This window comes from Streptomyces sp. NPDC002884, from assembly GCF_040295245.1.
Taxonomy (GTDB): Bacteria; Actinomycetota; Actinomycetes; order Streptomycetales; family Streptomycetaceae; genus Streptomyces.
In genome coordinates, this window is sequence record NZ_JBEOVB010000039.1 from 1 (window position 1) to 55,573 (window position 55,573).

At 71.9% G+C, this 55,573-nt stretch carries 52 protein-coding genes, 1 tRNA gene and 1 pseudogene (1 of these 54 cut by a window edge); 37 read left to right on the top strand and 17 right to left on the bottom strand.

The genetic code is table 11. The features are described from left to right. Window positions 1–120: 120 nt before the first annotated feature. The 3 genes from ABT070_RS39955 to ABT070_RS39965 are packed head-to-tail and all read right to left on the bottom strand — an operon-like array spanning window position 121 to window position 3,615. Window positions 121–2,208, bottom strand: a complete 2,088-nt coding sequence (locus tag ABT070_RS39955) for an MDR family MFS transporter (RefSeq protein WP_351767853.1) — start codon at window positions 2,206–2,208, stop codon at window positions 121–123. Between the two features lie 60 nt (window positions 2,209–2,268). After that, window positions 2,269–3,042, bottom strand: a complete 774-nt coding sequence (gene cobF, locus ABT070_RS39960; protein WP_351767854.1) for a precorrin-6A synthase (deacetylating) — start codon at window positions 3,040–3,042, stop codon at window positions 2,269–2,271. 42 nt (window positions 3,043–3,084) lie between these two features. Continuing rightward, window positions 3,085–3,615: a DUF309 domain-containing protein gene (locus ABT070_RS39965; RefSeq protein ID WP_351767855.1), complete on the bottom strand. Its 531-nt coding sequence runs from the start codon at window positions 3,613–3,615 to the stop codon at window positions 3,085–3,087. Window positions 3,616–3,715: 100 nt separating this feature from the next. On the opposite strand from ABT070_RS39965, the gene ABT070_RS39970 reads away from it, so the two are divergent. The 5 genes and pseudogenes from ABT070_RS39970 to ABT070_RS39990 all read left to right on the top strand — a co-directional run bounded on the left by ABT070_RS39970 (window position 3,716) and on the right by ABT070_RS39990 (window position 6,805). Further along, window positions 3,716–3,792: transfer RNA gene (locus tag ABT070_RS39970), tRNA-Pro, on the top strand. Window positions 3,793–3,882: 90 nt separating this feature from the next. Beyond that, window positions 3,883–4,089 (top strand): annotated as a pseudogene (locus tag ABT070_RS39975) (aldo/keto reductase); the annotation flags it as partial. A 78-nt stretch (window positions 4,090–4,167) separates the two neighbouring features. Beyond that, window positions 4,168–4,740, top strand: coding sequence for a TetR/AcrR family transcriptional regulator (locus ABT070_RS39980; RefSeq protein ID WP_351767857.1), 573 nt, complete (start codon window positions 4,168–4,170; stop codon window positions 4,738–4,740). Window positions 4,741–4,865: 125 nt separating this feature from the next. Continuing rightward, window positions 4,866–6,044: an acyl-CoA dehydrogenase family protein gene (locus ABT070_RS39985; protein WP_351767858.1), complete on the top strand. Its 1,179-nt coding sequence runs from the start codon at window positions 4,866–4,868 to the stop codon at window positions 6,042–6,044. A 2-nt stretch (window positions 6,045–6,046) separates the two neighbouring features. Next, window positions 6,047–6,805 (top strand): SDR family NAD(P)-dependent oxidoreductase, encoded by a 759-nt coding sequence (locus ABT070_RS39990; protein ID WP_351767860.1) that lies wholly within the window; start codon window positions 6,047–6,049, stop codon window positions 6,803–6,805. A 33-nt stretch (window positions 6,806–6,838) separates the two neighbouring features. Here ABT070_RS39990 and ABT070_RS39995 read toward each other — a convergent pair whose 3' ends face one another. Beyond that, on the bottom strand, window positions 6,839–7,624 hold the full coding sequence (locus ABT070_RS39995; RefSeq protein WP_351767861.1) for a GntR family transcriptional regulator: 786 nt from the start codon (window positions 7,622–7,624) through the stop codon (window positions 6,839–6,841). Between the two features lie 564 nt (window positions 7,625–8,188). Between ABT070_RS39995 and ABT070_RS40000 the strand changes: the two genes are divergently transcribed. The 5 genes from ABT070_RS40000 to ABT070_RS40025 all read left to right on the top strand — a co-directional run bounded on the left by ABT070_RS40000 (window position 8,189) and on the right by ABT070_RS40025 (window position 13,033). Beyond that, window positions 8,189–9,208, top strand: a complete 1,020-nt coding sequence (locus tag ABT070_RS40000; protein ID WP_351767862.1) for a sugar ABC transporter substrate-binding protein — start codon at window positions 8,189–8,191, stop codon at window positions 9,206–9,208. Continuing rightward, window positions 9,208–10,284: an ABC transporter permease gene (locus ABT070_RS40005; protein ID WP_351767863.1), complete on the top strand. Its 1,077-nt coding sequence runs from the start codon at window positions 9,208–9,210 to the stop codon at window positions 10,282–10,284. The genes ABT070_RS40000 and ABT070_RS40005 overlap by 1 nt, the downstream gene beginning before the upstream one ends. 5 nt (window positions 10,285–10,289) lie before the next feature. Further along, window positions 10,290–11,204: an ATP-binding cassette domain-containing protein gene (locus ABT070_RS40010; RefSeq protein ID WP_351767864.1), complete on the top strand. Its 915-nt coding sequence runs from the start codon at window positions 10,290–10,292 to the stop codon at window positions 11,202–11,204. Window positions 11,205–11,554: 350 nt separating this feature from the next. Then, window positions 11,555–12,808: a serine hydrolase domain-containing protein gene (locus ABT070_RS40020; protein WP_351767865.1), complete on the top strand. Its 1,254-nt coding sequence runs from the start codon at window positions 11,555–11,557 to the stop codon at window positions 12,806–12,808. A 51-nt stretch (window positions 12,809–12,859) separates the two neighbouring features. Beyond that, window positions 12,860–13,033, top strand: a complete 174-nt coding sequence (locus ABT070_RS40025; protein ID WP_314219758.1) for a hypothetical protein — start codon at window positions 12,860–12,862, stop codon at window positions 13,031–13,033. Between the two features lie 76 nt (window positions 13,034–13,109). Here the strand turns inward: ABT070_RS40025 and ABT070_RS40030 are convergent, their stop codons facing one another. Beyond that, window positions 13,110–14,114, bottom strand: coding sequence for a Gfo/Idh/MocA family protein (locus tag ABT070_RS40030; RefSeq protein WP_351767866.1), 1,005 nt, complete (start codon window positions 14,112–14,114; stop codon window positions 13,110–13,112). A gap of 370 nt (window positions 14,115–14,484) precedes the next feature. Then, window positions 14,485–15,651: a phytanoyl-CoA dioxygenase family protein gene (locus ABT070_RS40035; RefSeq protein WP_351767867.1), complete on the bottom strand. Its 1,167-nt coding sequence runs from the start codon at window positions 15,649–15,651 to the stop codon at window positions 14,485–14,487. Window positions 15,652–15,769: 118 nt separating this feature from the next. On the opposite strand from ABT070_RS40035, the gene ABT070_RS40040 reads away from it, so the two are divergent. After that, the gene (locus ABT070_RS40040; protein WP_351767868.1) at window positions 15,770–16,804 is read left to right on the top strand and encodes a LacI family DNA-binding transcriptional regulator; all 1,035 of its coding nucleotides are present in this window, start codon (window positions 15,770–15,772) and stop codon (window positions 16,802–16,804) included. Window positions 16,805–16,876: 72 nt separating this feature from the next. Here the strand turns inward: ABT070_RS40040 and ABT070_RS40045 are convergent, their stop codons facing one another. Together ABT070_RS40045 and ABT070_RS40050 are read right to left on the bottom strand one after the other, a co-directional pair. Further along, a complete protein-coding gene (locus ABT070_RS40045) occupies window positions 16,877–17,545 on the bottom strand; it encodes a hypothetical protein (RefSeq protein WP_351767869.1) in 669 nt (222 codons plus the stop codon). Window positions 17,546–17,694: 149 nt separating this feature from the next. After that, entirely contained in the window at window positions 17,695–18,852 is a 1,158-nt protein-coding gene (locus tag ABT070_RS40050; RefSeq protein WP_351767870.1) for a Gfo/Idh/MocA family protein, read from the bottom strand. Between the two features lie 129 nt (window positions 18,853–18,981). On the opposite strand from ABT070_RS40050, the gene ABT070_RS40055 reads away from it, so the two are divergent. Beyond that, the gene (locus tag ABT070_RS40055; RefSeq protein ID WP_351767871.1) at window positions 18,982–20,028 is read left to right on the top strand and encodes a LacI family DNA-binding transcriptional regulator; all 1,047 of its coding nucleotides are present in this window, start codon (window positions 18,982–18,984) and stop codon (window positions 20,026–20,028) included. Here ABT070_RS40055 and ABT070_RS40060 read toward each other — a convergent pair. Further along, window positions 20,018–20,392, bottom strand: coding sequence for a cupin domain-containing protein (locus tag ABT070_RS40060; RefSeq protein WP_351767872.1), 375 nt, complete (start codon window positions 20,390–20,392; stop codon window positions 20,018–20,020). The genes ABT070_RS40055 and ABT070_RS40060 overlap by 11 nt on opposite strands. Before the next feature lie 122 nt (window positions 20,393–20,514). Here ABT070_RS40060 and ABT070_RS40065 point away from each other — a divergent pair, with 122 nt between their 5' ends. The 8 genes from ABT070_RS40065 to ABT070_RS40100 all read left to right on the top strand — a co-directional run bounded on the left by ABT070_RS40065 (window position 20,515) and on the right by ABT070_RS40100 (window position 27,993). Further along, entirely contained in the window at window positions 20,515–21,027 is a 513-nt protein-coding gene (locus ABT070_RS40065) for a hypothetical protein (protein ID WP_351767873.1), read from the top strand. Window positions 21,028–21,166: 139 nt separating this feature from the next. Further along, on the top strand, window positions 21,167–21,817 hold the full coding sequence (locus ABT070_RS40070) for a GntR family transcriptional regulator (RefSeq protein ID WP_351767874.1): 651 nt from the start codon (window positions 21,167–21,169) through the stop codon (window positions 21,815–21,817). 49 nt (window positions 21,818–21,866) lie between these two features. Next, window positions 21,867–22,619 (top strand): PIG-L deacetylase family protein, encoded by a 753-nt coding sequence (locus ABT070_RS40075; protein ID WP_351767875.1) that lies wholly within the window; start codon window positions 21,867–21,869, stop codon window positions 22,617–22,619. Then, window positions 22,616–23,320 (top strand): 4-carboxy-4-hydroxy-2-oxoadipate aldolase/oxaloacetate decarboxylase, encoded by a 705-nt coding sequence (locus tag ABT070_RS40080; protein WP_351767876.1) that lies wholly within the window; start codon window positions 22,616–22,618, stop codon window positions 23,318–23,320. The genes ABT070_RS40075 and ABT070_RS40080 overlap by 4 nt, the downstream gene beginning before the upstream one ends. After that, on the top strand, window positions 23,317–24,429 hold the full coding sequence (locus tag ABT070_RS40085) for a 4-oxalomesaconate tautomerase (protein WP_351767877.1): 1,113 nt from the start codon (window positions 23,317–23,319) through the stop codon (window positions 24,427–24,429). Before ABT070_RS40080 ends, ABT070_RS40085 begins: the two co-directional genes overlap by 4 nt. Next, entirely contained in the window at window positions 24,426–25,376 is a 951-nt protein-coding gene (locus ABT070_RS40090; RefSeq protein WP_351767878.1) for a VOC family protein, read from the top strand. The genes ABT070_RS40085 and ABT070_RS40090 overlap by 4 nt, the downstream gene beginning before the upstream one ends. Window positions 25,377–25,580: 204 nt before the next feature. After that, complete coding sequence (locus tag ABT070_RS40095; RefSeq protein ID WP_351767879.1) at window positions 25,581–26,906, top strand: MFS transporter; 1,326 nt, start codon at window positions 25,581–25,583, stop codon at window positions 26,904–26,906. Between the two features lie 298 nt (window positions 26,907–27,204). Then, complete coding sequence (locus ABT070_RS40100) at window positions 27,205–27,993, top strand: alpha/beta fold hydrolase (RefSeq protein WP_351767880.1); 789 nt, start codon at window positions 27,205–27,207, stop codon at window positions 27,991–27,993. 24 nt (window positions 27,994–28,017) lie between these two features. Here ABT070_RS40100 and ABT070_RS40105 read toward each other — a convergent pair whose 3' ends face one another. Continuing rightward, window positions 28,018–28,431 (bottom strand): cupin domain-containing protein, encoded by a 414-nt coding sequence (locus ABT070_RS40105; protein ID WP_351767881.1) that lies wholly within the window; start codon window positions 28,429–28,431, stop codon window positions 28,018–28,020. Between the two features lie 201 nt (window positions 28,432–28,632). On the opposite strand from ABT070_RS40105, the gene ABT070_RS40110 reads away from it, so the two are divergent. From ABT070_RS40110 to ABT070_RS40165, 12 genes are all read left to right on the top strand, one after another. Beyond that, window positions 28,633–29,190: a carboxymuconolactone decarboxylase family protein gene (locus ABT070_RS40110; RefSeq protein ID WP_351767908.1), complete on the top strand. Its 558-nt coding sequence runs from the start codon at window positions 28,633–28,635 to the stop codon at window positions 29,188–29,190. Beyond that, the gene (locus ABT070_RS40115; RefSeq protein ID WP_351767882.1) at window positions 29,187–30,674 is read left to right on the top strand and encodes a sugar ABC transporter ATP-binding protein; all 1,488 of its coding nucleotides are present in this window, start codon (window positions 29,187–29,189) and stop codon (window positions 30,672–30,674) included. Before ABT070_RS40110 ends, ABT070_RS40115 begins: the two co-directional genes overlap by 4 nt. Continuing rightward, complete coding sequence (locus ABT070_RS40120) at window positions 30,671–31,693, top strand: ABC transporter permease (RefSeq protein WP_351767883.1); 1,023 nt, start codon at window positions 30,671–30,673, stop codon at window positions 31,691–31,693. Before ABT070_RS40115 ends, ABT070_RS40120 begins: the two co-directional genes overlap by 4 nt. Before the next feature lie 39 nt (window positions 31,694–31,732). Further along, entirely contained in the window at window positions 31,733–32,686 is a 954-nt protein-coding gene (locus ABT070_RS40125; RefSeq protein ID WP_351767884.1) for a sugar ABC transporter substrate-binding protein, read from the top strand. A 103-nt stretch (window positions 32,687–32,789) separates the two neighbouring features. Beyond that, window positions 32,790–33,698, top strand: a complete 909-nt coding sequence (locus tag ABT070_RS40130) for a LysR family transcriptional regulator (protein WP_351767885.1) — start codon at window positions 32,790–32,792, stop codon at window positions 33,696–33,698. A 121-nt stretch (window positions 33,699–33,819) separates the two neighbouring features. After that, window positions 33,820–34,740, top strand: coding sequence for a VOC family protein (locus tag ABT070_RS40135; RefSeq protein WP_351767886.1), 921 nt, complete (start codon window positions 33,820–33,822; stop codon window positions 34,738–34,740). Between the two features lie 46 nt (window positions 34,741–34,786). Continuing rightward, window positions 34,787–36,235, top strand: coding sequence for an NAD-dependent succinate-semialdehyde dehydrogenase (locus ABT070_RS40140; protein WP_351767887.1), 1,449 nt, complete (start codon window positions 34,787–34,789; stop codon window positions 36,233–36,235). After that, window positions 36,232–37,038 (top strand): fumarylacetoacetate hydrolase family protein, encoded by an 807-nt coding sequence (locus ABT070_RS40145; protein WP_351767888.1) that lies wholly within the window; start codon window positions 36,232–36,234, stop codon window positions 37,036–37,038. Before ABT070_RS40140 ends, ABT070_RS40145 begins: the two co-directional genes overlap by 4 nt. Further along, complete coding sequence (locus ABT070_RS40150) at window positions 37,035–37,406, top strand: VOC family protein (RefSeq protein ID WP_314219782.1); 372 nt, start codon at window positions 37,035–37,037, stop codon at window positions 37,404–37,406. The genes ABT070_RS40145 and ABT070_RS40150 overlap by 4 nt, the downstream gene beginning before the upstream one ends. A gap of 26 nt (window positions 37,407–37,432) precedes the next feature. Continuing rightward, window positions 37,433–38,218, top strand: coding sequence for an alpha/beta fold hydrolase (locus ABT070_RS40155; protein ID WP_351767889.1), 786 nt, complete (start codon window positions 37,433–37,435; stop codon window positions 38,216–38,218). Then, the gene (locus ABT070_RS40160; RefSeq protein ID WP_351767890.1) at window positions 38,215–38,691 is read left to right on the top strand and encodes a GlcG/HbpS family heme-binding protein; all 477 of its coding nucleotides are present in this window, start codon (window positions 38,215–38,217) and stop codon (window positions 38,689–38,691) included. Before ABT070_RS40155 ends, ABT070_RS40160 begins: the two co-directional genes overlap by 4 nt. A gap of 3 nt (window positions 38,692–38,694) precedes the next feature. Continuing rightward, the gene (locus tag ABT070_RS40165) at window positions 38,695–39,723 is read left to right on the top strand and encodes a methionine synthase II (cobalamin-independent)-like protein (RefSeq protein WP_351767891.1); all 1,029 of its coding nucleotides are present in this window, start codon (window positions 38,695–38,697) and stop codon (window positions 39,721–39,723) included. A 77-nt stretch (window positions 39,724–39,800) separates the two neighbouring features. Here the strand turns inward: ABT070_RS40165 and ABT070_RS40170 are convergent, their stop codons facing one another. Further along, the gene (locus ABT070_RS40170) at window positions 39,801–40,088 is read right to left on the bottom strand and encodes a putative quinol monooxygenase (protein WP_351767892.1); all 288 of its coding nucleotides are present in this window, start codon (window positions 40,086–40,088) and stop codon (window positions 39,801–39,803) included. A 190-nt stretch (window positions 40,089–40,278) separates the two neighbouring features. Between ABT070_RS40170 and ABT070_RS40175 the strand changes: the two genes are divergently transcribed. The 5 genes from ABT070_RS40175 (at window position 40,279) to ABT070_RS40195 (ending at window position 46,932) form a co-directional block, all read left to right on the top strand. Continuing rightward, entirely contained in the window at window positions 40,279–41,727 is a 1,449-nt protein-coding gene (locus ABT070_RS40175) for an aldehyde dehydrogenase family protein (protein WP_351767893.1), read from the top strand. A gap of 37 nt (window positions 41,728–41,764) precedes the next feature. Further along, the gene (gene lhgD, locus ABT070_RS40180) at window positions 41,765–42,976 is read left to right on the top strand and encodes an L-2-hydroxyglutarate dehydrogenase (RefSeq protein ID WP_351767894.1); all 1,212 of its coding nucleotides are present in this window, start codon (window positions 41,765–41,767) and stop codon (window positions 42,974–42,976) included. Between the two features lie 255 nt (window positions 42,977–43,231). Next, window positions 43,232–44,092, top strand: coding sequence for an amidohydrolase family protein (locus tag ABT070_RS40185; protein ID WP_351767895.1), 861 nt, complete (start codon window positions 43,232–43,234; stop codon window positions 44,090–44,092). Window positions 44,093–44,105: 13 nt separating this feature from the next. Beyond that, window positions 44,106–45,842, top strand: coding sequence for a thiamine pyrophosphate-dependent enzyme (locus ABT070_RS40190; RefSeq protein ID WP_351767896.1), 1,737 nt, complete (start codon window positions 44,106–44,108; stop codon window positions 45,840–45,842). Between the two features lie 19 nt (window positions 45,843–45,861). After that, window positions 45,862–46,932 (top strand): Ldh family oxidoreductase, encoded by a 1,071-nt coding sequence (locus tag ABT070_RS40195; RefSeq protein WP_351767897.1) that lies wholly within the window; start codon window positions 45,862–45,864, stop codon window positions 46,930–46,932. 161 nt (window positions 46,933–47,093) lie between these two features. Here the strand turns inward: ABT070_RS40195 and ABT070_RS40200 are convergent, their stop codons facing one another. The 6 genes from ABT070_RS40200 to ABT070_RS40225 all read right to left on the bottom strand — a co-directional run. After that, window positions 47,094–48,047: an alpha/beta hydrolase fold domain-containing protein gene (locus ABT070_RS40200; RefSeq protein WP_351767898.1), complete on the bottom strand. Its 954-nt coding sequence runs from the start codon at window positions 48,045–48,047 to the stop codon at window positions 47,094–47,096. Between the two features lie 101 nt (window positions 48,048–48,148). After that, window positions 48,149–49,216 carry a class I SAM-dependent methyltransferase gene (locus tag ABT070_RS40205; protein WP_351767899.1) on the bottom strand — a complete coding sequence of 356 codons (1,068 nt, stop codon included), beginning with the start codon at window positions 49,214–49,216 and terminating at the stop codon, window positions 48,149–48,151. Beyond that, window positions 49,213–50,388: a glycosyltransferase gene (locus ABT070_RS40210; RefSeq protein WP_351767900.1), complete on the bottom strand. Its 1,176-nt coding sequence runs from the start codon at window positions 50,386–50,388 to the stop codon at window positions 49,213–49,215. The genes ABT070_RS40205 and ABT070_RS40210 overlap by 4 nt, the downstream gene beginning before the upstream one ends. Further along, window positions 50,385–51,200 carry an alpha/beta fold hydrolase gene (locus ABT070_RS40215; protein ID WP_351767901.1) on the bottom strand — a complete coding sequence of 272 codons (816 nt, stop codon included), beginning with the start codon at window positions 51,198–51,200 and terminating at the stop codon, window positions 50,385–50,387. Before ABT070_RS40215 ends, ABT070_RS40210 begins: the two co-directional genes overlap by 4 nt. A 3-nt stretch (window positions 51,201–51,203) precedes the next feature. Next, entirely contained in the window at window positions 51,204–51,530 is a 327-nt protein-coding gene (locus ABT070_RS40220) for an acyl carrier protein (protein WP_351767902.1), read from the bottom strand. Beyond that, window positions 51,527–55,573: the 3' portion of a beta-ketoacyl synthase N-terminal-like domain-containing protein gene (locus ABT070_RS40225; protein WP_451099643.1), read on the bottom strand. It continues 438 nt past the right edge of the window; the window shows 4,047 of its 4,485 coding nt (coding positions 439–4,485); the start codon falls outside the window, past its right edge; the stop codon is at window positions 51,527–51,529. Before ABT070_RS40225 ends, ABT070_RS40220 begins: the two co-directional genes overlap by 4 nt.

Below are 55,573 nucleotides of genomic sequence, written 5' to 3' on the forward strand. Positions count from 1 at the left end.
GCCGGCCAGCCGGCCAGCCGGCCAGCCGGCCAGCCGGCCAGCCGGCCAGCCGGCCAGCCGGCCAGCCGGCCAGCCGGCCAGCCGGGCAGCTGGGCAGCTGGGCAGCCGGGCGGCCGGGCCTCAGGACGCTGTGACGGCCGTCGGCTCCGGCTCCAGCCGGTGCCGGGGCAGGCCCTCGTTGAGGTCCTCGACCAGGAGCCGCTTGGCGATGGCGTCCACCGCCGCCCGCAGGTCGCCGGCCGCCGGGCGGCCGATGTCCTGCGCCACCCGCTCCTCCAGCCACTCGCCCCACGCGTGGGTGATCACCCCGGCCTCGCGCGTGCCCGCCTCCGTGTGGGACAGCAGGGAACCGTGGCGGGTCAGATAGCCCTCGTCGACCATGCGGTCGAACACCGGCAGCAGCACCTCCGGCGGCAGATGACGGCGGGCGGCGACGAGTCCGAGGCTCGTGTGGCCGACCATCCGGGTGAACAGCTCGACCTGCATCACCGCCCAGGCTCCGGCCACGTCGAGACGGGTGTCGGAGTCCTCGACGATCCGGCGCGCGGTGTCCGCGTCGGTACCCCCGATGATCTTCGCGACGGATGCCTCCAGCACCCGCCGGGAGTCCGCGCCCGACGGCTGGCCGAACCCCTCTCCCATGTCGGTGGAGCTCATCCGCGCACTGTCACGCAACTCGACCTGTTTCAGGAACAGGGCGACGACGAAACCGACGGCCGCGACCGGCACCGTCCACAGGAACACCGTCTGGATGGTGTCCGCGTAGGCGTGCACGATCGGGTCGGCGACCGCGGAGGGCAGCTGGTGCAGGCCCTCCGGGCTGGTCGCCGCCCTGGCGATGGTCGCCGTGTCGACGCTGCCCGCCGCCGCCGAAGCGGCGGCCTCGACGCCGTCCTTCAGGTTCGGCGTGAGGGAGTTGGTGTAGAGGGTGCCGAAGACCGCCGTGCCGAACGAGCTGCCGAGCGTGCGGAAGAAGGTGACACCGGAGGTGGCGGTGCCCAGGTCGGCGTACTCGACGGTGTTCTGCACGGCGATCGTCAGCACCTGCATGGACAGACCGATGCCGGTGCCGAGCACGAACATGTACAGCGATTCCAGCCACGCGCCCGTGCCCGGTCCCATGTGGGACATCAGGTACAGGCCGACGCCCATCACCAGCGAGCCGACGATCGGGAAGAGACGGTACTGCCCGGTCTTGCTGACCACGTTGCCGCTGAAGACCGACGCGATGAGCAGGCCGAGCACCATCGGCAGCGTGCGCACACCGGAGACCGTGGCCGAGTCGCCGTCGACGTACTGGAGGTAGGTCGGCAGATAGGTCAGCGCGCCGAGCATCGCGAAGCCGACGATGAAGCTGAGGATCGAGCAGACGGAGAAGACCGGGTTGCCGAACAGCCGCATGGGGAGCATGGGTTGCTCCGCCCGCGTCTCGACCCAGCAGAAGAGGGCGAGGGCGACGGCGCCGCCCGCGAACAGGCCGATGATGGCGGCCGAATCCCACGCGTACTCGTTGCCGCCCCAGCTCGTCGCCAGGATCAGCGCGCTCGCGCCGACCGCGACCAGCGCGATGCCCAGATAGTCGATGACCGGTCGGACCGCCGACTTCACCACCGGGATGGTGCGGGCGGCCGCGAAGACGACGACGATCGCGATGGGCACGTTGACGTAGAACGCCCACCGCCAGGACAGATGGTCGGTGAACAGCCCGCCCAGGAGCGGTCCGATGACGGTGGCCACGCCGAACACGGCGCCGATCGCGCCCTGGTACTTGCCCCGCTCCCGCAGCGGGATGACGTCGGCGATCAGCGCCATCGCCGTCACCATCAGGCCGCCCGCGCCGACGCCCTGCATGGCCCGCCAGGCGATCAGCAGCGACATGTTGGTCGCCAGGCCGCACAGGAACGATCCCGTGATGAACACGATCGCCGAGACCTGGAAGACCACCTTGCGGCCGAACAGGTCACCGAACTTGCCGACCAGCACGGTCGCGACGGTCTCCGCGAGGAGGTACGACGTGACCACCCAGGACATGTGCGCGGCCCCGCCGAGGTCCGACACGATCGTCGGCAGCGCCGTGCCCACGATCGTCTGGTCCAGGGCCGCGAGGAGCATCCCCAGCACGATCGTCCCGAAGACGATGTTCCGTCGGCGCGAGTCCAGGACGGGCGGCTGGGCGGCGGCCGGAGCGATTTCCTCGGTGACGGTCACGAGGTCACGATCACACCGGCACCCCCCGCGCGCACGCGGGGACGGGCCGCCCGGGGAAGGCTAGCGGCGCCCCGGGTTGCGGCGCAGCAGATAGGTGTCCATGATCCAGCCCTTGCGTTCGCGCGCCTCGGCGCGCAGCCGCTCGATACGGGGACCGGCCTCGGCGATCGGGCCGGAGACGAGGATCTCGTCCGGGGTCCCTATGTAGGCGCCCCAGTAGATGTCGACGTCCTCCTCGGCGTACTGCCGGAACGTCTGGTGGGCGTCCAGCATCACCACCACGTCGTCCACCCCCTCCGGGAAGCCCTCGGCGAGCCGCCGGCCCGTCGTGATCTGCACCGGCCGCGCCACCCGGTTCAGGCCCGTGCGATGCCGGGCGACGAGCGCCGAGACGCTGCTGATCCCGGGGACGACGTCGTACTCGAAGGCCACCGCGCCCCGGGCCAGCACCTCCTGGAGGATGCCCAGCGTGCTGTCGTAGAGCGCCGGGTCTCCCCAGACCAGGAACGCGCCGCTCTGGTCCTCGCCGAGGTCCTCGGTGATCAGCCGCTCGTAGATCTCCGCGCGGGCGCTGCGCCAGTCGCCGACGGCGGGGGAGTAGGACGCGCCGCCGGCCCCGCGGTCCCGCTCCGGGTCCCGGGCCTCGACCACCCGGTACGCGCCGTGCGGCAGGTGTGTGTCGAGCATGTCGTGGCGCAACCGCGTCAGGTCGCTCTTCACCTCGCCCTTGTCCAGGACGAAGAACACGTCCGTGCTCCGCAGCGCCCTCACCGCCTGGAGGGTCAGCTGGTCGGGGTCGCCCGCGCCGATACCGATGACATGAATCTTTCGCACGCCACGAGTCTGCCGTACGCCACTGACAGTGACCGGGCCGGGTCAGCGCAGCCGGGGCGCCCGGGTCCTCGCGTCCACGGCGGCGCCGGTCCGCTCCACGGTGTCCGCCAGCTCCCGCGCCCAGCGGGCCAGGCCGGCGAGGTCCATCCCGTACGGCCGGTCCTGCCCGGCGCCGGCCGCCCACTCCCGCAGCGCCCCGGCGCCGCGCCGCAGCAGCCGCGCCCCGCCCGTGAGGTTCCCCCGGGCGGCGTGCGTCAGGCCCACCGCGAGCTGCGCGAGCCCGCGCCACAGGGCGCGCTCCGAGTCGGGGCCCGACTTCCAGGCGTCCTCGAAGACCTCGTGCGCGTGGAACGGCTTCCCCTCGTCCAGCAGGGTCTGCGCCTCGGCGACGGTCGCCTCCGGGGTGCGGACGACCCCCTCGGGCTGCCGCTCCACACCGGGCGTGCCGTACGGCAGGGGCCGGCCGAGTCCGTCCCGCGGCCGGGCGTTGCGCGCCCGCCCCTCGCCGTCCCGGTCCCGGGGACCGGTGGGCCGGCCGCCGCTCGTACCTCCTGCGCTGTCCAAACGGTCCATACGGCGATTGTCCCGCGCCCGGGCCCTCTACGGCGCACCGCCCGGGGTGGGGTAAAGTGCTGTTCGCGCGATCGCACGGCGAACACCGTCCGAAGCGCACCGGGACGTGGCGCAGCTTGGTAGCGCACTTGACTGGGGGTCAAGGGGTCGCAGGTTCAAATCCTGTCGTCCCGACCAGCTTCACGGCAGGTCGGAAGCCGCTTTCTCATCATCGGGAAGGCGGCTTCGGTGCGTTCGGGCACCCCGCCGGTTCCGACGGCCCGCTCCGTGGCCCGGCTGGCGGTGCTGCGCGAGGTCGTCCGCGAGAGCGGCGCGAGCGTCAACCAGGTCGTGCTGGCCTGGCAGTTGGGCGGGGAGCTGCCGATCGTCCCGCTGGCCGGGGCGTCGTCGGTGGCGCAACTGGAGGAGAACCTGGCCGCCGTCGACCTGGAGCTGACCGCGGAGCAGCGCGCCCGGCCGGACGCGGCGCACTGATCTCCGGGCGCCGGCCGGGCTCCGACCGGCGCCGTACGGGGGGCAACCCGGGAGTAACCGGGAGGTTAGGCTGGGATCATGCCGTCCATCCGCCGTACCGCCAGACAGGCCGACCTGCTGGAACGCCTCGTCGCGCTGCTGACGGCGGAGGGGTTCTCTGACCTCACCCTGGACGACCTCGCCGAGCGGCTGCGCTGCTCCAAGACGACTCTGTACCAGCTGGCCCGCAGCAAGCAGGGGCTGGTCGTGGAGGCGGTCAAGCACTACTTCCGCGGGGCCACCGAGGCGGTCGAGAAGAGGGTGGCGCAGACCGTCGACCCCTCGGACCGGGTCCGCGCGTACCTGACCGCCGTGGCCGAACAGCTGCGCCCGCTCTCGCGCCGGTTCCTCGACGACGTGGCGGACTTCCCGCCCGCCCGCGAGGTGTACGAGGCCAACACGCGGATGGCCGCGGAGCGGGTGCGCCGGCTGATCGCCGAGGGCGTCTCGGACGGCGCCTTCCGCGAGGTGCACACCGCGTTCGTCGGCGAGGTCGCCGCCGCGACCATGCGCCAGATCCAGCAGGGCGAGCTCAAGACCCGCACCGGGCTGACCGACGCGGAGGCGTACGAACAGCTCGCGTCGCTCATCGTGCACGCCGTCTCCTCCTGAAGCGGACCCTTCCGAATCCCGGTCGGATGCCACGCACCGCCCCGGTGCCGTACTGTGAATGATACGTTCGTACGCACTCCAGTATCACTTCCAGTACTTTCCGGTACTCCTACGTGGAGGTCACCATGCCTGCCACTCGTGCCCTGCCGACCGAGGAAGCCGTCGAGCTCATCCAGCTCACGCGCACCCTCGCCGCCAAGGAACTCGCGCCCCGGGTCGCCGACGCCGAGGCGGACGGTGCGTTCCCCCGGGACGTCTTCCGCACCCTCGGGCGCAGCGGTCTGCTCGGCCTGCCCTTCGCGGAGGAGGACGGCGGGGCGGACCAGCCGTACGAGGTCTACCTCCAGGTGCTGGAGGAGGTCGCCGCGGTCTGGTCGAGCGTCGCCGTGGGCATCTCCGTACACGCCCTGTCCTGCTTCCCGCTGGCCCGCTTCGGCACCGAGGAGCAGCGGCGCAGGTGGCTGCCGGACATGCTGGGCGGTGAGCTGCTCGGCGCGTACTGCCTGTCCGAGCCGCACGCCGGCTCCGACCCGGCGGCCATGCTCACCCGCGCGGTCCGCGACGGCGACTCCTATGTGCTCAACGGAACCAAGGCCTGGACCACGCACGGCGGTTACGCCGACTTCTACACGGTCATGGCCCGTACCTCCGACGACCGCGCGCGCGGCATCTCCTGCTTCCTGATCCCGGCCGGCACCCCGGGGCTCAGCGCCGATCCGCCGGAGCGGAAGATGGGCCTGACGGGCTCGGCCACCGCGACCATGCGGCTGGAGGACGTCAGGGTGCCCGTGGAGCGCCTGATCGGGCAGGAGGGGCAGGGGCTGAAGATCGCGCTCGCTTCCCTCGACTGCGGCCGGCTGGGTATCTCGGCGGTCGCCACCGGTCTCGCCCAGGGGGCCCTCGACCACGCGGTGCGCTACGCGCGGGAGCGGGAGACCTTCGGCAAGCCGATCATCGAGCACCAGGGGCTGGCGTTCGTGCTCGCCGACATGGGCGCCGCGATCGAGTCGGCGCGGGCCACCGCGCTGTCCGCGGCCCGGTTGAAGGACCTCGGCCTGCCCTTCACACGGGAGGCGTCGATCGCCAAACTCGTGGCCACGGACAACGCCATGAAGGTGACCACGGACGCCGTGCAGGTCCTCGGGGGGTACGGGTACACCCGTGACTTCCCCGTGGAGCGCTATATGCGCGAAGCCAAGGTCATGCAGATCTTCGAAGGAACCAACCAGATCCAGCGCATGATCATCTCCCGTGCGCTGGACCGTGACGAGGGCGGTGTGCTCACCGTCCTCGGCAAGGAGTGATGATGCAGCTCGAGAACACCGCCGCCCTTGTCACCGGCGGTGCGTCCGGCCTCGGTGCGGCCACCGCGAAGGCCCTCGCCGAGGGCGGCGCCCAGGTCTTCGCCCTCGACCTCAAGGACGGCATCGACAAGGCGCCGGAAGTGCCGGGCGTCACCTATGTGCCCGCCGACGTCACCGACCCCGAGCAGGTCGGCGCCGCCGTCGCCACGGCGGCGGGCTCCGGTGGTCCGCTGCGCACGGTCGTCAACTGCGCCGGTATCGGCCCGTCCGCGCGGATCCTCGGCAAGAGGGGCGTCCACGACCTCGCTCTGTACGCCAAGGTGATCCAGATCAACCTGATCGGCACCTTCAACGTGCTCGCGCTCGCCTCGGAGGCCATCGCCGCGACCGAGGCCGACGAGAACGGCCAGCGGGGCGTCATCGTCAACACCGCCTCCATCGCCGCGTACGACGGGCAGATCGGGCAGGCCGCCTACGCCTCGTCCAAGGGCGGGGTCGTCGGCCTGACCCTGCCCGCCGCCCGCGACCTCGCGCAGTACGGGATCCGGGTGTGCACCATCGCCCCGGGCATCGTGGAGACGCCGATGCTGGCGACGGTGTCGGAGGAGTTCCGCGCCTCCCTCGCCGAGGGCGTGCCCTTCCCGCGCCGGCTGGCCCGGCCCGAGGAGTACGCCCGGCTGGCCCTGGCGATCGTCGACCACGACTACCTCAACGGCGAGACTGTGCGTATGGACGGCGCGCTGCGGATGGCCCCCAGGTAGGCCCTGGGGCCCGCCGAGGAGCCGTGGAGGCCCTCAGGGTCTGACCAGCAGCTGGAAGTCGAACGCGTACCGGGACGCGCGGTAGATGTGCGTCCCGTACTCGACCGGCCGGCCGGTGTCGTCGTACGCCGTGCGCTGCATGGTCAGCAGGGCCGCCCCCTCCTTCTCGGCGAGGAGGCCGGCCTCCTCGGCGGTCGCGGACCGGGCGCCGATGGTCTGGCGGGCGCTGTGCAGGGTGATGCCCGCCGAGCGCAGCAGCCGGTAGAGGCCGGTCGACTCCAGGCGTTCCGTGTCGAGGTCCAGCAGGGCCGGGGGCAGGTAGTTGCACAGGAACGCCACCGGCTGTCCGTGCGTGGCGCGCAGCCGCTCCAGGAGGGTGACCTCGCTGCCCTGCGGGACCCCGAGCGCGGCGGCCACGTCGGCGGTGGCCGGCACGTGTTCGTTGCGTACGACGTGGGTGGTGGGTCCCTGACCGGCCGCCTCCAGGTCGTCGTAGAGGCTGCTCAGTTCCAGCGGCCGTTTCACCTGGCTGTGCACGACCTGGGTGCCGACTCCGCGCCGTCGCACCAGCAGTCCCTTGTCGACCAGGGACTGGATGGCCTGGCGGACCGTCGGGCGGGACAGGCCCAGGCGGGTCGACAGGTCGATCTCGTTGCCGAGGAGGTTGCCCGGTGCGAGCGCTCCCTGTTCGATCGCCCCCTCCAACTGCTGGGCGAGCTGGTAGTAGAGCGGCACGGGGCTGGTGCGGTCCAGGGCGAAATGCAGCGGGTCGAGCGCGGAGCCGGGCACGGCACGGGATCGGTCGCCGGTCCTCGCCATCGGGGCACCTCCTCGGGTCGGTGGGGTCGGCGGAGTCAGTGGGGCCGGGTGGGAGAGGGCGCTGGGGTGCGGGCGGCCCGGGCGCGGCCCGAGGCGCGGGATGCGCGGCGGGTCAACTCCCGCCGGGCGGGCGTGACACGATCCTTTTCGAACGTCTCCGTCCGCATGAGGGGTGCGTACGGTCGTAAGAGGGGTAGAGATCGATCCCGGTGCGAACCGTCGTGATCACATCCAGTGGCTGGACCGACTCGGCCATGTGCGACGCTCCTCATGGTGATCGGGGGGCCTGGCGTCTCCCAGGTGTAGGTCCCGGGGGCCCGCACTGTCAAGAGTTTGTACTTACATTCGGACCTGCTTGTGAAATGATGTCTTAACAAAGTATTGACAGTGAGCCCGTCAAGGGATTGGATCCGGCATCAAGCAGCGCACGCCGGGCCCGAGACACCTGAACAGTCGCGGACCCGGCCCCATGGCCCCAATCTGAGTAGAAACGGGCCCCGGATCCTCTCGATCGCCTCCCCTTTTCCGGTCGTTTTCTCCGTCGCACAGTGAGGTGCAGGAAAGATGGACAGCTCTTCTCCCTTCCGCTCGAGCAGAATCGCCCCGGTCGTGGCCTTGGCCGCGGCGGCGGCCCTGACCCTTGCAGGCTGCTCCAGCAGTTCCGGCGGCAAGAAGTCCGAGGAGAGCGCGGACGGCGCTTCCGCGGGCAAGGCGAGCACTCCGCAGATGACGGTCGCCCTGGTGACCCACCAGTCGCCCGGCGACACCTTCTGGGACATCGTCCGCAAGGGCGCCGAGGCGGCCGCCGCGAAGGACAACGTCAAGCTGGTCTACTCGGCCGACCCGAACGCCGGAAACCAGGCCACCCTGATCCAGAACGCGATCGACCAGAAGGTCGACGGCATCGCCGTCACCCTCGCCAAGCCGGACGCGCTGAAGGACGTCATAGCCAAGGCGAAGGCCGCGAAGATACCCGTGGTCGGCCTCAACTCCGGTGTCAGCGAGTGGAAGAACCTCGGCCTGATGGAGTTCTTCGGCCAGGACGAGACGGTGGCCGGCGAGGCGCTCGGCAACAGGCTCAACTCCGAGGGCGCCAAGAAGGCCGTCTGTGTCATCCAGGAGCAGGGCAACATCGGCCTCACCCAGCGCTGTGCCGGTGTGAAGAAGACGTTCTCGGGCACGACGGAGACCCTGTACGTCAACGGCACCGACATGCCGTCCGTGAAGTCGACGATCACCGCCAAGCTGAGCCAGGACAAGGCCATCGACTACGTCGTCACCCTCGGCGCCCCGTTCGCGCTGACGGCGGTGCAGTCGAAGGCCGACGCCGGCAGCAAGGCCAAGATCGCGACCTTCGACCTGAACAAGGACCTGACGAGCGCCATCGACAAGGGCACGATCGAGTTCGCCGTCGACCAGCAGCCCTACCTCCAGGGCTACCTGGCGGTCGACTCGCTGTGGCTCTACAAGAACAACGGCAACTACATGGGCGGCGGCGAGCAGCCGGTGCTGACGGGCCCGGCCTTCGTGGACAAGACCAACGTCGACGCGGTCGCCTCGTTCGCCGCGAAGGGCACCCGGTGATGAGCATGACCCATCATGCCGAGCCGGCGGTGACCACACCGCCGGCCCCCGGCCGCAAGGAGAGCGACGGCCGGACCAAGCAACGCCCGCCGGCCCTGCGGCTGTTGGCCCGCCCCGAGGTGGGTGTGTTCCTCGGCGCGGTCGCGGTGTACGTGTTCTTCCTGATCGCGGCGCCGCCGGTGCGTGACGGCAGCTCGATGGCCAACATCCTGTACCAGTCGTCGACGATCGGGATCATGGCGCTGCCGGTCGCGCTGCTGATGATCGGCGGCGAGTTCGACCTCTCCGCCGGCGTCGCCGTCATCACCTCGGCGCTCACCGCGTCCATGCTCAGCTACCAACTCACCATGAACGTGTGGGTCGGTATCGTCGTCGCCCTTCTGGTGTCCCTCGGGATCGGCTTCCTGAACGGCTGGATGGTCGTGAAGACCGGGCTGCCGAGCTTCCTGATCACCCTGGGCACCTTCCTGATCCTCCAGGGCGTCAACCTCGCCGTCACCAAGCTGGTCACCACCAACGTGGCCACCGACGACATCAGCGACATGGACGGCTTCGGCCAGGCCAAGAAGGTCTTCGCCTCGTCCTTCGACGTCGGCGGTGTCCAGGTGAAGATCACCATCGTGTACTGGCTCGTCTTCGCGGCCATCGCCACCTGGATCCTGCTGCGCACCCGCTACGGCAACTGGATCTTCGCGGTCGGCGGCAACAAGGAGAGCGCCCGGGCGGTCGGCGTGCCCGTGACGTTCACGAAGATCTCGCTGTTCATGCTGGTCGGCTTCGGCGCCTGGTTCATCGGGATGCACCAGCTGTTCACCTTCAACACCGTGCAGTCCGGCGAGGGCGTCGGCCAGGAGCTGATCTACATCTCCGCGGCCGTCATCGGCGGCTGTCTGCTGACCGGCGGCGCCGGCTCGGCGATCGGCCCGGTCTTCGGGGCGTTCATGTTCGGCATGGTGCAGCAGGGCATCGTCTACGCAGGCTGGAACCCCGACTGGTTCAAGGCCTTCCTCGGCGTCATGCTCCTCGGCGCCGTCCTCATCAATCTGTGGGTCCAGCGCACGGCCACCCGGAGGTGACCCCCATGACCACCGACGGAACCGGCACGCACGGCGCCATCCTCGCGGACACCGCTCCCGAGGGCGGTGACAGTCCACTCGTCGAACTGCGCAACGCGGGCAAGTCCTACGGCAACATCCGTGCCCTGCACGGGGTCGACCTCGCCGTCCGCCCCGGCCAGGTGACCTGCGTCCTCGGCGACAACGGCGCCGGCAAGTCGACGCTGATCAAGATCGTCTCGGGGCTGCACCAGCACACCGAGGGCGAGTTCCTCGTCGACGGCCACCCCGTGCGCTTCTCCACCCCGCGCGAGGCGCTCGACAAGGGGATCGCCACCGTCTACCAGGACCTGGCGACGGTCCCGCTGATGCCGGTGTGGCGGAACTTCTTCCTCGGCTCCGAACTCACCAAGGGACCCTGGCCGGTACGCCGTCTCGACATCGAGAAGATGAAGAAGACCGCCGACGCGGAACTGCGCAACATGGGCATCGTCCTCGACGACCTCGAGCAGCCCATCGGGACGCTCTCCGGCGGCCAGCGCCAGTGCGTGGCCATCGCCCGCGCCGTCCACTTCGGCGCCCGCGTCCTCATCCTGGACGAACCGACGGCGGCCCTCGGCGTCAAGCAGTCCGGCGTGGTCCTGAAGTACATCGCCGCCGCCCGCGACCGCGGCCTCGGCGTCATCTTCATCACCCACAACCCCCACCACGCCTACATGGTCGGCGACCACTTCAGCGTCCTGCGTCTCGGCACCATGGAGCTCTCCGCCTCCCGCGACCAGGTCGGCCTCGAAGAACTCACCAACCACATGGCCGGCGGCACCGAACTCGCGGCTCTCAAGCACGAGTTGGCCCAGGTTCGCGGTGTCGACGTCGAGGAGCTCCCGGAGGAGAAGGACCTCACCGCGCCCGTGGCGACTCCTGGGGAGAGGACGCCCTGACATCCGGCCGTGAAGCACGGGTGACGGGCGAACCGCCGTCCGGTGCGCCGGAGTCGGAGCCCGTCCTGGTCGCGGTCCGGAGGCCGGGCGGCGAACGGTTCGCGACCGTGGAGCAGGACGTGTACCCGTGGCGGCCGGACCGGCCACCGCCCGGCGCGGTGCGCACCCGGAAGTCCCCGCGCTTGCGCGGGGCCTGACCGGGGGACCGGGCAAGCCGGGCGCGTCGCGCCGTCGCCGACAGGCGGCGGCGCGCCCGCGCTCGTATGGTGGGGGTGATGGGCCGCATGCGGCCCGTGCCCCCTGGTGCGGCTGTGGCCTGCGGCGGAACCTCCTCATACGGGAGCGAGCCCATGACACACCCGTGTATCCGACTGCGCAGGGGGATCGTCGTCGCCGTCACGGTGGGGGCGCTGGTGGTGCCCGCCGCGGGCGGGACGGCGATGGCACTGCCGTCCTCGGCCGCCACGGTGGCCACCGGCACCGAACCGCCCTCGCCGTCCTCCTCCGGGGACGGCGTCGTCGAACTCACCCCGGCCGTGCAGAAGCAGGTCGACGACGCCGTGCAGCGGGTGATGAAGCAGGCGAGCATTCCCGGTGTGTCCGTCGGCATCTGGACGCCGGGCAAGGGCGAGTACGTGAAGTCCTTCGGCGTCGCCGACAAGAGCACCGGCAAGGAGATGGACCCCGGCCTCTACATGCGCATCGGCAGCGAGACCAAGACGTTCACCGTCACCGCGGTCCTGCAGCTGGTCGACGAGGGGAAGATCGGCCTCGACGACACCATCGGCGAGTACGTCGACGGCGTACCGAACGGCGACAAGATCACGCTGCGTCAGCTGGCCGGCATGCGCAGCGGGCTGTTCAACTACTCGGCGGACGAGGACTTCTTCAAGGCGCTGACCTCCGACCCGCAACGGCCGTTCACTCCGCAGCAGTTGCTCGACTACTCGTTCAAGCACCCCGTGCTGTTCCCGCCGGGCGAGAAGTTCTACTACTGCAACACCAACCTGATCCTGCTCGGCCTGGTCGTCGAGCAGATGAGCGGCCAGCACCTCAACGACTACATCCAGGACCACATCCTGGACCCGGCCGGCCTGGATCACACCCTGTTCCCCACCGGCAACGAGTTCCCGACCCCGCACTCCCAGGGCTACACGAACCAGACCGCGACCGGGAAGATCGAGGACAGCGCCGACTGGAACCCGTCCTGGGGCTGGGCGGCCGGCGCGATGATCTCCCAGCTGCAGGACCTGCGGGTCTGGGCGCGTACCGTGGCCACGGGCGTGCTCCCCGACGGCGAGCGGATGATCAGCCCCGCCACCCAGAAGCAGCGCCTGATCACACCGCCGACCCCGATTCCGGGCGCCGGATACGGGCTCGGCATCTTCGACGTGCAGGGCTGGATCGGCCACAACGGCTCGCTGCCCGGCTACGAGTCCCTGACCATCTACCTGCCGTCGGCACGGGCGACCCTCGTCGTCGTGCTCAACACCGACATCAACTACAAGAACCAGGAACCCAGCACCCTGTTCGGCGACGCGATCACCACGATCATCTCCCCGGACCACATCTTCAACCTGCCGGCGGAACCAGCGGCGAGGTGAGGACGTTCAGAGAGATACCAGGTGTGTGAAGTCGGGGACGGGGAGGGTGAGATGCAGGAGGAAGAGCAGGCCGGCACCGCGGAGGTCCGGCGCCGGGCCCGGTTCGGCGCGCTGCCCGAGCGAGTGCGCCCGCAGGACATGGTCGAGGAGCGGCCGGCCACCCCCAGGGACCCGGCCCGGGACGCCTACGACCCGGACGAGTTCGCGGTCCGCTACGGCCTGTGAACCGGTGAGGGCGGCCGGGGAACACCTCTCCCCGGCCGCCCCCGGGCGGACGCACCAGGCACACAGGCCCGCAGGCTCAGGAGGCGCGGACCTCCGCGATCGTCACCGGCCGGTGCTCGTGCAGGGACAGCGTGCACGCGTCCGCGATCCAGCCCGCCTCCAGGGCGTCCTCGATCGTGCAGGGCGAGGTGCGGGTACCGGCCACGACCTCGGTGAACGCGGTGAGTTCGGCGCGGTAGGCGGCGGTGAAGCGGTCCATGAAGAAGTCGTGCGGGGTACCGGCCGGGAAGGTCACCCCGGGCTCCACCGAGCGCAGCGGCAGCTTGTCCTCCAGGCCGACCGCGATCGAGTCCGTGAAGCCGTGGATCTCCATCCGGACGTCATAACCCCGGGCGTTGTGACGGGAGTTGGAGACCACCGCGATCGTGCCGTCGTCCAGGGTGAGGATCGCGCCGGTGGTGTCGGCGTCGCCCGCCTCCCTGATGTAGTCGGCGCCCCGGTTGCCGCCGACCGCGTACACCTCGGTCACCTCGCGGCCCGTGACCCAGCGGATGATGTCGAAGTCGTGCACGGAACAGTCCCGGAAGATGCCCCCGGAGGCGGCGACGTACGCGGCCGGCGGCGGCGCCGGGTCGAGCGTGGTCGAGCGGACCGTGTGCAGCTTGCCCAGCTCGCCGGCGGTCACGGCCGCCCGCGCGGCGACGAAGCCCGCGTCGAAGCGGCGGTTGTAGCCGATCTGGATGGGGACGGCACTGTCCCGCACGGCATCGAGGACCTCGACGCCCTCGCTCATGGTCCTGGCGACGGGCTTCTCGCAGAAGACCGGGATGCCCGCCTGGACGGCGGCCAGGATCAGGCCCGGGTGGGCGTCCGTCGCCGCCGCGATCACGACACCGTCCACCCCGGAGGCCAGCACGGCCTCGGGGGAGTCCGCGACCTCGGCGCCGAACCGCTCGGCGGCCTTCTTGGCGGCCTCCGCGAACGGGTCGGCCACGACGAGCGACTCGACGACGTCGAGTCCGGAGAGGGTCTCGGCGTGGAAGGCGCCGATGCGGCCGAGGCCGAGGATTCCGATACGCATGTGCTTCGCTGCTCCTTGTGTGTGGTTGCTGTGCGTTGCCGGGGCTCCGCCCCGGGCCCCGGTCGCCCTGCGGGCTCGTCCCCGAAGGCCGGACGGGCTCGACCGGTCCTGGCCGCCCGGTCCGTTCCGGCCCCAGTCGATCACCGAACCGGTGACCACGCCCGATCGGGCCGGTCTTCGCGGCCCCGTACGGGGCCTGAGAGGGCGGACCGCCGTGAGCCGAAGGGGTGATGATGTCGGCGACCGCGCCGGACCCCTCCCGGGCCGGCCGCGCGGACGTTCCGGCCGCTGCCGCTGCCGCTGCCGCTGCCGCTGCCGCCGTCGACGAGGACGGCCTTGTCGTCGAGAAGTCCCATGTACGGGCGGCCTCTCAGCTCGTGCGCCGCGCGGCGCCGGCCCGCAGCTCGTCCCGGAGTGCCCGCGGGGTCCACTCCTCCCGCAACGCGCGCCGTACGACGTCCGACTGCGCGGGCGGGGCGAGGCCGTCGACGGGCGGGTCGCTGTCGAGGTTCGTGGGGAAGGGGTAGCCCTCGGCGCTCGCGGCGACGACACGCTCCAGCCACTCCTCGTCCATGCCCTGCGCCCGGCGCCTCAGCAGGACGGGGTAGACCGCGGCAGCCACCGCCTCCCGGTCCACGGTCTCCATCGCGCGCCCGAAGGCCGAGGACACCTGGAGCAGATTGGCGGTCCGGCGCACGTCGGTGGTGCGGTTGGTGCCGGCGGCGTGGAAGACGGCCGGATTGAAGAACACGGCGTCGCCCTTCGCCAGCGGCAGTTGGACGTGGTGCTCCTCGAAGTACTCCTGGAACTCGGGCCGTCGCCACGCCAGGTAGCCGGGCTCGTACGTCTGCGAGTAGGGCAGGTACAGCGTCGGCCCGGACTCCACGGGCATGTCGCAGTGTGCGACCGCGCCCTGGAGCGTCAGCACGGGGGAGAGCCGGTGGACGTGCGCGGGATAGGCGGCGGCCCGCTCGTCGGAGAGGAAGCCGAGGTGGTAGTTGCGGTGCGGGCGCTGTGCCGCGCCGCCCGGGTTGACCACGTTGACCTGGGACGTCACCTGGTAGCCCGGACCGAGCCAGGCCTGCGAGGCCAGCGCGAGGATGTCGTTGGCGTAGTAGTCGGCGAACGCCTCCGGGTCACGCAGGGCGACCTTCTCCAGGGCGTTCCAGACGCGGTCGTTGGCGCCGGGCCTCGCGAAGTGGTCGCCCGCGGTCGCACCCGAGGCGTGCTGCTCGGCGATGATTGCGTCGAACACGGCGGTGGTCCGGTCGACGACCGTCGGATCGGGGAAGGCGTCCCGGAAGACGACGACTCCGGGACCGTCGCTCAGGGCCCGCACCAGTTCGGCGCGGACCGCGTGGCCCGTTCCGGGGGCGCGCAGGCGCTCACTGTCGTAGACGAGGACGTTCCCCTGCACCGCCGAGGCGTGCGGGAACCCGGCGCGGTCGGTGGTGCGCCCGACCAGCGTGCGGAACGTGTCGAGGTCGCAGTCCTGCTCGGTCAGCCAGGTGTGGCCCCGCACGGAGGTGAAGGACATCGTCGTCCCTTCGATGACAATGGCGGCTCTCCGCTGCCATTCTTGTCATGACAAACCCGTCGAACAACCGGCAGGCGGCCATCAAAAACCCCTCAAGCGGATCCCCTGGGAGCATTTCGTGGGCCACCCCTTCCCCATCCGAGAGATCGCACGTCAGGCGGGTCTGAGCGAGGCGACCGTCGACCGGGTGCTCAACGGCAGGGGAGGAGTGCGGGAGTCCACCGTGCAGGAGGTCCGGCGCGCCATCGCCGACCTGGACCGGCAGCGGACCCAGGTCAGGCTGGTCGGACGCACCTTCATGATCGACATCGTCATGCAGGCGCCGGAACGGTTCAGCACCGCCGTCCGGGCCGCCCTGGAGGCCGAGCTGCCGTCCCTGCACCCGGCCGTGCTGCGCTCCCGCTTCCACTTCCGTGAGACCGGACCGGTCCAGGAACAGGTCGCCACCCTCGACCGGATAGCCCGGCGCGGCTCGCAGGGGGTCGTCCTCAAGGCGCCGGACGTACCCGAGATCAACGCCGCCGTCGGCCGGCTGGTCGCCGCCGGTGTCCCGGTCGTCACCCTGGTCACGGATCTGCCGGCCAGCGCCCGCCTCGCCTACGTCGGCATCGACGACCGGGCCGCCGGCGCCACCGCCGCCTATCTCATGGGCCAGTGGCTCGGTGACCGCCCCGGCAATGTGCTCACCAGCCTGAGCAGCGGCTTCTTCCGCAACGAGGAGGAACGCGAGATGGGTTTCCGCAGCGTGATGCGGGCCCGGCATCCGGAGCGCACGCTGGTCGAGATCGCCGAGGGGCAGGGGCTGGACGCCACGCAGTACGAGCTCGTCCGGGCCGCGCTGGAACGCGACCCGGACATCCGCGCCGTCTACTCCATCGGCGGCGGCAACGACGCCACGCTGCGCGCCTTCGCCGACCTCGGCCGCGAGTGCGCCGTGTTCGTCGCGCACGATCTCGACCACGACAACACCCGGCTGCTGCGCGGACACCGCCTGTCCGCCGTCCTCCACCACGACCTGCGCCACGATGTGCGCGAGGCCTGCCACACCGTGATGCGGGCGCACGGCGCGCTGCCGCCGGCCGGTCCCCCGCTGCCGTCGGCGATCCAGGTGGTCACCCCGTACAACCTGCCGCCCCGGCCGGCGGCCGGCTGAAACCGGTCGCCGGCCGGGGTACGGGATCCGGCCGGGGCAGGGGATCCGGCCGGGGTCCGGTCCGCGGGCCGCTCAGTGCCGCAGAGCAGGCGTTCCGGCCGCCGGGGCGGGGCGTGCCGCGCTGCGGTACGTGCACACGCCCAGGGCCAGCAGCCAGTAGCTGAGGACGGCCCCCGTCAGGGCGGTCGTGCCCCAGCCGTTCGCCGCGTAGAAGAAGGTGGGGTCGTTGCCGAAGAACATCGACGGCACGAAGGCCAGGTCGACCGCGGCCAGCACGTACGCCGAGCGGCCGGTCCAGCGCGGCAGCAGACGGGTGCGGGTGACGGCGTGGCCGAGCGCGGCCAGGAAGAGCGCCAGCAGGAGACGGGAGATCGACCCGTAGAGGATGTAGGTGCCACTGACGTCGATGGTCGGGTCGATCGGGTGGTCGACGGCGATGACCGCGCCGGCCTCGAGGCCCATCGAGACCAGGGTGACGGTGGCGTAGACGAGGCCGGTGGAGAAGGCGAGGGACCCGATCCACCCGTGGGCGGGACTCACCCGCCCGACCAGTTCGCGGAACGCCGTCACGAACACGACCAGGGATGCCAGCGCGACGATCCCGACGAGCAGCCGGGACAGCACGTTGCCGTCCGGCGGCGGGCCGTCGTGGACGAAGTACAGCGGCACCTGGACGATGAGGGCGAGCGCGGCGACGACGGCGGCGAGGCCGGTCAGACGACGGGCGGCGGCTTCGGACATGGGGATCCCCCGAGTTCTCGGTGTGGGCGGGCTCGGTGCCGGCGGCAGCGTGCTCGTGCACGTGCTCGCCGACCCATGAAGCCTGCCGTTCCCGGGGCGCGCGGTCCCTGGGCCTGAGAGCCGGATCGGGGGTGGTCCTGTCGCCACCCCTACGGGTGTACGTCCACCCAGGAGCCGCTCCGCGCGGAGCGTGTCATCGCCTCCAGCACGGTCGCGCTGTGCACCGCGTCCGCGAGTGTCGCCCCGTAGGGGGTGCCCTCGGCGACCGAGCGCAGGAAGCGGTAGGCCTCCACCACCTTCAGGTCGTCGTACCCCATCGCGTTCGCCGCGCCCGGCTGGAAGGCGCCGAACTCGCCGTCGCCCGGGCCGACGTACACCGTGCTGACGGGCTGGTCCTGGTACGTGGTGCCGCGGCTGATGCCCAGCTCGTTCATCCGCCGGAAGTCCCAGAACACCGCGCCCTCGGTGCCGTGCACCTCGAAGCCGTAGTTGTTCTGCTCGCCGACCGAGACCCGGCAGGCCTCCAGTACACCCCGGGCGCCGGAGGCGAAACGCAGCAGGCAGTTGACGTAGTCCTCGTTCTCGACCGGGCCGAGTTCGCCGCCGACAGCGAGGCTGTGGCCCGCCGTCGCTCCCGTCGGGCGGGCCCGCTCGGGGACGAAGACCGCCGTGTCGGCCGTCAGGGACGTGATGTCGCCGAGCAGGAAACGGGCCAGGTCGACGCCGTGCGAGGCCAGGTCGCCCAGCACTCCGCTGCCGCCCCGCTCCCGCTCGTACCGCCAGGTCAGGGCCCCGTCGGGGTGGGCCGCGTAGTCGCTGAAGAGACGGACGCGGACGTGGGTGACCGTGCCGAGCTCACCCGCGGCGATCAGATCGCGGGCGGTCTCCACGGCGGGCGCGTTGCGGTAGTTGAAGCCGACCGCGCCCTGCACGCCCGCCTTCGCCACCGCGTCCGCCACCGCCCGGGCGTCCGGGGGAGTGAGGCCCACCGGCTTCTCGATCCAGATGTGTTTGCCGGCCTCGGCCATCGCGACACCGATCTCGCGGTGCAGGAAGTTCGGCGCGGTGATGCTCACGGCCCGCACCCGCGGGTCGGCGGCCACCTCGCGCCAGTCCCGGGTGGCGGAGGCGAAGCCGAACTGCTCCGCGGCCTCGTCTGCCCGGCCGGGCACCTCCTCGGCGACGGCGACCAGCTCGGGCCGCAGGGCCAGCCGCGGATAGTGGTGCCGGACGCGGGCGTACGCCTGGGTGTGCACCCGGCCCATCCAGCCGAACCCCACGACGGCCACTCCCAGTGCATCCACCACGGCAGTCACCACAGCCCTTCCTTGGACCGCTCCATTCGCTGACCAGGCCACCCTGCGGGCCGTTTCCCCAGGGTGTCAAGGGTTTCAAGGCCCTTTGACAACCCGTGCCGCAGATGGAACGGTCCAATCATGAGACCACCGACCATCCGTGACGTCGCCGACCGGGCCGGGGTGTCCAAATCGCTGGTCTCCCTGGTGCTGCGCGGCTCCGACCAGGTGCGTGCCGAGAAGCGCGAGGCCGTCCTGCGGGCCGTGCGCGAGCTGGGCTACCGGCCCAACGCGGCCGCGCGCAGCCTCAGCGAGCAGCGCGGCCCGTCCGACTCCCGGCCGCAACCGGGCGGGGGGACCCCCATGGTCGGCGTCCTGCTGCACGACCTGCGCAACCCCTGGTACGTGGACCTCCTGGACGGCCTCAACTCCCTGCTGCACGCGAGCGGCCTGCACATGCTGCTGGCCGACGCCCGGCTGCACCGGCGCGTCGGCCAGGACCCGGCCGGGCCCTTCCTGGACCTCGGAGCGCACGGGCTGGTCGTGGTCGGCACGCTGCCCGACCCGGCGGCTCTGGAGACGGTCGCCGCCCGGATGCCGGTCGTGGTCGCGGCGGCCCGTGAGCCGGTGCCGGCCGGGGTGGACCTGGTGGCGAACGACGACGAGCGCGGCGCCCGCCTGGTCACCGAGCACCTCGTCGGACTCGGCCACCGCCGCATCGCCCACCTGGCGGGCTACGGCGCCGTCGCCGACCTGCGCCGGCGCGGCTTCGAGGCCACCATGCGGGCGGCGGGACCGGCCCAGGTGGCGCTGGTCGAGCCGGGGGACATGACCGAGGAGGGCGGTTACCGGGCCCTGGTGCGGCTGCTCGCCCGGCCCGACCGGCCCACGGCCGTGTTCGCCGTCAACGACATGACGGCGGTGGGGGCGCTGTCGGCGGCCGAGGAACTGGGCCTGCGCGTGCCGCGCGACCTGTCCGTGGTCGGCTACGACAACACCGGCATCTCCCGGCTGCGCCATGTGTGGCTCACGACCGTCGACGGCGCCGGCCACGAGGTCGGCCGCCGTGCCGCCCGCTGTCTGCTCGACCGTCTCGAACGGCCGGGCGCCGAGGGACGGCTGCAGCTGGCCCCGCCGGTCCTGGAGGTCCGCGGGACGACGGCGCCCCCGCCCGCGGTCACAGCGTGATCGCGTAGGCCTTCCGCAGCGTCTCGTGGACGGTCCAGGTCGTCCGGTCGCCCTCGCGCAGTACCGCCATGTCGCCGGGGCCGACCGTCAGCGTGGGACCGCCCTCGACCTCGACGGTCGCCGACCCGCTGATCACCACGAACAGCTCGTCCGCCTCGGTGTCGGTGACGACGCCCGGGGTGATCTGCCAGATCCCCCTGACCTGACGGCCGTCCGCCGACTCCCACACCACCTTGCCGGTCACCTCGGGGGTCCCGGCGACGATCTGCCGCGGATCGAGCGGCTCGGGCTCGAGGTCGGCGTCGGGGATGTGGACGACGAAGCTGGGGGGCGGCGGGCTGCCGGGGCCGCTGTCGGTGCTCATGGAGCGACCCTAGCGAGGCCGTACGTCCGCCGGGCGTGGACACTGTGTGGGCTGTCGGCCCAGGTGGGAGGACACTTCGTCACGACTGGCGGCCCGTGCGGGACGGGGTGATCGTGGAGCGCATGGCGGACGACACCGCGGCCGTGCGCGAGCCGCACCGGCACGACACGCGTGAGGCCCTTCTCTTCGGCGGTGTCTACGGCGCGGTCCTCGCGAGCTCGATGGTCGCCGCGCTCAGCCAGCACGGGCACACCTCCCAGAGCAGCCGCCGCTACGACGCCGCCTGGCTGCTGGTGACCGCGTTCGCCTCGGCGCTCGCGCACGGCTACGCCCACTACATCGCCGAGCGCGGTGCGCACCGCCGGGGGGACGCGCTGCGCACCCTCGCCGAGGAGTGGCCCCTCGTCGTGGCCGTGCTGCCCACCGTCCTGATCCTCGCGGGCGCCGGCTGGGGCTGGTGGCCGGCGAGCGGGGTGGAGTACGCGGCGTTCGTCCTGAACATCGCCCTGCTGTTCGTCCTCGGCCTGGTCACGGCCCGCTGGTCGCGCCGTCCTTGGGCCGTCGCGGTGTTGATCGGGGCGGTGGACGCGCTGCTCGGCGTGATCGTGGTCGTGGCGAACGCGTTGATCAAGTAGCCCGCGCGGTCCTTCGCCGTACCCGTCCGATGGGACCATGGCGCGGCGGCAGCACGCGCGCAATACGGCGGACAAAATTGTTGACAATCTTGTTTCGCTAGATTTAGGTTCGACAGGCACTCACTCAGGGAGGGCAACCATGCCGAAAGAAGCCCGTCCGAGCACCGGGGAGCAGGCCAAACAGCATGCGCTCGCGCAGCTGCGGCAGGCGATCCTGCACGGCGAGATGGCACCGGCCCAGCGGTTGGTGGAGAACGAGCTCGCCGAGCAGTTCGGTGTGACGCGGGCCAGCATCCGCGCGGCACTCATCGATCTGGAGTCCCAGGGACTCGTCGAACGGATCCGCAACCGCGGTTCGCGGGTGCGGGTGGTGACCGTGGACGAAGCGGTCGCCATCACCGAGTGCCGCATGGTCCTCGAAGGGCTGTGCGCGGCGAAGGCGGCCGTCGCGGCCAGCGACGACCAGCTGAGCGAGCTCACCGACCTCGGCACGGCCATGACCAAGGCCGTCGCCGACGGCGAGCCGGTCACCTATTCCGACCTGAACCACGAACTGCACGTCCGCATCCGGGAGTTCTCCGACCAGCGGACCGCGCAGCAGCTGCTGGAGCGGCTCAACGCCCAACTGGTGCGTCACCGCTTCCAGTTGGCGCTGAGGCCGGGGCGGCCGCAGCAATCCCTGAACGAGCACCTGACCATGATCGAAGCGATCCGGGCCAGGGACCCCCAGGCGGCCGAGACGGCCGTCCGCGCCCACCTCACCAGCGTGATCGAGGCGCTGCGCGACTGATCACGGCTGCGCGGGGCGGGCGCCCACCTGTCACCAAGGAGATCTGAGAATGACCCAGGCCAACGCGCCCGCCAGCCCACCACGATCGACCCTCGTCGTCACCGCGCACGCCGGCGACTTCGTGTGGCGGGCGGGCGGCGCCATCGCCCTGGCCGCCTCCCGCGGGGAGAAGGTGACCATCGCGTGCCTGACCTTCGGCGAGCGCGGTGAGTCCGCCAAGGCGTGGCGCGAGGGCAGGAAGCTCGACGAGATCAAGGCGATACGCCGCGACGAGGCCGAGCGCGCCGCCGCCGCCCTGGGCGCCGAGGTCCGCTTCTTCGACGCCGGCGACTACCCGCTCGTGGCCACCGCCGAGCTGACCGACCGGCTCGTCGCCGTCTACCGGGACACCCAGCCGGACGTGGTGCTGACCCACCCCACCGAGGACCCGTACAACGGCGACCACCCGGCCGCCAACCGCATGGCGCTGGAGGCCAGGGTCCTCGCCCAGGCCATCGGCTACCCGGGCGAGGGCGAGATCATCGGCGCGCCGCCGGTCTTCTACTTCGAGCCGCACCAGCCGGAGATGAGCGGCTTCCGGCCCGAGGTCCTGCTCGACATCACCGAGGTCTGGGAGACCAAGCGCGAGGCCATGGAGTGCCTCGGCGCCCAGCAGCACCTGTGGGACTACTACACCGACCTCGCCGTGCGCCGGGGCGTGCAGCTCAAGCGCAACGCCGGTCCGAACCTGGGCCTGGCGCACAGGACCATGGCCGAGGCGTTCATGCGCCCCTACCCGCAGATCGCGCAGGAGCTGTCATGAGCGGCGTCATCGTCACGAATCCGCCGAAGGCGGAGCTGAAGGACGTCGACGCGCTGGCCGGCTTCGGCGTGGCCACGGTCGGCGAGGCGCTGGGCCGGACCGGACTGCTGAGCCCGGAGATCCGCCCGATCCAGCAGGGCGTACGGGTCGCCGGCACCGCCGTGACCGTGCTCAGCTGGCCCGGCGACAACCTCATGATCCACGCGGCCGTCGAGCAGTGCGGCGAGGGCGACATCCTCGTCGTCACCACCACCTCCCCGTCCACCGACGGCATGTTCGGCGAGCTCTTCGCGACCGCGCTCCAGCGGCGCGGGGTGCGCGGTGTGATCACCAACGCGGGCATCCGCGACACCCAGGAGCTGCGGGACATGGGCTTCGCGGCCTGGTCGCGGGCCGTCTCCTCGCAGGGGACCGTGAAGGCCACCGGCGGCTCGGTCAACGTGCCGATCGCGATCGACGGCCAGGTGATCCGTCCGGGCGACGTGATCCTCGCCGACGACGACGGTGTCGTGGTCGTGCCGCGCGAGCGGGCCCGCGCCACCGCGGAGGCGTCCGAAGCCCGCGAGGCGAAGGAAGCCCGCTCCCGTGCCGCCTTCCTCGAAGGCGAACTCGGCCTGGACCGCTACGGGTTGAGGGAGACCCTGAAGCGGCTCGGCGTCGAGTACCAGACGTACGACAGCTACGCGGGGGAGTCGTCGTGACCTCGGTGCCCGAGGAGCTGCCCTGTCTGCTGATGCGGGGCGGCACCTCGAAGGGCGCGTACTTCCTCGCCGACGATCTCCCCGCCGAACAGGCCCTGCGCGACGAGCTGTTGCTGCGTGTCATGGGCAGCCCGGACGCCCGCCAGATCGACGGGCTGGGCGGCGCGCACCCGCTCACCAGCAAGGTGGCCGTGGTGTCGCCGTCGGCCGACCCGCACGCCGACGTCGACTACCTCTTCCTTCAGGTCGCCGTGGAGCGGCCCGAGGTGAGCGACCGTCAGAACTGCGGCAACATCCTCGCCGGCGTCGGCCCGTTCGCCGTGGAGCGCGGGCTCGTCGCCGCGGGGGAGGAGGAGACCGCCGTCCGTATCCGCATGGTCAACTCCGACGACTACGCGACGGCGACCTTCCCGACTCCGGGCGGTCGCGTGGACTACACCGGCGCCGCCGAGATCTCCGGGGTACCGGGGTCGGCCGCGCCCGTGGTGATCGAGTTCCCGCCGGGCGCCGGCGCGCTGCTGCCCACGGGCAACGTCCGGGACGAGATCGACGGCGTGGCGGTGACCTGCGTGGACAACGGCATGCCCACGGTGCTCATCGCGGCCACCTCCCTCAAGGTCACCGGCTACGAGCTGCCCAGGGATCTGGAGGAGGACGTCGCGCTCGCCGACCGCCTGCGGACGATCCGCCTGGCGGCGGGCCGGCTGATGGGCCTCGGCGACGTCTCGGACACCACCGTGCCCAAGCTCACGCTGCTCGCCGCGCCCCGCGACGGCGGCGCGGTCGCCACCCGCACCTTCATTCCTGTGCGCTGCCATCCCTCTATCGGGGTGCTCGGCGCGGCCAGCGTCGCGGCCGGCCTACGGATCGAAGGCAGCGTGGGAGCCGATCTGGCGAGGGTCGACGCCGGTAGTGACCGAATTCGCATAGAACATCCCACGGGATTCCTGGACATCGAAAGTAGCCTCGGGACAACCCCCGACGGGTTGCCCTCCGCCCGCCGCACCGCCGTCGTGCGTACGGCCCGAAAGATCTTCGACGGCACCGTCTTCCCCAGGTCCGCCGAGACGGCCCCCCTGCCCGCACGCTCCCCTGGAGGTCAACGATGACTCCGCCGCTCGGCGACATCGCCCACATCGGCCATGCCCAGCTCTTCACCCCGGACCTGGACGCCAGTGTCGGCTTCTTCACGGAGTACCTGGGGCTCACCGTCAGCGGGCAGGCCGGCGACACGGTCTATCTGCGGACCTTCGACGACTACGAGCACCACAGCCTGGTGCTCACCGCCCGCGAGCAGCCCGGTCTCGGCCGGCTGGCCCTGCGCACCTCCAGCGAGGAGGCCCTGCGGCGCAGGGTCGCGGCGGTCGAGGCGGCGGGCGGTACCGGCCACTGGGCCGAGGACGAGCCGGGCCTCGGCAAGCTGTACGTCACCACCGACCCGGACGGCCACGAGCACGCCCTGTACTGGGAGAGCGAGTACTACCGGGCCCCCGACGAGCTGAAGCCGGCGCTGAAGAACCAGCCGCAGGCCAAGCCCAACCGGGGCGTGGGCGTGCGGCGCCTGGACCACATCAACTTCCTCGCCGCCGACGTGCTCGCCAACTCGGAGTTCCAGCAGAACCTGCTGGGCGCCCGCCCCACCGAGCAGATCCGGCTCGACACGGGCAGGATCGCGGCGCGCTGGCTGACGTACACGAACAAGTCGTACGACGTGGTCTACACCTCGGACTGGACCGGCAGTTCCGGGCGGCTGCACCACATCGCGTTCGCCACCGACACCCGTGAGGACATCCTGCGCGCCGCCGATCTCGCGATCGACTCGGGCGTGTTCATCGAGACGGGCCCGCACAAGCACGCCATCCAGCAGACGTTCTTCCTGTACGTCTACGAGCCCGGCGGCAACCGCATCGAGCTGTGCAACCCGCTCACCCGCCTCGTGCTGGCCCCCGACTGGCCGCTCGTCACCTGGACCGAGGAGGAGCGCAAGAAGGGGCAGGCCTGGGGTCTGCGGACGATCGAGTCGTTCCACACCCACGGCACACCGCCCGTGAGCTGAGTCCGTTCTTCGGGTGCGCAGGGCGTCGGACCAGCGGAGAAGCAGCGGTCCAATGGATTGTCGATGAGATTGTTGACAAAAGTGTTGACTCTCTCCGGGCTGATCCTTAGCGTCTTGCGCACACCGGGTCAGCCGCACGAGCCGCGCCGGCCCTCTTCACTCGTCCCCTCCAGGGTTCGTCTCCTGGACGAGAGGAAAACAACGATGTCCTCCTCCCCCGCTCTGTCCGCCCGCGGCAGCAGACTGGCCCTCCTGGTCGTCGGTCTGTGCTGGCTGGCCGTGCTCTTCGACGGCCTCGACATGTTCATCTACGGCTCGGTGCTGCCGCATCTGCTGGAGACGAAGACCTTCGGCCTCACCCCGGACACGGCCGGCGACCTCGGCAGCTACGCCACCTTCGGCATGCTGATCGGCGCCCTCACGGCGGGCACCGTCGCCGACCGGATCGGGCGCAAGAAGCTGATGGTCGGCTGCGTGATCCTCTTCTCGCTGGCCTCCGGCGTGTGCGCGACGGCGGGCAGCGTCGAGGTCTTCGGCCTCGGCCGGACCCTGGCGGGCGTCGGCCTCGGCGGCCTGCTGCCCACCGCGATCAGCATGGTCTCCGACTACGCCCCGCGCGGCCGCGGCGCCATCGTCATCGGCCTGCTGATGACCGCCCACCACGCCGGCGGCATCCTCTCCGCCTACGTCGCCAAGTGGCTCATCGACCCGGTCGGCTGGCGCGCCGCCTTCTGGGTCTGCGTGCTTCCGCTGCTCTTCGCCCCGGTGCTCGCCAAGCTGCTGCCCGAGTCGCTGAGCTTCCTCGTGGCCAAGGGCCGCGCCGACGAGGCCCGCGAGCTGGCCGGCCGCTACGACGTCGAGCTGCCCGCCGTGAAGTCCGGCAAGCAGGGCGCGGCCGACCGCTGGAACGCGCTGCAGAACCTCTTCCGCGGCGGCGAGTGGACCCAGACCCTGCTGTACTGGCTGGCCTCCTTCGGCGGTCTCCTCCTCGTCTACGGCGTCGCCACCTGGCTGCCCACCCTGATGCGCGCCGAGGGCTACGAGCTGGGCTCGGCCCTGTCCTTCGTGGTCGTCTTCAACCTCGGCGGCATCGTGGGCATGCTGGTGGCCGGGCGCGCCGCCGACCGGTTCGGCGCCCCGCGCATCTCCGCGATCTGGTTCGCGCTGACCGCCGCCGGTGTGTTCCTGCTCAGCGTCCACATGCCGATGAGCGTGACGATGATCGTCGTCTTCCTCACCGGCGTCTTCCTCAACAGCGCCCAGACGATGATCTACGCGACGGTCTCCATCCGCTCCCAGGCGGACGACCGGGCCACCGCCGTCGGCTGGACCTCGGGCATGGGCCGCTTCGGCGCCGTGTTCGGCCCGTGGCTGGGCGGCCAGCTGCTCGCCTCCGGCCAGGGCGACTGGGGCTTCACCGCCTTCGCGATCGCCGGCCTGTCGTCCATGGTCTTCATCGGCATCGCCGCGCTGCGCAGCTCGAAGCAGACTCCGCACGGCGCCGACCAGGAACTGGTGGGCGCGCACTGAGCGAGCGCACGGCGCACGGCTGACACCGGGGGCACGGAAGGACGCCGGTCACCGCACGGGGTGCGGGGGCCGGCGTCCGGCGCGTCCGGCGCCGGCCCCTGCCGAGGGCGAGGGCGAGGGCGGGGGCAGGGGCCGGGGCAGGGGCACGGGCAGGGGGCGCGGGAGTGCGTCGGCTGCGGGAGGGCGGGGGGTGGGCCGCGCAGTTCCCCGCGCCCCTGGGGGGCGTGCAGTCGCCCGTGCTGCCTGGCGCTGTTTCGTCCGGGGTGCGGTGAGGGGCGTTCGGTCGCACGCTCTAGCTATGGACAAGCAGTGGGAGGTCCGGCGTGCGGGGCCGAGGGACGCGTCGCACCGGGTGCTGATGATTCCGGGTGCGCTGTGCACGACCGCGTTCTACGCGGATCTGATGGCCGAGCCGGCGATGGCGGGCCTCGGGACGATCGCGGCGACCCTGCCGGGGTTCGGCCGTACCGAGGCGCCCGAGGACGTGTCCGTCGAGCACTACGCCCGGCTGATGACGGACTTCGCGGCCGAGGCCGGCTGCGACACGGTCGTGGGCCACAGCCTGGGCGCCAACGTGGCGATCGAGATGGCCGCGGCGGGCCTGTTCACGGGCCCCGTGGTGCTGCTCTCGCCGACCTTCTCGCGAGGGGACGAGTCGAGGTCCCTGTCCGTGATCAACGCCGTGGCGCGGGTGCCCGGGCTCGGCACGGCGGCCTGGGCGGGCATGCTGAAACTGCTGCCCCGGGCGATGGAGGACGAACTGCCGCCGCCGCGCGCGAAGGCGCTGGCGGCGGCGATGGCCGACAACGACCCGGCGGCCTGCCGCCGGATCCTGCGGCACCACTACGCCTATCTGGACCGGTATCCGTCCCTGGTCCAGAGGCTGTGCGAGGCCGGGGTCCCGGCCTGGGTGGTGCGCGGGGACCGCGACGAGATCGGCCTGACCGACGCCGAGCGGCGGGGGCTGGCGGCCTGCCGGAACATCCGGACGGTCACGGTGCCCGACGCGGGACACTTCGCCCTGGTGGAACAGCCCGCGCGGGTCGCCGCCGTCGTCCTGGACGCGGTGACCGCGGCGGTGCGCTGAACGCCGTACCCGGTCCCGCCGTGCTCAGTCGTCGGAGCCCATCTGGTCCTCCGCCGACAGGTGTTCCACCGTGCGGCCGGTCTCGGTGAACGTGCGCGTCACATGGCCCGAGGAGTACACCCACAGGATCCGCAGCGGGCGGTCGCCGATGTTGCGGAACAGGTGGGGGATCGGGGACGGCACGTACGTGGTGTCGAACTGCTCCAGCTTCGTCACCTCGCCGTCCACCCACACCTCCGCCTCGCCCTCGAGGATCGTCACGTGCTCGTCGCAGTTGTGCGAGTGCAGCGGGGCCCCCGAGCCGACGGGGTAGACGCTCATCCCGCTCGTGATCCGGTTCTCCCCGTCCGCCGACGCGGTGGTGACGAGCGGTGTCGTCACGACCGCGCCGCCGCGGTCGAGCAGCGGGACGGACGCGGCCTTGATGATGGTGGTCATGTCGGACGACGTTAGGTCGCCGCCCGGCGAATGGGGGGCCTCCGGCGTGCAGTTTTACGTTGCGCTCCGAGGTGGGTGAGCTTCTCGGACACGGCTGTACCTTCACCTGGCACCGCACGGATTCACGACCCGTGCCCGTAATGCGCCGGAAAGAAAAGGCAGGTAACGGCCGTGAGGCTCCCCGTTCTCGACGAAGAGGAAATGGATGCGCGGCAGCAGGAGCTGGCCGCGCGGATCGCCGGCCGCCGTGGCGCGGTGCGCGGTCCCTTCCGGGTCTGGCTGCACAGCCCGGAGATGTGCGAACGGGCCGAGTCGCTCGGTGCGTTCGCCCGCTTCGACTGCTCGCTGCCGAAGCATCTGCGCGAGCTGACCCTGCTGATGGCGGCCCGCAACTGGGACGCGCAGTACTCCTGGAACGCCCATGTGCACCAGGCCGTCGAGGCCGGCATCCCGGAGGCCGCCGTGCAGGCGATCGCCGAGAAGCGCGAGGCGGTCTTCGACGACGAGGCCGACCAGGTCTTCTACCGGTTCTGCCGGGAGATCCTCGACGACCACTTCGTCACCGACGCCACCTTCGCGGCGGCACTGGAGCACTTCGGCTCCAAGGGCCTGGTGGACACCATCGGCGCGCTCGGCAACTTCACCATGCTCGGCATGTGCCTGAACACGTTCCAGGTGGACCTCCAGGCCGACAAGGAGCCCCCCTTCCCCGACATCCGCGGCTACGGACGTGTGGCCCCCGAGGGCGACCGGCCATGACCGCCGTACTGCGCGCCCGGGGCGTCACCAAGAGCTTCGGCGGGGCGGCCGCGCTGAAAGGCGTCGACCTCGATCTGTACCCCGGCGAGGTGCACGCCCTGATGGGCATGAACGGCGCCGGGAAGTCGACCCTCGTACAGGTGCTGTCCGGCGTCCACCAGGCCGACTCCGGCACGATCGAGGTCGACGGGCAGGAGCAGCACGGGCTGAGCGTGCGCAGGGCGCGCAGGCTGGGCATCTCCTCGGTGCCGCAGCGCCGCGAACTGGCGATGGGCCTGAGCGTCGCCGAGAACATCCTGCTGGGCGACCTGCCCACGCGGGCGCGCGCCGTGCGGTGGAAGGCGGTCAGGGAGGAGGCCCGCTCGGCCCTCGCCGCCCTGGGGATCGCCATCGACGTGGAGCGCGCCGCCGGTTCGCTCACCGTCGCCGAGCAGACCATGGTGGAGGTGGCCCGCGAGGTCCGGCGCGGCGGCCGCGTGCTGATCCTGGACGAGCCGACCGCGTGTCTGAGCGCCAAGGACGCCCACCGGATCCGCGCCCTGGTGCGCACCCTGCGCGACGAGGGCGTCGCCGTCGTCTACATCTCGCACTACATCGACGAGGTCATGGCCGTCGCCGACCGGCTCACCGTCCTGCGGGACGGGGCCGTGGTGACGAGCGCGCCCGCCGCCGAGCTGGACGACGCGGGACTGGTGCGTGCCATGGTCGGCCGCGACGTCGTCTCCACCCGCCCCGAACGCCCCACGCCGAAGGACGAAGTCGGCCTGGCGGTAAGGGGGTTGAGTCAGGGACGGGCCATCCGGGACTTCACCGTCGAGGTGCGCAGGGGCGAGATCGTCGCCGTCCTGGGGCCCGCCGGGGACGCCCAGTCCCGGCTGTTCGACCTGCTGTCCGGGCGGCAGCGCCCGGAGACCGGCGATCTGCACGTCGACGGCCGGGCCGTGCCCTTCGGCCGGGTCCCGGCCTCGCTCGCCAGCGGGCTGCGCTGTGTCACCGGCGACCGCCGTTCCCTGGGCCTGGTCCCGGGCATGTCGCTGGACGAGAACCTGATGCTCGCCGACGACCGGTTCGCGCGCCGTCGTCTGCACCACCGCGGCCAACTCGCCCGCCGGGCCGCCCCGTTGCGTCACAGCTACGGAGTCAGGGCACTGGCGGGGAACCCGCCGGTGAGCGCGCTGTCGGGCGGCAACCAGCAGAAGGTGCTGCTCGGGAAGTGGCTGGAGACCTCACCGGCCGCGTGCTTCCTGGAGGACCCCACCAACGGCGTGGACATCGCCGCCATGGCCGACATCCACACCCTCCTCGACGATCTCGCCTCTCGGGGAGTGGCCGTACTGCTCGCCTCCTCCTCCGCCGAGGAGGTCATGCGACTGGCCGACCGGGTCGTCGTCGTGAGCGCCGGCCGCACGGTCGCCGAGCACGACATCACCGCCATCACCCGCGACGAACTCGTCGCCACGGCCCTCGGAGGTCAACCGCAGTGAGCGTCAAGACTCTTTCCGATGCCCCCGGCGTGTCCGGCCCGCCCGAGGCGCCGGCGTCCCGTCTCTCCCCGGGCAAGGTGCGCGATCTGCCGCACGCCGGTCTGATCGCCGTGCTCGTCCTCGTCGTGGTGTTCACCGCCGTGCAGAGCGAGACGTTCGCCACCGACCGCAACATCGTCAACATCCTCAGCCAGGTGAGCGTCAACGCCGTACTCGCCGCGGGACTCACCTTGTTGATGACCGCGGGCGGCATGGACTTCTCCATGGGCAGCAACGTCGCCGTCACGGCCGCCGTCTCGGCGAAACTGCTCGCCGACGGCCAGCCCACCGGCTACGCCGTGGTCGTCGCGCTGCTGCTCGGCACCGCCATCGGTCTCGTCAACGGGCTGGTGGTGACCTTCACCAACGTGGCGCCGTTCGTCGTGACGCTGGCCTCGGCCACCCTGCTCGACGGCGTCGCGCTCCTGGTCCACGACGGCTCCACCATCTCCATCGGCACCCGTATGTTCGCCCTCGGCAACGACAAGGTGCTCGGCGTGCCGTACCTGCTGATCGTCGCCGTCCTGGTGCTGATCGTGACGGCGCTCGTCATGCGGTTCACGGTGTTCGGCCGGGACGCCTTCGCCATCGGCGGCAACGAGCACGTGGCCCGCCTCAGCGGCATCAACGTCACGGCCCGCAAGCTCACCCTGTACGGCCTCACCGGCACCCTCTCCGGACTCGCCGGCCTGATGCTGCTGTCCCGCCTCGGCTCCTCCAGCCCCGGCGGCACCGCGGGCCTCTCGCTCCAACTGGCCGTGGTCGCCGCGGTGGTCATCGGCGGCACCTCGCTGGCCGGCGGGCACGGCACGGTCATCGGCACCGCCCTCGGCCTGGTGCTGCTCGGTGTGGTGGCCAACGCGCTGAACCTCCTGGACTTCTCCAGCAACTACCAGCCGGTCTCCGTCGGCGCCGTGCTGCTCGTGGCGGCCATCGCCAACGAGATGCACAAGGCCCGCTCGGGCTCGGCCCGCCACTGACCTTCCCTCCCGTTCCTGCCTCACGAAAGGCGTTTCACCATGAGACTCTCCGCGCGTACACGCAGGGCCCTGTTCGCCACCGTCACCGGCTCCACCCTGGTGCTGACCGGCTGCGGCAACGGCGACAGCGGCAGCGGCAGTTCCGACAGCGTCTCCCTCGGCTTCGTCAACGGTGGCGACACCAACTTCCACAGCTGTCTCCAGAAAGCCGTCGAAGGTCAGGCGAAGACCGCGGGCGCGAAGGTCTACACGGCCAACTCCCACCAGAACGCCGGGACCGAGCTGTCCAACATCGAGGACATGATCTCCCGCGACGTGAGCGCGCTGATCGTGCAGACGGTCAACGTCGACGCGCTCAAGGGCGACATCGCCAAGGCGAAGGCCTCGGGCATACCGATCTATCTGACCTCCGTGTCCACCGGCGACGCCGCCGACATTCTCGGCGCGGCCGTCGTCGACCTGAAGAAGGTCGGCAGCCTCGACGCGGGCTGGGTCGCCCAGGACGCGGGCACGAAGCCGGTGCAGGTCGGCATCGTGGCCGGGGCTCCGGGCGCGGCCTCGGACCTGCTCGTGGGCGGCTTCAAGGGCGCTCTGCCGGCCACGGCCGAGGTCGTCGCCAACCAGCCGGGTATGTTCAATCCCGCAAAGGCCCAGGACGTGGCGGAGAACATGATCCAGGCCAATCCCGACCTGGACTACGCGTTCGTCGCCAACGAGGAGATGGCCTTCGCGGTGCGCAAGGCGTTCGACGCCGCCGGCGCGAAGGACGTCAAGATCGTCACCGTGAACGGGACCGACGAGGGCCTGGCCGCCGTCAAGAGCGGCGAGTTCTCGGCCACCGTCGCGAACTCGGCGAAGACGATCGGAGAGACGGCCGTGAAGAACGCCGTCGGGCTCCTTGACGAGCAAAAGGTTGACAAGATTGCCAACATTCCTCTTCTGTTGGTGACCGAGGACAACCTGAGCGAGGCACCCCAGTACTGCCCGAAGTGAGGGCCCCACCGGGAAGCGGTGCCTGCCTGCGCCCCGGTTGTTCCGAGCCGCAGGAATGCTCCCGTTCTCGATGCCGCGGGCGGGAGCCGCAATCGGAGGAAACATGGACCGCTTGCTGCTGATGCACAGTTTCGTCACTGTCGCTCAGGCCGGAAGCTTCAACGGAGCCGCCAAGAAACTCGGCTCCTCCGGGTCACTGGTGTCACGGCACGTGGCCGAGCTGGAACGGCAGGTGGGGGTCCGCCTGGTCAACCGCACCGCCCGCTCGGTGAGCCTCACCGAGCCGGGACTGAGGTACGCGGAATTCGCCGCCCGCATCCTCGACGAGATCGACGCGCAGGACGCGGCACTCGCCGACTCGCACGACCGGGCCGAAGGCACCCTCAGCATCATCTGTCCGAAATGGATAGGCAGCCTGGACCTGGGTGACGCGATAGCCGCCTTTTCCGCGGCGCACCCGAAGATTCAGGTCCGATTCGAACTCGGCGGTATGTCCGACCGCACCTACGATTTCCTGGACAGCGGATTCGACGTGGCTTTCCACACACGCGACCTCCGTGATTCCAGCGTCCGCCTGAAGAAGATCTCCTCCCTGCCGTTCGTGCTGTGCGGCTCGGCGGACTACATCGAACGGCACGGCGGTCTCGCGCATCCCAACGACATCGCGGGCCACGACTGCCTCGTGCACGTCAACGACCCGGTCTGGCGCATCGGGCACGGCCACGCCAGCACCCTGCACAAGATCCGCAACATCGCCTTCTCGTCCAACTCCTACCTGGCCCTCCAGAAGGCGGCCGTGCACGGCCGGGGCATCGCCCTGCTCCCGCAGCGCCCGGCCTACGACGACCTCGTCTCCGGCGCCCTCAAGGTGCTGCTGCCGGAACTCGCCGTACCCGACCGCCCGCTGTACGCCATCTACGGCCCCGGACAGGACACCCCGCGCAAGATCAGCGTGTTCCTGGACTTTCTCTCCGAATGGTTCTCGCAGAACCCGATTCCCGCGATCCGGTAGCCCCGACGGCAGGCGCAACGGCAGGCGCAACCAAGAGTTGCGTATTTGGTAGAGCCGGGGCCATTGAGGCCCCGGCCACCCCAAACCTACGCTCACCTGGCGACCCGGAAACGAGGAATCCATGGGAATCCAGAGAATCGAATCGGTCACCTACGGCATCGACGACCTCGACGAATGCGTCCGGTTCTTCGAGGACTTCGGTCTGTTCCTGGTGGAGCGGACCGAGGAACACGCCGTGTTCGAGACCCTCACCGGGCAGACCCTCCACCTCGACACCGACCCGAACCCCCTGCTGCCCCCGCCGGTGGAGGACGGGCCGACCCTGCGCGAGGTCGTCTGGGGCGTCGACACGCGGGAGGAGCTGACCCGCCTGGCCGAGGCAGCCGGCCGGCGGCGAGCGGTGCGGGAGAGCGCCGACGGCGTCTTCCACACCGTCGACCTCAGCGGCTTCGGCGTGGGCCTCACCCTCGCCCGGCCGAAGCCGGTCGCCGTCGATCCCCGTCCCGCCAACGCGACGGGCAGCGTCCACCGGTGGAACACCGCCCTGGAGCCGCTCACACGGGCGTACCCGCTGCGCATGTGCCATGTGGCGCTGAACATCGCCAAGGCGGACAAGGACGAGGCGGTCGCCTTCTACACCGACGTCCTCGGCTTCCGGCCGACCGACATCGTGGAGCCGATGGGTGTCTTCATGCAGGCCCCGGGCGACGACGACCAGCACACCATGCTGCTGTGCCACCGTCCGGACCGGGTCGGCGTCAACCACATCGCCTACGAGGTGCCCGGCTTCGACGACGTCGTCGAGGGCGGCAACCACATGATCGAGAAGGGCTGGCGGGAGGCCCGCAGGCTCGGCCGCCACACCGTCGGCTCGAACGTCTTCCGCTTCCTGCACGCGCCGTGCGGGGGCCGCGTCGAGTACGCCGCCGACATGGACCGCGTCGACGACACCTACGAGACCCGCGTCCACGAGACCACTCCGCCGCACCACATCTGGGCGCTGCGCACGAACCGCGACCAGGACGCCGCAACCGCTTCCTGAGCCGTTCCGGCCTCATCGACTCTCCAGCCTGAGAGGGCACCCACCCATGACCACCGACCACGGCTACCCCGCCGTCCGCCTCCACATCGCGGGCGAGTGGTGCCAGGGCGGCACCGGACGTACCGCCCCGATCGTGAACCCGGCCACCGAGGAGGTGATCGGCGAAGTACCCCTGGCCACCCCCGCCGACCTGGACCGCGCGCTCGAAGCCGCCGCGGCGGGCTTCAAGGTGTGGCGCGCGACGCCCGTGGCCGAGCGCACCGACATCCTGCACGCCGCCGCCGGCCTGCTGACCGAGCGAGCCGCCGAGGTCGGGCGGATCATGACCCTGGAGCAGGGCAAGCCGCTCGCGGAGGCGACCGGCGAGGCCCGCCGGGTGGCCGGCACCCTGCGCTGGCACGCCGACGACGCCCGTCGCGCCTACGGCCGGATCATCCCGGCCGAGCCGGGCACGGTACTGACCGTCCGCCGTGAGCCGATCGGTCCGGTCGCCGCCTTCGTCCCGTGGAACTTCCCGGCGGGCGGCCCGATGCGCAAGATCTCCGCCGCGCTCGCCGCCGGCTGCTCGATCGTCATCAAGGCCTCCGAGGAGACCCCGGCGACCGCCATGGAACTGGTGCGCTGCTTCACCGACGCGGGACTTCCGGCCGGAGTGCTGAACCTCGTCTTCGGTGAACCCGCCGAGGTCTCCGCCCACCTGATCGCCTCCCCGGTGGTCCGCCTGGTCGCCTTCACCGGCTCGGTGCCGGTCGGAAAACTGCTGGCCGCACAGGCGGGCCAGGTCATGAAGCCGTCGCTGATGGAACTCGGCGGCCATGCCCCCGTGATCGTCTGCGCGGACGCCGACCCGGTGCGGGCCGCCCGCAAGGCGGCCCGGGCGAAGTTCGTCAACGCCGGCCAGGTCTGCACCTCGCCGAGCCGCTTCCTCGTCCACGAGAGCCTCGTGGGGGAGTTCACCGCCGAGTTCGTGAAGGCCGCCGAGGCGGTGGTCGTCGGTGACGGTCGCGAGCCGGGCACGACCATGGGCCCGCTGGCCAACGAACGCCGGCTGAAGTCCCTGGAACGGCTCGTCGCCGACGCCGTCGCGCGCGGCGCCAAGGTCCTCACCGGCGGCGAACGGCCCGACCGGCCCGGGTACTTCTTCGCGCCGACCGTCCTGACCGACGTACCCGAGGACGCGGAGCTGCTGCACGAGGAGCCGTTCGGGCCGATCGCGCCGATCGTGCCGTTCAGCGACCTCGACGAGGCCCTCCGGGCCGCGAACGCGCTGCCGTACGGCCTCGCCGCCTACGGCTTCACCGACTCCGCCGCGACCGCCGAGAAGCTCTCCGCCGAGCTGGAGGCCGGGATCCTCTCCCTCAACCACTGCGGCGGCTCCGTCCACGAGGCGCCTTCCGGCGGCGTGAAGGACAGCGGTTACGGCCGGGAGGGCGGGCCCGAGGCGCTGGACGCCTACCTGGTCACCAAGCGCGTCTCCCACCGGCTGGCGCCATGAGGTACGCACGGCTCTCGGTCGACGGACGGGCGCGGTGGGGCCGGGTGGGGGAGACGGACGTCGAGCTGCTGTCCGGCTCCCCCCTGGAAGGCGACGCCGGCCGGCCGGATCCCGAAGTCGTCGGAACCGTCCGCCGCGAAACGGCCGACTGGCTGCCGCCCGTCGTCCCGCCCGTCTTCTACGCGGTCGGCCTGAACTACCCCCGGCACATCGAGCACGCGGCCCGGCTCGGCAACCCGGCCGCCGTCCTGCCGGACCGCCCGGAGGTCGGCTACCGCGCCAACAACGCGCTCACCGGCCACCGTTCGCCGATCGTGAGGCCGGCCGAGGCCGAGGGGCGGTTCGAGGCCGAGCCCGAACTCGTCGCCGTCATCGGCCGGACCGTCCGGCACGCCTCGTACGAGCAGGCCCGCGACGCCGTCTTCGGCTGGACCATCGGCAACGACGTCAGCGCCCGCACCTGGCAGCACCGCGACCGCACCTTCTGGCGCAGCAAGAACAGCGACACCTTCAAGCCGATGGGGCCGTGGATCGAGACCGACGTCGACGCCCTGGCGCAGACGACAACCCTGCGGGTCAACGGCGCGGAGCAGGCCTCGTTCCCCACCGGCGACATGGTCTTCGACCCCTTCGACTTCATCGTCGAGATCACCAAGCACATCACCATGCGGCCCGGGGACGTGCTGTGGATGGGCGCCGAGTCGACCTGCGGGATCGAGCCCGGGGACACCGTGGAGATCGAGATCAGCGGCATCGGTGTGCTGTCCAACCCCGTTCACCTCGAAGGGAACCACCAGTCATGAGCGCGGAACCCCGCTACATCCACCACGTCAACTTCCCCACCACCGACCCCGACCGCACCGCCGAGTGGTACACGAAGGTCTTCGGCATGAAGCGGATCATGCCCAAGTCCAACACCCGGGTCGTACTGATGACCCGTGGCAACTTCGACCTGCACTTCACCCCGGTCGAGGAGATGGAGCGCATGGCGCCCTACCACTTCGCCGTCGAGGTCGACGACTGGGACGACTTCCTGGCGCACCTCGGTGAGCTGGGCATCCGGCACACCCGGCCCGTCCAACGCCCGGAGAACCAGTCGAAGTTCTGCTACATCCACGACCCCGACCACACCATGATCGAGCTCGTCTACCACGCCAAGCGCCCCAACTGATCGCCCTCGCTTAGGAGTTCCCTCCCATGCCTCTCGCCGACTCCGACGGCACCTCCCTCTACTACGAGCGCCACGGCAGTGGTCCGGCGATCCTGTTCGTGCACGGCAGCGGCGGCCACCACGCCGCCTGGTGGCAGCAGGTCGCCGCGCTGCGCGACGAGTTCACCGTGGTCACCGTCGACCTCCGCGGCTTCGGCAACTCCGACTCGTCCATGCCCGAGTTCGACGGCCAGGACTTCCCCGGTGACGTCGTCGCCGTCCTCGACCAGGAGGACCTGACCGACGTCATGCTGGTCGGTCAGTCCATCGGCTCCGTCGCCGCCCTGCGCGCCGGACTGCTGCGCCCCGAGCGTGTCTCCGCCGTGGTCCTCGGCCACTCGCTGGGCGGCATCAGCCACCCGGAGCTGAAGGAGCTGGCCGCCGCCGACCGCGCCGAGGCCGTCAAACTCCCCGTCATCGACCGGCTGTTGACCAAGCCCTTCCAGTCGGAGCGCGCCGACCTCACGTTCCTGTTCCAGCAGATGGGCACCTTCAACGTCGCCAGGATGCAGGACCTGCGCAACCTCGACACCGACGGCCCCTCCCTGGAGGAGATCGAGGCGTCGGGCGTCGAGGTCGCCTTCCTCGCGGGCGAGAACGACGCCGTACTGAGCGTCAGGACGGTCACCCGCGCCCACGAACTGCTCGCCGGATCGCACCTGGAGATCGTCCCGGGCGCCCCGCACTCCATGTACTGGGAGACGCCCCGGGCCTACAACGAGGCCGTAGCCCGTCTGCGCCGCACCCTCACCGCACCGAAGGAAGCAGTATGAGCAGCCTGACCCTGGCCGCCGCCGAGGAGATCATCGAGGCCGCCACCGAGCGGGCCCGGGCCCTGGGCAAGGCGGTGAGCGTCGCCGTCGTGGACGCCGGCGGCTTCCCCATCGCCATCCGCCGCCCGGACGGGGCCCGCCCCCTCACCCCGGACATCGCCCGCGCCAAGGCCTACACCGCGGCCGTCATGCAGCGGCCCGGCAAGATGCTGAAGAAGTGGCAGGAGAGCCAGCCCGTCTTCTTCGCCCAGCTCTCCCAGCTCCCGGGCGCGGCGCTGCCGATCATGGCCACCGAGGGCAGCGTCACCATCAAGAAGGACGGCGAGATCATCGGCGGCCTCGGCATCGCCGGCGGCACCGCGGACGAGGACCAGACCATCGCCGACGAGGTGCTCGCCGCCCTCGGCTACGAGCTGGAGTTCGCCGCCTGGGGCGTCTCCGGCGGTCCGGCCGGGCCCGGAAAGGACGTGTGACCCATGGCGGACACCTTCAACTACCGCATCGACCACCACGGCAGCCTGGTCCGTCCCGCCGAGCTGGTCGCCGCCCGCGCGGCCGGCGACCCCGGGGCACGGGCGGCCGCCGAACGCACGGCGGTCGAGGAAGCGGTCGTCTTCCAGCGCAGGCTCCGCTCGACCGTCGTCACCGACGGCGACTTCCCCCGCGAGGACTTCCGGGGCGCCGTCCTCGACGCCGTGACCGGGTTCCGCCGAACCGGCGAGGTCGGTGCGGACGGCCTGGCCGGCTGGGTCGCCGAGTCCCTGCCCAAGGCGAACGGCCCGCTGCTCGCCGACTGGGCCGACCGGCTCACGGCGCTGACGGTGATCGCGCCGAAGGCCTCGCTGCCCTCCCCGGCCTACCTCGCCGCGACCACCTACCGGCCCGGCCTCGGGGTGTCCTCCGCACGCGAACTGGGCGAGGCCCTCGCGGAGATCGTCCAGGCCGAGATCGAGCTGCTGGTGTCGAAGGGCGTACGCCTGATCCAGCTCAGCAACCCGCTGCTGCTCGGCCAGGTGGCGACGGACCCGTCCGATCCGGGCGCGCTGTCCTTCGAGGACGCCCTCGCCGTCGAGGCCCTCGCGGTACGCCTCGACGAGCGTCCCGAAGGCGTACGGATCGGGGTCGCCCCCGGTTTCGCCGCCCCCGGGGCCGTGGACCGGGCGCGCGTCGAGCGGCTGTACGGCGCAATACCGGCCGACCGCTGGATCCTGCCCTTCGACCAGGGCACCGACGCCGAGCTGGACCTCGTCCGGGCGCTGCCTGAGGACCGGGACGTCTGTCTGGGCGTGGTCGACGCGACCGTGCCCGAACTCGAGGACATCGACACGGTGATGGCCCGCATCGACGCCGTCGGCGCGGTCAAGGACCTCGAGGACGCGGCCGTGTCGCCGTCCCGGGGGTTCGCCGACGTGGCGAGCCGGCCGCTGCTGACCACGGAGGAGCAGCGCAGGAAGATCGTGCTGGTGGAGACCGTCGCCCGGTACGTGTGGGGCAACGAGTTCTGACGGCGGCGCGCAAGGGCCGGGCGACTCGGGGGAGTCGCCCGGCCCTGAGGCGTGTCCTGCGGATCAGGCCGCGCGCCTCACAGCGTCTCGGCGAAGGTGACCGTCCGCTCCGTCAGCAGCGGCCACACGGTCGCCACGATCAGCTTCCGGAAGTGCTCGGCCGCCTTGTGCGCCTCGAACCCGGCCCGGTCGGCGTACCGCTCGTACAGCAGGAAACCGCCGGGCTCCCCCTCGACCGCGTGCACCTCGTATCCCTCGTTCGCCGGCTCGGCACGGGTGTGCTCGCGGACCTGGAGCAGCGCGGCGCGGACGCTCGCCCCGTCGGCGGGGGCGCAGCGGTAGTGGGCGACGACGGCGTAGGACATGTCCGGTTCTCCTCGGCGGGTGGGCGGAGGCCGCTGTCAGGCCTCCGGCCCGCCGATTCCAGCATGGATCAGGCCCGCGCCCACCCGCGCGCGGCGCAACCAATGCCTGCTGCCACAGAGCTGGCGGCACCGCCCTGACGTGGTGTGTTGTCACAGTCCGCACCCTGGCCGACAAAGGAAGTGACCCGACATGCGTACCCTGGAGACCCTCGTGGGCGGGGAGTGGGTGGCGAGCGCCGACTGGATCGACGTCCTCGACCCCGCCGACCTCCGCACCCCCGTCGCCCGCGTTCCGGCCCTCACGGCCAAGGACGTCACCCGCGCCTTCGACCACGCCGAGCGGGGTTTCGCCGTCTGGAAGCGCACCAGCCCCTTCGAGCGGGCCCGGGTCTTCACCGACGCGGCCCGGCTGATCCGCGAACGGGTCGAGGAGATCGCCGCCGACGTGACGGCGGAGAACGGCAAGACCCTCACCGAGGCGACCGGCGAGACCCTCAAGGCCGCCGACTTCCTGGAGTACTACGCCGGTCTCGCCCGCCAGGGCTACGGCACCCTCCTGCACGACGTACGGCCGAACCACCGCACCCACACCCAGCGCGAGCCGATCGGCGTGATCCTGGTGATCAGCCCGTGGAACGACCCGCTGATCACGCCCGCCCGCAAGCTCGCCCCGCTGCTCGCGACCGGCAACGCGGCCGTGTTCAAGCCGGCCACCGAGACCCCGGTCTCCGGGCTGCACTTCGCCCGTGCCCTGCACGACGCCGGACTGCCCGCGGGCGTGCTGAACGTCGTGACCGGCCGGACCGCGGAGATCGAGGAGGCGCTCCTCGACGACCCGCGGATCGTTGGCATCACCTTCACCGGCTCCAACGCCGTCGGCAACCGTATCCGTCGCCGCCTCGCCGACCGCAACGTCCGTTTCCAGGGCGAGTTGGGCGGCAAGAATGCCTCGGTGGTACTGAAGGACGCCGATCTGCCGGCCGCCGCGAAAGCCGTCGTGGCGGCCTCGTTCGGGCAGGCGGGCCAGCGCTGCACCGCCACCAGCCGGGTCGTCGTCGAGCGGCCGGTGTACGAGGAGTTCACCCGGCTGCTGGTCGCCGAGGTCGAGCGGCTGAAGGTCGGCCCGGGCCACGACCCGGCCACCACGCTGTGCCCGCTGTCCAGTGCCAAGCAGCGCGACAGCGTCCTCGCCGACCTGGCCGGGGCGGTCGAGCAGGGCGCCACGGTCCTCACCGGCGGCCACGCGGACACCGAGGGCGAGCGCGCCCACGGCTGCTACGTGCAGCCGACGGTGCTCGGGGACGTCACCCCCGAGACGGCGATCTGGCGGGACGAGGTCTTCGGGCCGGTTCTCGTCCTGCGCGCGGTCGACGGCTTCGACGCGGCCGTCGAGGCGGTCAACGACTCGGGCTTCGGCCTCGCCGCCGCCGTCTTCACCCGCGACCTCGCCCACGCCCACCGCTTCGCCGACGAGGCCGAGTGCGGACAGGTCGCGGTCAATTCCACCACCACCGGCTGGGACGTCCACCTGCCCTTCGGCGGGTTCCACGACTCCGGTACGGCCTACAAGGAGCAGGGCGAGGAAGTCCTGCGCTTTTCCACGCGCGTCAAGACTGTCGCCGTGCACTTCGGCGGCTGACGATCGGGAGACGCGACGAGAGACAAGGAGGCGTTCGATGGCTGACGAGACGATCGGCATCGTCGGGGGCGGCATCGTGGGACTGGCCACGGCCCGCGAGATCGCCCTGAGCAGGCCCGGCACCCGGGTCGTGGTCTTCGAGAAGGAGCGGGAGGTCGCGCTCCACCAGACCGGCCACAACTCGGGCGTCGTGCACGCCGGCATCTACTACACGCCCGGCAGTCTCAAGGCCGAGCTGACGGTACGGGGCGTGGCGCTGCTGCGCGCGTACTGCCAGGACCGTGAGCTGCCGTACCGCGAGATCGGCAAGCTGGTCGTGGCGGTCCGCGAGGACGAGCTCGGCCGGATGAACGCCCTCTACGACCGGGCCAGGAACAACCATGTGCCCGATCTGCGGAAGGTCTCCCGCGAGGAGATCCGGGAGATCGAGCCGAACGCCGGCGGAGTCGCGGCCCTCTACTCCCCGCGCACCGCGATCACCGACTATCCGGCGATCGCCCGGGCCTTCGCCGACGACGTCGTCGGCTCCGGGGGAGAGGTGCGGACGGGCTTCCCGGTCACCTCCGTCACCGAGGTGCCCCAGGGCATCGAGGTGGCCTGCGGAGCGGAACGGGTGCGCGTGGACCGGCTGATCCTGTGCGCGGGGCTGCACTCCGATTCCGTGGCGGGGCTCGCGCGGGACCGGCCCGACCCGCGGATCGTCCCGTTCCGGGGCGAGTACATGCTGCTCAGGCCGGACAGGGCCGATCTGGTGCGGGGTCTGATCTACCCGGTGCCCGACCCCCGTTACCCGTTCCTCGGCGTCCACTTCACGCCCCGCGTCGACGGCTCGGTGGAGGTCGGCCCCAACGCGGTCCTGGCGCTGGCCAGGGAGGGGTACACCCGCACCCGGATTTCCCCGAAGGACCTGCTCGGCCTCGCCGCCTATCCCGGCGTCTGGAGGATGGCGGCCCAGCACTGGCGTACGGGCATCAAGGAGTACCGCGGGTCGTTCTCGGCGAAGGCCTTCATGAAGGACGCCAAGCTGTACGTCCCCGCGGTCGGCGTCCAGGACGTCGTACGCGGCGGGGCGGGCGTCCGCGCCCAGGCCCTGGACCGGGACGGCACCCTGGTGGACGACTTCCGTATCCACCGGGTGGGCCGGGTCACGGCCGTCCGCAACGCGCCCTCGCCGGCCGCCACGGCCTCCATGGCGATCGCCGAGCACATCGTCGAAGCCGTTTTCGCCCGCGCTTCCGGCAGCGACTGAGAAACACGTTGCGGAACAGGTTGCGGAACAGGTTGCGGAACACGTTGAGAAACAGGTTGCGGAAGACGACCGCGAAACGGGCCCGGAAACCGCTTTCGGCGACCGCGCGCGCAACCTGAAAGTGCCCTGCGAACAGCGCACTTTCACGCAACAACAGCTTGCGCTCCCAGGGGCTCCGCAAGGCCTTTCCGGCCGCCTAGCGTTCCCTCCGCAACGCCTCACCACGTGCCCTACCGAGAGAAAGAAGTACGGGACATGTTCGTCGTCGACACGCAGATCCACATCTGGCTGGAAGAGACCCCGGACCGCCCCTGGGTCCCGGGCGCCCGGGAGCGGATCCGCCTCAACGGCCACCGCGAGGACCCCTTCTCCTACGAGGAGGCCCTCGAGCTGATGGACGAGGCCGGCGTGAACCGCGCGCTGATCCTGCCGCCGTCCTGGGAGGGCGACCGCATCGACTACGCCCTCGAAGCCTGTGAGGCGCACCCGGACCGCTTCGGCATCATGGCCCGCATCCCGCAGAACAAGCCCGAGGAGGGCAAGGCCCTGCTGAAGGACTTCGCGCAGAACCCGCACATCAAGGGCACGCGACTGACCTTCCACCGCCCGCAGGACCGCAACTGGATGATCGACGGCACCAACGACTGGTACTGGCCCGTCGCCGCGGAGCTCGGCATCCCCACCATGGTCCACGCCCCGATCTGGAAGCGCGAGCTCGGCGAGATCGCCGCCAGGCACCCCGAGCTGAAGATCATCATCGACCACATGGGCATCATGGCCCGCTGCGTCGACGACGCGATCGGATACTGGGTCGCGGAGACCGCGGAGCTCGCGGCCCACCCGAACATCTACGTCAAGGTGTCGGCGCTGCCCGGCTACTCGACGCAGCCGTTCCCGAACAACAACATCCAGAAGTACGTGCGCGAGATGGTCGACAAGATGGGCCCGCAGCGCTGCTTCTACGGCACCGACATCACCCGTCTGCTGGGCCACGGCATCACCTACACCGACACCATCGAGCAGTTCACCAAGCACTGGGACTTCACGCCCGAGGAGCTGGAGTGGATCATGGGCCGCGGTATCTCCGAGGTCCTGAACTGGCCGATCGAGGGCTGAGGAAACACGAGAGATGACCGACACCACCACCTCACCGGGCGCCGACGGCGGAGACGCTCTCGTGACCGCCTTCAACGCCGTCGGCGCCGACTACCTGTTCTGCTCGTCCGGGTCCGAGTGGGCCCCGGTGTGGGAGTCCCTCGCCCGGCGCCACCGGGACGGGCTGCCCTGCCCGCGGTACCTCGACCTGACCCACGAGACCGTCGCCGTGGGCATGGCCACCGGCTACGGCCTGGTCAGCCGCCGGCCGCAGGGGGTGCTGCTGCACGCGGCGCCCGGCCTGCTCCAGGGCTCGATGGCCGTCCACGGGGCGCTGCTCGCCGGCGTCCCGATGGTGGTCAGCTCCTCCGAGTCGACCACCTACGGCGACGGCCCCGGACAGGATCCGGGCGGCCAGTGGTACCGGAACCTGTCCATCGTGGGCGGCCCGCACGGCGTCGCGACCCCGTTCACCAAGTGGTCCACCGAGGCCGCCAGCGTCCACACGCTGCCCACCATGGTCACGCGGGCGGCCGAGCTCGCCTGGCGGGCCCCGGCGGGGCCGGCGTACCTGAACGTCCCGCTGGAGATCCTGCTGGAGGAATGGGACGGCCGTGAGGCCAAGCCCATCGTGCCGCCGGGCTCCACGCACAGCTCGCCCGAGGAGGTCGATCCGGTCGCCCGGCTGATCCGCGAGGCGAGGAACCCGGTCGTCGTCACCGAGACCGCCGGCCGCGAGGCGGGTGGCTTCGAGGCCCTCGTCGCCTTCGCCGAGGCCTGGAACATCCCGGTCGTCGAGCCGGACTCGGCGGTGTGCGGCAACTTCCCGCGCACCCACCCGCTGCACGCGGGCAGTGACATCGGCCCGTGGATGGACGAGGCGGACCTCATCCTCCTCGTCAACTGCCGGGCCCCGTTCTACCCGCCGTCGCGCCGTCCCTCCAAGGCGCAGGTCGTCGTCATCGACGAGGTGCCGCAGCGTCCGCACGTCGTCTACCAGGTCCTGTTCGCGGACAAGTACTTGGAGGGCAACGTCGCCAACACCCTGCGCCAGCTCGCCAAGCGGGCGAAGGATCTCGACGAGGCCGCCGTCGCCGTACGGCGCACCGCCCAGGACGAGCGGCACGCCGCCGAGCAGGCCGCCATCGCCGACGCCGAGACCAGGGCCAGGACCGGGGCCGGGACCGGGGCGCGGCAGCGGACCGAGGGCGTCGACCCGGTGCTGGTCGCCGCCACACTGCGCGAGCTGCTCCACGGCTCGGACGGCATCGTCGTCGACGAGACCATCACCCACAGCCGTGTCGTCAAGCGGCATCTGCGCACGGCCGACCCCGACTCGTACTTCTATGTGCAGGGCGGCCTCGGCCAGGGCATCGCGGTCGCGCTCGGCGTCAAACTCGCCGCGGGGGAACGGCCGGTGGTCCTCACCATCGGCGACGGCGCCTTCACCTACAACCCGGTCGTCCCCTCGTACGACGCGAGCAAGGCGTACGAACTCCCGCTGCTCATCGTGGTGTTCAACAACCGGGTCTACAAGTCGATGAACCTCAACCACCGCAGGTTCTATCCCGACGGAGCGGCCGCCGAGACCGGTGAATGGCTCGGCACCGATCTGCACCGTCTGCCCCGACTGGCGCAGTTCGCCGAGCCGTTCGGCATGCACACCGAGACCGTCGACACCGCACAGGCGCTCGGGCCCGCCCTCGAGCGCGCCCTCAAGGCCGTGGCGGAGGGCACCACCGCCGTCGTCGACGTCCTCGTCACCCGCTGAACCAGGAGGCACCGTCACCATGTCCACCCCAGCTACGAAGATCCTGGTGCCCGCAGAGGACCTGCGCACCTTCTCCGCGGCCCTCCTCGAGAAGGGCGGCCTGAGCGCCGCACACGCCCGCACCACCGCCGACGTGTTCGTCTGGGCCGCGCTGCGCGGCGTCGACTCGCACGGCATCGCCCGGGTCCCCGCCTATCTGGACCTGCTGGAGAAGGGCGTCGCCAACGCCGACGCCCGGATCACGCTCGAGTCCGCCGCCCCGGCCGCCGCCGTCCTGGACGCCGATCGGGCCCCCGGCCCGGTGGCCCTCAGCGCGGCGGCCGACGAGGCCGTGTCCAGGGCGAGGACGACCGGCATCGCCGCGGTGGGCGTACGCCGCACGGTGCACACCGGCGCGATCGGCTACTACGTGTCGAAGATCGCCGAGCAGGGCCTGGTCGGCATCGGCTTCGTCGCCGGGATGCCGAACATGGGCTACACCGGAGTCAAGGGAGCGGCGGTCGCCACCAGTCCGCTCGCCATCGCCGTCCCGACCGACTCCTCGTCGGCGCACGCGCCGCTGCTGCTCGACATGGCCACCGCCACCATCGCCCTCGGCAAGATCCGGCAGGCCAGGGCGAGCGGCACCCCGCTGCCCGAGGGCGCGGCCGCCACCGAGGACGGCACCCCGACCACCGACCCCGAGAAGGCGGTCATGCCGCTGCCGCTCGGCGGGGCCAAGGGCTCCGGCATGTCCCTCGCCTTCGAGCTGCTGACCAGCGTGCTGGTGGGGGCGCCGATCTTCGCGGCGTTCCACTCGGACGACCCGGCCGGCCGCAAGCACCGCCAGAACGCCCTGCTCATCGCCGTCGACCCGGCCGCCTTCGGGGGCACGGACGCCTTCACCGAGTCGGTGGACGCCACGCTGGACACGCTCAAGGGCCTGCCGGCCGCGGACGGCGCGCAGGGCGTGTTCTACCCCGGCGAGCGCAGTGCCGCCGTGGCCGCCGGCCGCGGGGAGAAGGGCGTACCGGTGGCGCCCAAGGTGTGGCGCGACCTGACCGAGCGCGCCGAGAAGCTGGGCGTCGCCCTGCCGGCGGCCGCTGGATAGGGGACGGTGGCTTCCCGGGCGACGACCCGGGGAGGGGCGGGTGGCCGGGCGCGCCGGTGCGGCGGACGACGCCCGCGGGCCACCCGGGTGGCGTCCGGTGCGGCGGACGCGCCCTCCCGCCCCTCCCGCCCCTCCCGCATCTCTCCCCCCTCCTCAACGCCTCAAGAGGCCTGCGAGGCGCCGGAGCCGGTCGCCTGGCGGAGGTGACGGGCGATCAGCGCGTAGGCGGTACGCGCCCTTTCGTCGTCCTTGGTGTCGTAGCCGTGGTCGGCGCCGGCGATGTCGTGGTGCTCGACGAGGGCGCCGGCCTCGTCGAGCCGCTCCGCGTACCGCACCGCCTCGTTCCTGAGCAGGTCGTACTCGGCCGTGATCACCAGCGCCGGGGCGATGCCTTCGAGGCCGGCGGTGTCGGAGGCGTGGGCGGGCGACACGAACCGGTGGGCGCGCTCACGGGGATCCGGTACGTAGGACGAGTCGAAGATGTCCCCGAGCCAGGGCCGCAGCATCGGCCGGGCGACGGCGGCCTTCTTGTCCCTGGCGCTGGTGGCCAGGTCCAGCGGGGGATAGTGCAGCACCTGGAGCGCGATCGACGGGCCGCCCTGCTCCAGGGACTGCCGGGCCACGGCCGCCGCGAGTCCGCCGCCCGCGCTCTGTCCGCCCACGGTGAGGCGCCGGCCGTCCCAGCCGTGCTCCGCGCCGTGCCCCGCGACCCAGCGGACGATGTCGTAGGCCTGGGTGGTCGCGGCGGGGAACGGGTGCTGCGGGGCCACGACGTACTTGACGTTGACCACGACCACCCCCGCCTCGGCGGCGAGGACGCGGCAGAGCCCGTCGTCGACCTCGGGCATCGACATGATGTAGCCGCCGCCGTGGAAGTTGACGTGCACGGGCGGCCGTGTCGCCGTTCCGGCCGGGGGCGCGTACACCGTGACAGGAGCGGGGGCCACGGAGGTCGGGACCGTCAACTCGCTCACGTCACGCGGGTATTCGGGGAAGCGGGCCTGCCAGGCGGCGGCCGACCCGGCACCCGAGGTCCGGCGGCTCGCCAGCTTGGTGAGGCCCTGCATCGTCTTGGCGGCGAAGGCGGCCACCGCCGGTCTGGCCAGGATGGACATTGCGGGTTCCGTTCGTCGAGCCGTGCCGTCGATCGTCAGGATTCCTGATGAAGAGAACGGGGCGAAGCTAGCACGACGGGACCCGCGCGCGCACCGGTCCCTCAGTCCCGCCGGGCCACGATCCGGTACGCGTTGGACACGCCGAGCCGGTGCGCGAGCGGACGTACCGCGAACCGGTCGAGCAGGGTGCCCACGATCAGCGCCGGGATCCCGGCGACCAGCAGCGCCCCGCGCAGCGTGCGGCGCAGCGCGCCCGGCGCCTCGGGCAGCCACGGCGCGTCCTCGCGCGGCGCCGCGTGGTCCAGCGCCAGCCATACGGCGGCCAGCAGGTCGACCGGGTCGTGCGGCTCGGCGTGCTGCTCCGCCACCACGGTGAAGCCCAGCCGCGTGAGCCGTTCCCGCAGATTGGCCACCGGCACGAAGTGCAGATGCTGCGGCTGGAGCCAGGGCAGCCACCAGCGGCCCAGCAGGCGCGCGTAGCGGCTCTCGGGGTCCGGCACCTCGATGAGGAGATGGCCGCCGGGGCGCACCGTCTCGTGTGCGGCGCGCAGCTCGCGGTCGGGGTCGGTGCTGTGCTCCAGGTAGTGGAACATGCTCACCACGTCGTAACGGGCGGCGAGTTCGGCCGCCAGGTCGGGGAACGCGCCCCGGTAGCCGTGCTCCACCCGGCCCTCCCGCTCGGCGAGTTCGACGCCGTCGGTGAAGTCCAGCCCGTCGAACGTCGTCCCGGGCAGTACCTCCCGGGCGGCCGCGCAGAAGTGACCGTGCCCGGTGCCGACGTCCAGCCAGGTCTTCGGCGCGGGGTCGTGCGGCAGCATCGACCCGGCCCGTCCCCGGTACATCTTCGTCCGGCCCCCGAAGGTGTCCCCGAGCTTCTTCTCGCCCAGCCCGTCGTAGAAGTCCCGGTAGTAGAACTCCAGTCCCTCGGCGCTCAGTCGCGGGTTCTGGAAGATGTGTCCGCAGTCCCCGCAGCGGTCCAGGACGAAGCGGCCCGGCTTGTGCTGGAGCAGATCGGTGGTGCGCAGCCGGGTGGTCAGCGCCGCCGAGCCGCACCAGGGGCAGGTGGTGCGGCGGGGCTCGAACAGGCGGTCCTGGCCGGCGGCGATGTCCGCCCGGTAGGCGGGCCGCGCCTCGGCGATCCGCTGGGCGGGCCTGCTCTCTTCGCTCATCTGAACTCCCCTGCCAGGCCTTCGAGATGGGTCGCCGCGGCGGACGGACCGCCCGCGGCGCGGAATGCCGTACGGATCCGGTCGGCGGCGGCGCGGTGTCCGGGTTCGTGCAGGACGGAGTCGATCGCCGCGCCCAGCTGCCGCGGGGTGACCCGGCCGAACCGCACCCGTACCCCGGCCCCCGCGTCGGTGACCTGCCCGGCCACGACCGGCTGGTCGTCGCGGATCGGGGCCACGACCAGGGGGACGCCGTGCCACAGGGCCTCGCACACGCTGTTGTGCCCGGCGTGGCAGACCAGCGCGCCGGCACCCTTCTCCAGCCGCTCCAGCAGGGCGAGCTGGGGCACGTACGGCAGGATCAGCAGGTCCTTGTCGTCGCCCCGCGGCTCCAGCGTGCCGCCGGGATCGACGATCACGCCCTGCACCCGGTCGGCCCGCTCCCGCAGCACGTCCCGGCAGACTCCGAGGAACCGTCCGCCGACGTCGGCGTTCGCGGTGCCGAGCGTGACCAGCACGGTGGCACGGCCACCGTCGAGCCACTCCCAGGGGAAGGCGGCGGTGGAGGGCCGGGCCGTGATGGACGGGCCCACCCAGCGGACGTCCCCGCGGGCGTCGCCCGCCAACTCCGGGGTGCTGAAGGCCAGGACGAGGTGCGGCGAGAAACGGGGGTCGGCGTCGCCCGCCGGATCGCCGATCGCGGACCGCAGCGCGGCCAGCCGCCCGTCCAGCCACTCCCCGACCTTGGGCAGTCCGGCGAGGGGGTCCGTGAACTCGGCCGAGGTGGTCGCCGAGGTGGCCCACGGCAGACCCAGCCGCTCCGCGACCAGCGCGCCGGCGAAGGCCTGCTGGTCGGCGACGACGACGTCCGGCCGGAACGCCTCGACGGCCGCCCGCACACCCGGCGCCATCGCCTCGGCGAGCGGCAGCAGGTACCACTCCCACAGAAACCTCAGCGCCTCGGGACCACGCAGGTCGGCGGGCCGCTCACCGGGCGGCGCGCCGCCGCAGGCGTACACCGTCCCGGCGCCGGGGCCCGCCAGCCGGCCGACCAGCTCCGGGTCGGCGCAGGCCCAGGCCACCTGGTGGCCCCGCGCGGTGAGTTCGGCGGCGACCCCGACCGCCGGATTGAGGTGACCCACCAACGGCGGTACGACGAACAGGAACCGGCTCATCCGGCCGCCTCCGCCGCCACCCGCCCGGCCTCGTCGACGAGGGTCAGGATGTGCCCGCCGACCGTCCCGGAGGCCTCCACGAGGACCGAGTGCTCATGCCCCGGGATCACCACGGTCCGGCAGTCCGGCAGCACCGCCCGGAGCCAGGGCGCGAGTTCGGCCAGATCGGAGTCGCCGCCGTACAGGCCGAGCACCGGGCAGCGCACCGCGGCCAGCTGATGGTCCGTCAGCACCCGGCTGGCCGGGATGTCCCGTCCGAGGGTGGTCTCCCGGGCGAGCCGGGCCGCGCCCTTGGCCAGGCGGGCCGTGTTGTGGCCGCGGTGGGCGGTGATCCAGGCGATCGCGTCGGACTCGTTGTGGGCGAGCTGGGTCACGACCCGATCCAGGATCCCGCCGAGCTTCGCCGCCCAGGCGGCGGTGGCCGGTTCGGACTCGACGAGGGTGACGCTCGCCGCCCGTTCGGGGTGCCGGGCCGCGTAGCCGAACGCGATCGTGCCGCCGTAGGAGTTGCCGACCAGATGCACCGGACCGGTGACCGCCAGCCGGTCGAGCAGCGCCTCCAGGTCGTCGACGTTGTCGTCCAGCGTGTAGCCCCGGGCGGGGCGCTCGCTGCGGCCGTGTCCCCGCAGGTCGTACATGACGACGTCGAGGCCCGCGGCCGCGAACGCCGGGGCGACGGTGAAGTAGTAGCTGGCCAGGCTGTCGGTGAGCAGACCGTGCACCAGCACCACGGTGGCGGTGGCCGGCCGGCCCTGCCGGGGGCCGAGCCGCTGTACGTGCAACCGGACGGAGCCGGTGTCGACCATCGCCATGACTCAGCTCGCCTCCGCGGCCTTCAGACTCGTCACGACGTACTCGACGAGCCGTCCGACGGTCAGTTCGATGATCTCGTCGAACTCCATGCCGGCCAGGAACTCGGCGAAGTTGACCCGGTCGCCGTACCGCTCCTGGAGCAGACCGGCCAGGGTGACCAGATCGATGCTCTCCAGCTCCAGGTCGCGGTTGAAGGTGGTCTCCATGCCGATCTCGATGTCGTCGAGGCCGTACTCGTCCTCGAGGAGCCGGGTGAGCATGCCGGTGAGGTCGGCCAGGACGGCCGTCTCGTCGGCGGTGACGGGGGTGCGGGGGGTGGGGGGTGTCATCGGGCGTCGTACTCCTCTGCGGTCGGGTGTCCCGTCGTCCAGGCCACCACGTACGAACGGTCGGGCAGCCGGGGCGGGTTGGCGGCCGGTGCGCAGTGCACGGCGTAGGCGCGTTCCAGTCGGCCCGCGACGGTCAGCCGGTCGCCTGCGGGTGTCGCGTCGAGCACCGTGAAGTCCCGTGGCCTGCCGTCGAATCCGGTGCCCTCCGCCTTGGCGACGGCCTCCTTCGCGGCCCAGAACCGGGTGAACCACAGGGCCTCGGAGCCGCCGGAGCCGGCCGACAGGGCGCGCAGCAGCCGTAGTTCGTCCTCGCCGAGGGCGGCGGCGAGGGTCTGCGGGGTGCGGTCGGTGACCTCCTCGATGTCGATCCCGGGGCCGGGGCCCGGCGTGTGCGGCCGGACGATCGCGACGCCCGCCTCCGCGCAGTGGGCCAGCGAGACGTCCAGCGGAGGCAGGTCGCGGCCGTGCACCCCGGTGACGTACGGCCGGCCGGCCTCGTCGTTGCGCACCCGCAGCTCGGCCGGGAAGACCGGGCCCTCGCCCTGGTCCCACAGCCACCGCCGTACCGCGTCCTTCACCGCGATCCGGCCGAGCAGCCACTGCCGGCGCCCGCGCGGGGCGTGCCGCGCGTACTGCGAACGCTCCGCGCCGCCCAGGGAGTTGCGCATGATCAGCTCGCGGGACGCCAGGTCGGGCCAGCGCTCGTGCAGCAACTGCCAGCCGCCCGGACGGGTCTCGGACAGGGTGTGGTGTTCCGGGAAGCGCTCGACGGGCCGGGTCTTCGGGTCGTTGTCGAACCGGCGGTCCTGCCAGCCGGACAACTCCGCCCACACCGTGCCCCCGGCCGTCAGCTGGACGTCGGCCTCCAGGAAGGCGTCGGTGAGCGAGGTGATCCGCACCAGGCACCCCACCTCGGTGCCCGGCGCGGGATGCGGTCCGTGGAAGCGCATCTCCCGCATCCCGACCGGGAACACGACGGTGCGCTCGGTGCGGGTCGCCATGATCCAGTAGCCCAGGATCTGACCGACGTTGTCCAGCAGCGCCCCGGGTGCGGACGGGGTGGTGATCACCCCGCGTACATGGCGGTCGCCGATCGCGGTGAGTTCGGTGACGCCCCGGAAGGCCGGGCCGTGGAACATCCAGCGCTCGTCGTAGAGCTGGGCGGCGGTGTGTTCGGGGGCGCGCTCGGAGCCGGGGTCGACGGGCCACGCGGCGGGGGGCGGCCGGTGGGCGGCGGCGAGTTCGACGGTGGCCCGGGCCCGGGGGCCGAAGGAGACGGCCAGCCGGTCGGGGCCCTCGGGCGTCACGGTCACCGGCACGTCGACGGCGGGAGTGGCGGTGAGCCACTCCTCGAACCGCGCGCCGTGCACGGCGACGGCCACCCGGCCCGGAGCCGACTCCCGGGCCGCCTCCACCGCCGCGTCCACGATGTGCCGGACGATCGTCGTCGCCGGGACGACCGGCCACCGGTCGGCGACCTCGGGCCAGCCGGGCCGCTGCGGGAAGAAGCAGTGGTCCAGCAGGTAGGGCATGGTGTCGGGGGAGACATGGACGCTGCTGTGCCAGGGGCCCGTCCGCCGGGCGGCCGCGGGAGCCGTGGCCCTCGCGGTCATGAGGGCGGCCGCCGTGTCCGCCGTCTCGTGGAGCAGGGCGGACAGTTCGGCGGCCATCGGTGAACCCCCGACGAGGGCGTCCAGCGGCGACGGACCGGCGGGGCCCGCCGCGCGGCCCGGGGTGCGCAGCTCGGCCCGCAGCGCGGTGAGCCGCTGCGGCGCGAGGGACACCAGGGCGCCGCCCAGGTCCAGCCGTACCGGCGGCCGTGCCGCCCGTGCGGCGGCGGCCGGCGACGGGGAGGACGCGAGGGAGGACGCGGGGGAGGACACCAGGGAGGGGGCCACCGCCGCCCCCGCCGTCCACAGCGCGGTGGCCACCCGGCGGAGCTGGGCGAGGCCCGTGCGGTGGGGGGAGTTGGCGGGGACGACCAGGTGGTCCCGGCCGCCCAGGGTGTCCCCGACGAGGGAGCCGAGCTGACCGGGACCGACCTGGACGAACACCCGGCGTCCGGCCGCGTACAGGGCCTCGGTCAGCTGCCGGAAGCGGACGGGTTCCAGCAGATGGCGGACGAACAGGGACCGTATCCCCGCCTCGTCCCCGGGGAAGGGCGCGGCCGTCGTCCCCGACCAGAGGGGGGTGTGCGGCGGGTACAGCCGGAACCGTTCGGCGGCCTCCTTGATCGGGCCGAGATGCGGTTCCAGCATCGGGGTGTGGAAGCCCGACCGGAACGGCAGCACCTGGCTGAGGACGCCCTGGGCGCGGAAGGCGCGCACGAAGTCCTCCACCGCCGCCTGCGGACCGCACACCATCGACTGGCCGGGCGCGTTGTCGTGGGAGAGCACCAGTCCCGCCGTGGTCCGGCCGCCGTCCCGCAGGGCGGCCAGGACCCGCTCGGCGGACGCGCCGATCGCGCCGAAGGCCAGCCCCGCGACCGTCACCGAGTCGGGGTCGAAGCCCGCCATGAACGCGTCGACCTCGTCCCCGGAGTACAGCCCGGCGGTCGCCATCGCCGTCCACTCGCCCACGCTGTGCCCGGCGACCGCGTCCGGCACTATCCCGCTGCGGCGCAGCGCCGCGTCGAGCAGCCGGCCGACGGCGACGACATCGAAACCGTGGCGGCCCACGTCACCGGGCCGGTCCCCGGCGACGGAGGGGGCGGGCAGACCGAAGTGGGCGGCCACGTCGTCGACCTGCGGAGTGAAGTCGCCCTCCAGACCGGGGAACAGGAACGCCGGACCGCCCCGGTCGGCGCCCAGCAGGGGGCTCGGCCGGAACCAGACGTCGCTGCGGCCGTGCCAGGCACGCTGCTTGGCGACCGTGCGGCGGGCCAGAGCCAGCCGCTTCGCGGTCGGGTCGACGATGCCGAGGCGGGCGGGTCCCGCGTCCGGGTGCGGCTGCGAGGGGGCGAGTCCGGCGGCCCGTACGGTGTCGTCGTCGGCGTCCAGGAGGGCGGCGAGCCGCGCGGGGGAGCCGGCGGCGAGCAGCAGGATCCGCTCGGGTTCGGCGACCGCCAGGACCGGACGGGGCGGTGCGGTCGCGCGGGATCCGCGGGCCCCCGGCGCCTCCTCCAGCACCACGTGCGCGTTGATCCCGCCGAAGCCGAACGCGTTGACGGCGGCCCGGCGCACGGGCTGCCGCTCGGTGGTCTCCCAGTCGGCGGCCTTCTCCAGGGTGCGGAACCGGGTGCGGGCCAGGGCGGGGTGCGGGTCGTCGCAGTGCAACGTCGGGAGCAGCGTGCGGTGGTGGACCGCGAGCGCGGCCTTGACGAGGCCGGCGACCCCGGCGGCGGGCATGGTGTGCCCGATCATCGACTTGACCGAACCCAGCACCGCTTCACCCTCGCCGGGGCCGAACACCTCGGCGAGCGTGGCCAGTTCGGCTTCGTCGCCCGCCGGGGTCGCGGTGCCGTGCGCCTCCAGCAGCCCGATCGAACCGGGCTCGGCCGGGTCGAGTCCGGCGGCCCGCCACGCCTGCCGGACGGCCTGCGCCTGACCGCCCGGATCGGGGTTGACCAGCCCGGCGGCCCGGCCGTCACTGGCCACCCCGGTGCCCCGGATCACCGCGTAGATCCGGTCGCCGTCGCGCTCGGCGTCGGCCAGCCGCTTGAGGACGACGACGCCCGTCCCCTCGCCGATCAGGAGGCCGTCGGCGTCCCGGTGGAAGGGGCGGCTGCGCTGGCTGGGGGAGAGGGCGCGGAGCTGGGAGAAGACGCTCCACAGGGTGATGTCGTGGCAGTGGTGGACGCCTCCCGCGAGCATCAGGTCGCAGCGCCCGGAGCCGAGTTCGCCCACCGCCTGGTCCACGGCGACCAGCGAGGACGCGCAGGCCGCGTCCACGGTGTAGGCGGGACCGCGCAGGTCCAGCCGGTTGGCGATCCGGGAGGCGGCGAGATTGGGCACCAGGCCGATCGCCGACTCGGGACTGTCCGGACCGAGCCGCTCGGTGAACGCCGCCCGCACACGGCCGAGTTGGTCGGACGTCAGGTCAGG

What these genes read in the sequence shown, in the direction of transcription:
- ABT070_RS40000 (WP_351767862.1), top strand. Translation starts at nt 8,189, where the DNA reads ATGGACAGCTCTTCTCCCTTCCGCTCGAGCAGAATCGCCCCGGTCGTG.
- ABT070_RS40140 (WP_351767887.1), top strand. Translation starts at nt 34,787, where the DNA reads ATGACCACCGACCACGGCTACCCCGCCGTCCGCCTCCACATCGCGGGC.
- ABT070_RS40105 (WP_351767881.1), bottom strand. Translation starts at nt 28,431, where the DNA reads ATGACCACCATCATCAAGGCCGCGTCCGTCCCGCTGCTCGACCGCGGC.
- ABT070_RS40070 (WP_351767874.1), top strand. Translation starts at nt 21,167, where the DNA reads ATGCCGAAAGAAGCCCGTCCGAGCACCGGGGAGCAGGCCAAACAGCAT.
- ABT070_RS40185 (WP_351767895.1), top strand. Translation starts at nt 43,232, where the DNA reads ATGTTCGTCGTCGACACGCAGATCCACATCTGGCTGGAAGAGACCCCG.
- ABT070_RS39985 (WP_351767858.1), top strand. Translation starts at nt 4,866, where the DNA reads ATGCCTGCCACTCGTGCCCTGCCGACCGAGGAAGCCGTCGAGCTCATC.
- ABT070_RS40090 (WP_351767878.1), top strand. Translation starts at nt 24,426, where the DNA reads ATGACTCCGCCGCTCGGCGACATCGCCCACATCGGCCATGCCCAGCTC.
- ABT070_RS39965 (WP_351767855.1), bottom strand. Translation starts at nt 3,615, where the DNA reads ATGGACCGTTTGGACAGCGCAGGAGGTACGAGCGGCGGCCGGCCCACC.
- ABT070_RS40165 (WP_351767891.1), top strand. Translation starts at nt 38,695, where the DNA reads ATGGCGGACACCTTCAACTACCGCATCGACCACCACGGCAGCCTGGTC.
- ABT070_RS40010 (WP_351767864.1), top strand. Translation starts at nt 10,290, where the DNA reads ATGACCACCGACGGAACCGGCACGCACGGCGCCATCCTCGCGGACACC.
- ABT070_RS40075 (WP_351767875.1), top strand. Translation starts at nt 21,867, where the DNA reads ATGACCCAGGCCAACGCGCCCGCCAGCCCACCACGATCGACCCTCGTC.
- ABT070_RS40100 (WP_351767880.1), top strand. Translation starts at nt 27,205, where the DNA reads ATGGACAAGCAGTGGGAGGTCCGGCGTGCGGGGCCGAGGGACGCGTCG.
- ABT070_RS40175 (WP_351767893.1), top strand. Translation starts at nt 40,279, where the DNA reads ATGCGTACCCTGGAGACCCTCGTGGGCGGGGAGTGGGTGGCGAGCGCC.
- ABT070_RS39980 (WP_351767857.1), top strand. Translation starts at nt 4,168, where the DNA reads ATGCCGTCCATCCGCCGTACCGCCAGACAGGCCGACCTGCTGGAACGC.
- ABT070_RS40125 (WP_351767884.1), top strand. Translation starts at nt 31,733, where the DNA reads ATGAGACTCTCCGCGCGTACACGCAGGGCCCTGTTCGCCACCGTCACC.
- ABT070_RS40030 (WP_351767866.1), bottom strand. Translation starts at nt 14,114, where the DNA reads ATGCGTATCGGAATCCTCGGCCTCGGCCGCATCGGCGCCTTCCACGCC.
- ABT070_RS40155 (WP_351767889.1), top strand. Translation starts at nt 37,433, where the DNA reads ATGCCTCTCGCCGACTCCGACGGCACCTCCCTCTACTACGAGCGCCAC.
- ABT070_RS40210 (WP_351767900.1), bottom strand. Translation starts at nt 50,388, where the DNA reads ATGAGCCGGTTCCTGTTCGTCGTACCGCCGTTGGTGGGTCACCTCAAT.
- ABT070_RS40020 (WP_351767865.1), top strand. Translation starts at nt 11,555, where the DNA reads ATGACACACCCGTGTATCCGACTGCGCAGGGGGATCGTCGTCGCCGTC.
- ABT070_RS40055 (WP_351767871.1), top strand. Translation starts at nt 18,982, where the DNA reads ATGAGACCACCGACCATCCGTGACGTCGCCGACCGGGCCGGGGTGTCC.
- ABT070_RS40190 (WP_351767896.1), top strand. Translation starts at nt 44,106, where the DNA reads ATGACCGACACCACCACCTCACCGGGCGCCGACGGCGGAGACGCTCTC.
- ABT070_RS40195 (WP_351767897.1), top strand. Translation starts at nt 45,862, where the DNA reads ATGTCCACCCCAGCTACGAAGATCCTGGTGCCCGCAGAGGACCTGCGC.
- ABT070_RS40215 (WP_351767901.1), bottom strand. Translation starts at nt 51,200, where the DNA reads ATGGCGATGGTCGACACCGGCTCCGTCCGGTTGCACGTACAGCGGCTC.
- ABT070_RS40110 (WP_351767908.1), top strand. Translation starts at nt 28,633, where the DNA reads ATGGATGCGCGGCAGCAGGAGCTGGCCGCGCGGATCGCCGGCCGCCGT.
- ABT070_RS39995 (WP_351767861.1), bottom strand. Translation starts at nt 7,624, where the DNA reads ATGGCGAGGACCGGCGACCGATCCCGTGCCGTGCCCGGCTCCGCGCTC.
- ABT070_RS40080 (WP_351767876.1), top strand. Translation starts at nt 22,616, where the DNA reads ATGAGCGGCGTCATCGTCACGAATCCGCCGAAGGCGGAGCTGAAGGAC.
- ABT070_RS40135 (WP_351767886.1), top strand. Translation starts at nt 33,820, where the DNA reads ATGGGAATCCAGAGAATCGAATCGGTCACCTACGGCATCGACGACCTC.
- ABT070_RS40205 (WP_351767899.1), bottom strand. Translation starts at nt 49,216, where the DNA reads ATGAGCGAAGAGAGCAGGCCCGCCCAGCGGATCGCCGAGGCGCGGCCC.
- ABT070_RS40095 (WP_351767879.1), top strand. Translation starts at nt 25,581, where the DNA reads ATGTCCTCCTCCCCCGCTCTGTCCGCCCGCGGCAGCAGACTGGCCCTC.
- ABT070_RS40060 (WP_351767872.1), bottom strand. Translation starts at nt 20,392, where the DNA reads ATGAGCACCGACAGCGGCCCCGGCAGCCCGCCGCCCCCCAGCTTCGTC.
- ABT070_RS40130 (WP_351767885.1), top strand. Translation starts at nt 32,790, where the DNA reads ATGGACCGCTTGCTGCTGATGCACAGTTTCGTCACTGTCGCTCAGGCC.
- ABT070_RS40150 (WP_314219782.1), top strand. Translation starts at nt 37,035, where the DNA reads ATGAGCGCGGAACCCCGCTACATCCACCACGTCAACTTCCCCACCACC.
- ABT070_RS40160 (WP_351767890.1), top strand. Translation starts at nt 38,215, where the DNA reads ATGAGCAGCCTGACCCTGGCCGCCGCCGAGGAGATCATCGAGGCCGCC.
- ABT070_RS40035 (WP_351767867.1), bottom strand. Translation starts at nt 15,651, where the DNA reads ATGTCCTTCACCTCCGTGCGGGGCCACACCTGGCTGACCGAGCAGGAC.
- lhgD (WP_351767894.1), top strand. Translation starts at nt 41,765, where the DNA reads ATGGCTGACGAGACGATCGGCATCGTCGGGGGCGGCATCGTGGGACTG.
- ABT070_RS40045 (WP_351767869.1), bottom strand. Translation starts at nt 17,545, where the DNA reads ATGTCCGAAGCCGCCGCCCGTCGTCTGACCGGCCTCGCCGCCGTCGTC.
- ABT070_RS40200 (WP_351767898.1), bottom strand. Translation starts at nt 48,047, where the DNA reads ATGTCCATCCTGGCCAGACCGGCGGTGGCCGCCTTCGCCGCCAAGACG.
- ABT070_RS40220 (WP_351767902.1), bottom strand. Translation starts at nt 51,530, where the DNA reads ATGACACCCCCCACCCCCCGCACCCCCGTCACCGCCGACGAGACGGCC.
- ABT070_RS40145 (WP_351767888.1), top strand. Translation starts at nt 36,232, where the DNA reads ATGAGGTACGCACGGCTCTCGGTCGACGGACGGGCGCGGTGGGGCCGG.
- ABT070_RS40025 (WP_314219758.1), top strand. Translation starts at nt 12,860, where the DNA reads ATGCAGGAGGAAGAGCAGGCCGGCACCGCGGAGGTCCGGCGCCGGGCC.
- ABT070_RS40005 (WP_351767863.1), top strand. Translation starts at nt 9,208, where the DNA reads ATGAGCATGACCCATCATGCCGAGCCGGCGGTGACCACACCGCCGGCC.
- ABT070_RS40115 (WP_351767882.1), top strand. Translation starts at nt 29,187, where the DNA reads ATGACCGCCGTACTGCGCGCCCGGGGCGTCACCAAGAGCTTCGGCGGG.
- ABT070_RS39990 (WP_351767860.1), top strand. Translation starts at nt 6,047, where the DNA reads ATGCAGCTCGAGAACACCGCCGCCCTTGTCACCGGCGGTGCGTCCGGC.
- ABT070_RS40065 (WP_351767873.1), top strand. Translation starts at nt 20,515, where the DNA reads ATGGCGGACGACACCGCGGCCGTGCGCGAGCCGCACCGGCACGACACG.
- ABT070_RS40170 (WP_351767892.1), bottom strand. Translation starts at nt 40,088, where the DNA reads ATGTCCTACGCCGTCGTCGCCCACTACCGCTGCGCCCCCGCCGACGGG.